The sequence below is a fragment of the Candidatus Babeliales bacterium genome (assembly GCA_019749895.1).
GTDB lineage: Bacteria > Babelota > Babeliae > Babelales > RVW-14 > AaIE-18.
Genome location: JAIEPG010000005.1, coordinates 57042 through 114712, shown reverse-complemented (window position 1 = coordinate 114712; position 57671 = coordinate 57042). Strand labels below are relative to the sequence as shown.

General features: G+C 42.4%; 48 protein-coding genes (2 of these 48 cut by a window edge). 33 read left to right on the top strand and 15 right to left on the bottom strand.

All coding sequences use genetic code 11. The annotated features are described in order from the left end of the window. Positions 1-301: the end of a WD40 repeat domain-containing protein gene (locus K2W90_04960; GenBank protein MBY0353686.1), read on the top strand. The gene continues 1790 nt to the left of window position 1, outside the view; only the last 301 of its 2091 coding nucleotides appear in the window; the start codon falls outside the window, past its left edge; the stop codon is at positions 299-301. Positions 302-353: 52 nt separating this feature from the next. Beyond that, positions 354-2390, top strand: a complete 2037-nt coding sequence (locus K2W90_04955) for a hypothetical protein (protein ID MBY0353685.1) — start codon at positions 354-356, stop codon at positions 2388-2390. A gap of 5 nt (positions 2391-2395) precedes the next feature. Here K2W90_04955 and K2W90_04950 read toward each other — a convergent pair whose 3' ends face one another. Together K2W90_04950 and K2W90_04945 are read right to left on the bottom strand one after the other, a co-directional pair. Beyond that, positions 2396-3790, bottom strand: a complete 1395-nt coding sequence (locus tag K2W90_04950) for a UDP-N-acetylmuramoyl-L-alanyl-D-glutamate--2,6-diaminopimelate ligase (GenBank protein MBY0353684.1) — start codon at positions 3788-3790, stop codon at positions 2396-2398. Then, entirely contained in the window at positions 3777-6560 is a 2784-nt protein-coding gene (locus tag K2W90_04945) for an insulinase family protein (protein MBY0353683.1), read from the bottom strand. Before K2W90_04945 ends, K2W90_04950 begins: the two co-directional genes overlap by 14 nt. Positions 6561-7272: 712 nt before the next feature. On the opposite strand from K2W90_04945, the gene K2W90_04940 reads away from it, so the two are divergent. Further along, positions 7273-7920, top strand: coding sequence for a hypothetical protein (locus K2W90_04940; GenBank protein ID MBY0353682.1), 648 nt, complete (start codon positions 7273-7275; stop codon positions 7918-7920). 6 nt (positions 7921-7926) lie between these two features. Here K2W90_04940 and hisS read toward each other — a convergent pair whose 3' ends face one another. Both hisS and K2W90_04930 read right to left on the bottom strand, forming a co-directional pair. Next, positions 7927-9168 carry a histidine--tRNA ligase gene (gene hisS / locus K2W90_04935; protein ID MBY0353681.1) on the bottom strand — a complete coding sequence of 414 codons (1242 nt, stop codon included), beginning with the start codon at positions 9166-9168 and terminating at the stop codon, positions 7927-7929. An 86-nt stretch (positions 9169-9254) separates the two neighbouring features. Beyond that, the gene (locus K2W90_04930) at positions 9255-9839 is read right to left on the bottom strand and encodes an ankyrin repeat domain-containing protein (GenBank protein ID MBY0353680.1); all 585 of its coding nucleotides are present in this window, start codon (positions 9837-9839) and stop codon (positions 9255-9257) included. Between the two features lie 199 nt (positions 9840-10038). Here K2W90_04930 and galE point away from each other — a divergent pair, with 199 nt between their 5' ends. From galE to K2W90_04915, 3 genes are read left to right on the top strand one after another with little or no spacing between them, the layout of a single operon-like run. Continuing rightward, on the top strand, positions 10039-11061 hold the full coding sequence (galE, locus tag K2W90_04925) for a UDP-glucose 4-epimerase GalE (GenBank protein ID MBY0353679.1): 1023 nt from the start codon (positions 10039-10041) through the stop codon (positions 11059-11061). 21 nt (positions 11062-11082) lie between these two features. After that, a complete protein-coding gene (locus tag K2W90_04920) occupies positions 11083-12669 on the top strand; it encodes a hypothetical protein (GenBank protein ID MBY0353678.1) in 1587 nt (528 codons plus the stop codon). After that, positions 12656-14113 (top strand): hypothetical protein, encoded by a 1458-nt coding sequence (locus tag K2W90_04915; protein MBY0353677.1) that lies wholly within the window; start codon positions 12656-12658, stop codon positions 14111-14113. The genes K2W90_04920 and K2W90_04915 overlap by 14 nt, the downstream gene beginning before the upstream one ends. On the opposite strand, the gene K2W90_04910 is transcribed toward K2W90_04915, so the two are convergent. Beyond that, positions 14045-15160: a hypothetical protein gene (locus K2W90_04910; protein MBY0353676.1), complete on the bottom strand. Its 1116-nt coding sequence runs from the start codon at positions 15158-15160 to the stop codon at positions 14045-14047. The two genes, K2W90_04915 and K2W90_04910, sit on opposite strands and share 69 nt — an antisense overlap. A gap of 97 nt (positions 15161-15257) precedes the next feature. On the opposite strand from K2W90_04910, the gene K2W90_04905 reads away from it, so the two are divergent. From K2W90_04905 to K2W90_04870, 8 genes are all read left to right on the top strand, one after another. Beyond that, positions 15258-16235, top strand: a complete 978-nt coding sequence (locus K2W90_04905) for a hypothetical protein (GenBank protein MBY0353675.1) — start codon at positions 15258-15260, stop codon at positions 16233-16235. A gap of 58 nt (positions 16236-16293) precedes the next feature. Further along, positions 16294-17736 (top strand): NAD(P)/FAD-dependent oxidoreductase, encoded by a 1443-nt coding sequence (locus tag K2W90_04900; GenBank protein MBY0353674.1) that lies wholly within the window; start codon positions 16294-16296, stop codon positions 17734-17736. Positions 17737-17754: 18 nt separating this feature from the next. Further along, positions 17755-19716 (top strand): asparagine synthase (glutamine-hydrolyzing), encoded by a 1962-nt coding sequence (gene asnB / locus K2W90_04895; GenBank protein ID MBY0353673.1) that lies wholly within the window; start codon positions 17755-17757, stop codon positions 19714-19716. Further along, positions 19713-21050, top strand: a complete 1338-nt coding sequence (locus K2W90_04890) for a glycosyltransferase family 39 protein (GenBank protein MBY0353672.1) — start codon at positions 19713-19715, stop codon at positions 21048-21050. Before asnB ends, K2W90_04890 begins: the two co-directional genes overlap by 4 nt. Then, a complete protein-coding gene (locus K2W90_04885; protein MBY0353671.1) occupies positions 21047-22066 on the top strand; it encodes an NTP transferase domain-containing protein in 1020 nt (339 codons plus the stop codon). Before K2W90_04890 ends, K2W90_04885 begins: the two co-directional genes overlap by 4 nt. Then, a complete protein-coding gene (locus tag K2W90_04880; protein MBY0353670.1) occupies positions 22063-23946 on the top strand; it encodes a hypothetical protein in 1884 nt (627 codons plus the stop codon). Before K2W90_04885 ends, K2W90_04880 begins: the two co-directional genes overlap by 4 nt. Positions 23947-24039: 93 nt before the next feature. After that, entirely contained in the window at positions 24040-24759 is a 720-nt protein-coding gene (locus tag K2W90_04875; GenBank protein MBY0353669.1) for a hypothetical protein, read from the top strand. Between the two features lie 95 nt (positions 24760-24854). Then, positions 24855-26087, top strand: coding sequence for an MFS transporter (locus tag K2W90_04870; GenBank protein MBY0353668.1), 1233 nt, complete (start codon positions 24855-24857; stop codon positions 26085-26087). Here the strand turns inward: K2W90_04870 and K2W90_04865 are convergent. After that, positions 26084-27133, bottom strand: a complete 1050-nt coding sequence (locus K2W90_04865; protein MBY0353667.1) for a hypothetical protein — start codon at positions 27131-27133, stop codon at positions 26084-26086. The genes K2W90_04870 and K2W90_04865 overlap by 4 nt on opposite strands. 246 nt (positions 27134-27379) lie before the next feature. Here K2W90_04865 and K2W90_04860 point away from each other — a divergent pair, with 246 nt between their 5' ends. Then, complete coding sequence (locus K2W90_04860) at positions 27380-28570, top strand: ATP-binding protein (protein ID MBY0353666.1); 1191 nt, start codon at positions 27380-27382, stop codon at positions 28568-28570. 12 nt (positions 28571-28582) lie between these two features. Here K2W90_04860 and K2W90_04855 read toward each other — a convergent pair whose 3' ends face one another. Then, positions 28583-30121 carry an ankyrin repeat domain-containing protein gene (locus K2W90_04855; protein ID MBY0353665.1) on the bottom strand — a complete coding sequence of 513 codons (1539 nt, stop codon included), beginning with the start codon at positions 30119-30121 and terminating at the stop codon, positions 28583-28585. Between the two features lie 235 nt (positions 30122-30356). On the opposite strand from K2W90_04855, the gene K2W90_04850 reads away from it, so the two are divergent. Beyond that, a complete protein-coding gene (locus K2W90_04850; GenBank protein ID MBY0353664.1) occupies positions 30357-31535 on the top strand; it encodes a hypothetical protein in 1179 nt (392 codons plus the stop codon). A gap of 116 nt (positions 31536-31651) precedes the next feature. On the opposite strand, the gene K2W90_04845 is transcribed toward K2W90_04850, so the two are convergent. The 7 genes from K2W90_04845 to atpD form a co-directional block, all read right to left on the bottom strand. Then, complete coding sequence (locus K2W90_04845; GenBank protein ID MBY0353663.1) at positions 31652-32578, bottom strand: ankyrin repeat domain-containing protein; 927 nt, start codon at positions 32576-32578, stop codon at positions 31652-31654. 345 nt (positions 32579-32923) lie between these two features. After that, complete coding sequence (locus tag K2W90_04840; GenBank protein MBY0353662.1) at positions 32924-35476, bottom strand: UvrD-helicase domain-containing protein; 2553 nt, start codon at positions 35474-35476, stop codon at positions 32924-32926. Between the two features lie 90 nt (positions 35477-35566). Next, on the bottom strand, positions 35567-36862 hold the full coding sequence (locus tag K2W90_04835; protein MBY0353661.1) for a hypothetical protein: 1296 nt from the start codon (positions 36860-36862) through the stop codon (positions 35567-35569). Between the two features lie 136 nt (positions 36863-36998). Continuing rightward, on the bottom strand, positions 36999-38297 hold the full coding sequence (locus tag K2W90_04830) for a hypothetical protein (GenBank protein MBY0353660.1): 1299 nt from the start codon (positions 38295-38297) through the stop codon (positions 36999-37001). Between the two features lie 175 nt (positions 38298-38472). After that, positions 38473-39807 carry a hypothetical protein gene (locus K2W90_04825; protein MBY0353659.1) on the bottom strand — a complete coding sequence of 445 codons (1335 nt, stop codon included), beginning with the start codon at positions 39805-39807 and terminating at the stop codon, positions 38473-38475. 242 nt (positions 39808-40049) lie between these two features. Further along, complete coding sequence (locus tag K2W90_04820) at positions 40050-40295, bottom strand: hypothetical protein (protein ID MBY0353658.1); 246 nt, start codon at positions 40293-40295, stop codon at positions 40050-40052. An 8-nt stretch (positions 40296-40303) separates the two neighbouring features. Next, positions 40304-41773 (bottom strand): F0F1 ATP synthase subunit beta, encoded by a 1470-nt coding sequence (atpD, locus tag K2W90_04815; GenBank protein ID MBY0353657.1) that lies wholly within the window; start codon positions 41771-41773, stop codon positions 40304-40306. A 195-nt stretch (positions 41774-41968) separates the two neighbouring features. Here atpD and K2W90_04810 point away from each other — a divergent pair, with 195 nt between their 5' ends. The 12 genes from K2W90_04810 to K2W90_04755 all read left to right on the top strand — a co-directional run bounded on the left by K2W90_04810 (position 41969) and on the right by K2W90_04755 (position 52795). Next, entirely contained in the window at positions 41969-42280 is a 312-nt protein-coding gene (locus tag K2W90_04810) for a hypothetical protein (GenBank protein ID MBY0353656.1), read from the top strand. A 76-nt stretch (positions 42281-42356) separates the two neighbouring features. After that, positions 42357-44894 carry a preprotein translocase subunit SecA gene (gene secA, locus K2W90_04805; GenBank protein ID MBY0353655.1) on the top strand — a complete coding sequence of 846 codons (2538 nt, stop codon included), beginning with the start codon at positions 42357-42359 and terminating at the stop codon, positions 44892-44894. Between the two features lie 31 nt (positions 44895-44925). Then, positions 44926-45351: a hypothetical protein gene (locus K2W90_04800; GenBank protein ID MBY0353654.1), complete on the top strand. Its 426-nt coding sequence runs from the start codon at positions 44926-44928 to the stop codon at positions 45349-45351. A gap of 34 nt (positions 45352-45385) precedes the next feature. Beyond that, the gene (locus K2W90_04795; GenBank protein MBY0353653.1) at positions 45386-46552 is read left to right on the top strand and encodes a DNA double-strand break repair nuclease NurA; all 1167 of its coding nucleotides are present in this window, start codon (positions 45386-45388) and stop codon (positions 46550-46552) included. A gap of 187 nt (positions 46553-46739) precedes the next feature. Next, a complete protein-coding gene (locus K2W90_04790) occupies positions 46740-48626 on the top strand; it encodes an ATP-binding cassette domain-containing protein (GenBank protein MBY0353652.1) in 1887 nt (628 codons plus the stop codon). Between the two features lie 18 nt (positions 48627-48644). Beyond that, on the top strand, positions 48645-49262 hold the full coding sequence (locus tag K2W90_04785) for a PQ-loop repeat-containing protein (GenBank protein ID MBY0353651.1): 618 nt from the start codon (positions 48645-48647) through the stop codon (positions 49260-49262). 49 nt (positions 49263-49311) lie between these two features. Further along, the gene (locus tag K2W90_04780; GenBank protein ID MBY0353650.1) at positions 49312-49719 is read left to right on the top strand and encodes a hypothetical protein; all 408 of its coding nucleotides are present in this window, start codon (positions 49312-49314) and stop codon (positions 49717-49719) included. Between the two features lie 148 nt (positions 49720-49867). Continuing rightward, positions 49868-50218 (top strand): hypothetical protein, encoded by a 351-nt coding sequence (locus tag K2W90_04775; protein MBY0353649.1) that lies wholly within the window; start codon positions 49868-49870, stop codon positions 50216-50218. Positions 50219-50262: 44 nt separating this feature from the next. Further along, positions 50263-50667 carry a hypothetical protein gene (locus K2W90_04770; GenBank protein ID MBY0353648.1) on the top strand — a complete coding sequence of 135 codons (405 nt, stop codon included), beginning with the start codon at positions 50263-50265 and terminating at the stop codon, positions 50665-50667. Positions 50668-50726: 59 nt separating this feature from the next. Further along, positions 50727-51092: a hypothetical protein gene (locus K2W90_04765; protein MBY0353647.1), complete on the top strand. Its 366-nt coding sequence runs from the start codon at positions 50727-50729 to the stop codon at positions 51090-51092. Continuing rightward, the gene (locus tag K2W90_04760) at positions 51092-51520 is read left to right on the top strand and encodes a hypothetical protein (protein MBY0353646.1); all 429 of its coding nucleotides are present in this window, start codon (positions 51092-51094) and stop codon (positions 51518-51520) included. Before K2W90_04765 ends, K2W90_04760 begins: the two co-directional genes overlap by 1 nt. 51 nt (positions 51521-51571) lie before the next feature. Continuing rightward, positions 51572-52795, top strand: coding sequence for an ankyrin repeat domain-containing protein (locus tag K2W90_04755; protein MBY0353645.1), 1224 nt, complete (start codon positions 51572-51574; stop codon positions 52793-52795). Positions 52796-52864: 69 nt separating this feature from the next. Here the strand turns inward: K2W90_04755 and ychF are convergent, their stop codons facing one another. Further along, the gene (gene ychF / locus K2W90_04750) at positions 52865-53989 is read right to left on the bottom strand and encodes a redox-regulated ATPase YchF (GenBank protein ID MBY0353644.1); all 1125 of its coding nucleotides are present in this window, start codon (positions 53987-53989) and stop codon (positions 52865-52867) included. Between the two features lie 186 nt (positions 53990-54175). On the opposite strand from ychF, the gene K2W90_04745 reads away from it, so the two are divergent. The 5 genes in view from K2W90_04745 to K2W90_04725 are tightly spaced (at most 35 nt apart) and all read left to right on the top strand, a layout consistent with a single transcriptional unit that may run on beyond the window. Further along, complete coding sequence (locus tag K2W90_04745) at positions 54176-54934, top strand: ankyrin repeat domain-containing protein (protein MBY0353643.1); 759 nt, start codon at positions 54176-54178, stop codon at positions 54932-54934. 31 nt (positions 54935-54965) lie between these two features. Continuing rightward, positions 54966-55820 carry an ankyrin repeat domain-containing protein gene (locus tag K2W90_04740; protein ID MBY0353642.1) on the top strand — a complete coding sequence of 285 codons (855 nt, stop codon included), beginning with the start codon at positions 54966-54968 and terminating at the stop codon, positions 55818-55820. Beyond that, entirely contained in the window at positions 55817-56293 is a 477-nt protein-coding gene (locus tag K2W90_04735) for an ankyrin repeat domain-containing protein (GenBank protein ID MBY0353641.1), read from the top strand. The genes K2W90_04740 and K2W90_04735 overlap by 4 nt, the downstream gene beginning before the upstream one ends. A gap of 20 nt (positions 56294-56313) precedes the next feature. Further along, positions 56314-56940 (top strand): ankyrin repeat domain-containing protein, encoded by a 627-nt coding sequence (locus K2W90_04730; GenBank protein ID MBY0353640.1) that lies wholly within the window; start codon positions 56314-56316, stop codon positions 56938-56940. Between the two features lie 35 nt (positions 56941-56975). Further along, a protein-coding gene (locus K2W90_04725) for an ankyrin repeat domain-containing protein (protein ID MBY0353639.1) crosses the window boundary here: on the top strand, positions 56976-57671 show its 5' portion. It continues 54 nt past the right edge of the window; only the first 696 of its 750 coding nucleotides appear in the window; the start codon lies at positions 56976-56978; its stop codon lies off the right edge, out of view.

The following is a 57671-nucleotide window of genomic DNA, read 5'->3' as shown; positions in this document are numbered from 1 at the left end:
TTCTTCTTTAACGCTGGTAACGAGTTCCAATTATGGTAGTAATTCCAATGGACATGCAGACACAAGTTGGTCAAAAGATGGCAAATATCTAGCGCTTTGTGGTCAAGGTCCTGCCGGTGGCCATGCACAAATTGAAGTTTATTCAGTGTCTTATCGCTTTGACACGACAACACAAGCTCTTACTAACGGGCTTACGTTGGGTAACTCAGCTTCCGGCTCTTCATTCGATTTGGATGCCTACGTTTTGAGCGGTGCCACCGTTAACTTGGCGGGCCAGTTGTTTTACGATTCAACAAGCTAGGAAATAAAAAAAATTTATAAAAAAGAGTGAGAAGTAAAAGAAGGGAGTAGTAATGAAGCAAGTTGTAAAATTATTAGTGTTACTTGCGTTGTGTCCAGAGCTCGCGCAAGCAACAAGTTTGAATGGTACTGCAAGCATTGTGTATCAAGACAAGCATTATGTATTTCGTAACTTTAACACGGCAAAAGGTTATGTGCGGTTAAATAACGGTTTTACTATTTTAGCCGGCCAGTCGGCAGCGCTAGACACGTTTTATACCGTTTCTGGTTCAATAGATTTGCGTACCACAGGCTCGTTAGATCTGCGTGGAGATTTGTATCTTGATTCAAAATTGACCTGGTCAAGCAGTGGTAAAATTTACGGGCGTGGCAACACAATACATCTTGGGGGTTCATTGAGTCTGCCAACTGATACGATTGTAGAATTTATTGACAACACAATTATTGATGGTCATGGCCATACGTTAACGCTGGGTGCGCACGCACAATTGTTGCTTGCTTCAGATGTTTCGTTGACGCTCAAAAATATGACTATTCAAACAACGCGCAACAGCTCCAATATTCCCATCATTCGTTGTTTTGACCAAAAGGGGCATGTGACACTTGATAATGTTGAGCTGGCGTTGGCAGATGATTTTGCTTTTAGAACGGGGCGCATGTTCTGTTTTAATGACGTGCGCTTTACCGGAACTTCACAATTTATTTATCAATCAGTTATGCAAAGTTATGTTGCGCCAAAATCACTGTTGACTTTCGACCCTGGCACTACGTTGTACTACTATCCAAGCACCACCGATAAAGATTTATTGCAACTGAACGACAAATCTTCGGGGATCTATCTCAAAGGTTCCGGAACCACATTGCAAACAACATTTACCGGCATGCGGTTGACCAAGGGTCGCTTGTGGTTAGACAATAAAATTGATATCGAGACAAAACCTACAACGAAATTTTTGAGTTTAACAGAGACAAGTTCTTTGCTTACGAGTGGATCAAGTTTTGCTGAATGTGTTTTTAGCCCAAATGCTCGTTATGTTGCAACTATTTCTTATCTTAATGCAAATTTTCGTGTTTTGAAAGTTACTGCTACTGGATTAGAATTAGTTGCTTCTTATGTTCTGGGTGGTACCGGTGTTTACTCAGTTGACTGGGATCCAACTGGTCGGTTTATTGCTGTTGGTGTTATTGGGGCCACGGGCATAACTGTTTTCAGGTTTGATGGTGCAAGCTTGACTCCAATTGCTTCGGTTGGTGGACAATTCATAGTAGCGTGGAGTCCTTGTGGTAACTATCTTGCTGGTATGAATACTGGTTCTTTGACGGTTTATTCGTTTAGTGGTTATAGTCTTACAGCAATTGCAACAGTGGCCCCAGGAGCAGGGAACTTTAGTGCAGGAAGAGCCCTTATGTGGAGTCCAAATGGTAGATATTTAGCTCTTTATTACGGTAGCTTTTCGCCAACAACAACAAGCAAGACTTACTTGTTTGATGGGACATCTCTTACGCAGCAAAGTAGTCATTCCGTAACTTTTTCTGCTGCATTTGCAATATCTAGTCAGGTTGCTTGGCGTTCTGATGGGTTATTTTTTGCTATAACAACCTATAATAGCTCGGCTGGTTCAGATCCTGCATTAATGGTGTATTCTTTTAACGGTTTTACACAAAATTTGATTGCTAGTGCATCTAATTCGTTTAATACCACCCTTTACTACGCGGTAGATTGGTCTCCAGATGGTCGTTATGTTGCTGTTGGAGGGGCTCAAGGTGGAGGTGTCAACAATATCAGAATTTTTGAATTTAATGGTACATCACTGACGTCGGTTTACACGTACAATGTTGGTCTTGTGAACGTAACAGATCTTCGTTTTTCTGCTGACGGTAAAAAACTTTTGGCAGGAGTAGCATCTTCACCAAATGAAATATTAGTTTTTGATGTTGCTTATACCACAGAATCAGCTAGTCAAGCACTGACCAATGGTCTTACGCTTGGTAATTCATCTCTTGGTTCAAGTTTCGATTTGGATGCCTACGTTTTGAGCGGTGCTACCGTTAACTTGGCTGGCCAGCTTTTTTACGATTCAACAAGTTAGCATTTTTAGAATTGCTGGATTTCTTTAAAATCGTTGAAGGAATAATTTGTTCCTTCAACGATATATGAAGTTTCATGCCCCTTGCCCAAAATAGCAATAATGCTTTCTGGTGTTGCTTGAGCGGCTGCACGGGCCAGTGCTAAGTGTCTGTTTGGCTCACACACAACGCGATCACGTTTTTCAACAGGAATTGCTTGTACAATATCGTTAATAATTGCTTCGCTTTTTTCAAAGCGAGGGTTATCGTCAGTCAAAATTATGCTGTCGGCATACTCAGCTGCGCGTTGGCCCAGCAGTGTGCGGCGCGTTTTGTCGCGGTTGCCGCCACAGCCAAACACCACAATCAAATGCTTGGTGAGTGGGCGTAGCGTGCTCAGCACTGCTTCAAATGACGAACCGTTATGTGCATAATCAACAAACGCGTAAGCGCCGTTGGCAAGTTTATGTCCTTGCAGTCTGCCTGGTACGCCAGGAAAGCTTGCTAGTGCTCGTTGCATGGTTTGCGTGTTGACGCCCAACTGTTTGCACAGCGTGTACGCTTGGCAAATATTTTGTGCGTTAAACGTGCCAAAAAGCATGGTTGTTGCCAGCGTGATTCCATCAAGCGTAACTGCAAGCCCATCAAGGTTGTTGTTCGCAATAGTGACGTTTTGTAGTGAGCTTGTAACAGGATTTTTACCAGCGAGTTGTTCAAGGGCTTTTATGCCCCACTCATTATCGGCGTTAATAACAATAGTGCCGTTTGGTTTTATCTGCTCAAAGAGCATCATTTTTGCTGCAAAATAATCTTCAAGCGTTTGGTGAAAATCCATGTGCTCAATTGCTAAGTTGGTAAATGCTGCTGCTTCAAACGTAATGCCGTGTGTGCGGAACAGGCTGAGCGCGTGAGAAGAAACTTCCATAACCACATAGTCAACACCTTGTTTTACGCATTCGGCAAAAAACATATGCAGGTAATCGCTTTCTGGTGTGGTCAGTGTGCTTGGCTCTTCGCGATCTAAAATTTTGTTAACAACGCCGGAAAGCATGGCGGTTTTGTAGCCGCTGGTGCGCAGCATGTGTTCAATCAGATACGTTGTTGTTGTTTTACCTTTGGTGCCAGTAACGCCAATAATTTTTAGCTGAGAAGCAGGGTTGCCAAGCGCATTACTGCTCATCGTTGCCAGCGCTTTGCGCGCGTTGGGAACCATAGAAATGGTAATAGTTGTATTGTGATGCTTAGTTAAAAATTCGCAGGCTTTAAATGGATGTTCAACCACTAGGGCGGTGGCACCTTGCTCAAGCGCTTGCTCAATAAAAGTATTACCGTTGGTAGTTTTGCCGTTAATGGCAACAAAGGTTGAGCCAGGGCCTACGTTGTTGGTGTGGCACGTTACGGGAAAGTTTTTAGGCACGAGCATTGTTGTAAATCCTTCCTACGGTAATAAAACTCCAAGTTGCCGGATCTAAGTATTCCTTTGCAACGCGATTAACGTCATCACATGAAAGACGGTGTACGCGTTCAATGCAATCGTCATAATGTGTCCACGGCATGTTTATTTGTATCAGCGACGCATAGCTTTCGGCTAACGAAACGTTAGTAGAGAAGCCTTTAGCTAGAGTAACTTGATAATTTTGTTTTGCAACTGCAAGATTTTTTTCGTCGATGCCGTTGGTAGAAATTGTTTGTAAAACATTTTTGATTGCTTCTTGTGCTAATTCAACATTATCGATTGAAACAAGGGTACCAATGCAGCTGTTACCTTTGGTTAGGTATGAAGTTGAACTTAACGATCCACTGCAAGAATAAAAAATCCCTGTTCTTTCGCGAATTTCATAAAGACATTTATTTAAATAAAGTTCGAGTAATTTTAGGCAAAAACGGTCGTCGGTATCAAATGTAGTGGTAATGCGTCCGGCAACCAGGGCAACTTGTTCTTTTGGTAAAAATTTATGAAGCGACGTTGCTGGTGGGTTGTTGATATCTGGCACGCTTGGGGTTTCTGCTGTTACATCAATCGTTTGAATTGGTTGCCAAGAACTAAAGGCTTGTTCCAGTTGTTCAATAATTGTTGCGTTGTCAAAATTACCAACAACGGTTAAAAACATAAGCGTTGGGTTTACAAAGCGTTTATGCAAAGCAAATAGATCATCACGCTGAATACCTGCCAGTTCTTGCATGGTTTGCTCATCAGTTTTTATCCATGGATACTCTTGGAACAAGTGCTGTTGCAAGGTGCTTTGTGCTAGATAAAAGCTGCTTTCTTGTGCTTGTTTAATCCGGTCAATGGCGCTTGCTTGCTCTTGAGTAAAGATATTTTCTGGATAGGTTGGCTGAGTTAAAATATGCACAAAACGGTTGGCTACCGCTATTAAATCTTCCGGTAGGCATGAAAAAGAACCGCGACCATAACTCATATTCCATGATGCTCCTAGCAAATCAAAGAACGCTTGGTGGTCTTGTTTTGAGTACCCTTGGCTTCCTTCACTGAGTAGATTTACTGCAAATTGCGCAGCGTTCATCTGATTGTTGTATTGCAGTGCAATTGCAAGCTCCTCACTATTTTTAAAACTTAGGCTTGCATAAACAAATGGGCTGGTATCGCGATATTTTATATAAACGTCCAGGCCGTTTGAAAGGGTAATTTTTTTGTCGGGATGTTCGTACGTTAACGTTAACAGTTTGGGTTCTGGCAATTGGTCTGAAAGGCGGGGTTGTTCAACTTCGCTGTCGCGTATTTTGTGCGCCAGTGAAGCTTGTTCATACGTATCCAAAGCAGTTTGCAAAGCTTGCCAGGTTTCTTTTTGTTCCTCAAGAAGTGGCATAACGCTAAAGGTATGCATACGATACGTTTGCAAATGGTTTGTACAAAACTCTTTGATGGCGTCTTGTGTCAAATTTTCGATAGCGGCAATGTCATTAAAAACTTCAAACTCATTACGGCACTTAAAAAAATTGTGTTCAAACAGGTTTGCTACACTTTGAGCACTATCAAAAGCTTTAAGTGCCGATGTTATCGAAATTTTTTTAAAGCACGCAAGTTCTTCTTGGGTAATCCCTTTGGTCATAATTTTGTGTAGCTCGTGTTCAATTGCCTCTTTGCAACGTTTAGTTTGCAGGCCATTGGCATTTTCTTTGGGCTCGAAGCTGATCATAAAATAGCCAACTTCATTAAATGTTATTGGGCTTGTGTCAATTGAATAAACAAGATCTTTTTGATCTTTTATTTTTTTTTCAAAACGCAGTGAAAGGGCGTAGCTGAGTGCATGAGCTGCTATTTCGTTTTTATATAAATCACCCGGGATAATCCAACAGTAGCGGACTAATGGGTTGGGAATTGGTTTATAGATAGTTGTGCTTTTTTGAACAAAGTCGGTTTGGACAGGGTTGATGGCAGGAGCCTCTTGTTTGAAATGTGGGTTTTCAATTGCACCAAAAGCGGCTTGAATGTGTGCAAAAGCTTCATCTGCCTTGCAATCGCCTACAATAGTAACCAGGGCATTGGCTGGCGCGTAGTGGCGTTGATAAAACTTTGTTAGGTCCTGTGCGTTTGCATTAAGTAATGTTTTTAAATCACCGCCAAGTGAGTGGTTGTACGGATGATTTGGCGGCAAAAGCTCTTGCCCCAAAATATCAAAAACATACGTAGAAGGGCGAGCATTACGCATTTTTATTTCTTGGGCAACAGCTTTTACTTCTGAAGCAAAATGGTGTTCTTTAAAACAAGCGTTTGCCATGCAATCAGCAAGCAAGTCAACAAAAACGGGCCAGTTGTTTTTGTCCGTCTTAAAGTAATAGTTAGTGATATCATAATAAGTTCCAGCGTTAAAGCCAGTCCCAACACCACCGATGCAAAATTTTTCGGCAATGGCATCTAAGTCTCGTTCAGACATTTTTTCAGTGCCTTTAAAAATCATATGCTCAACCATGTGTGCCAAGCCATGCTCGGTTGGTAACTCATTTTTTGCGCCGGCATTGTAGGTAACGCTGACATAAACCTTGTTGCTGTTGGGCAGTGGGTAGTGGATTGCCGTAAGGCCGTTGGGCAAAACTTGTTTAGAAATCTTTGCTTTTGCTTTTTCTAGCCACGCATCAACTGATTGTTGAGATTCAGATTCAGTAGTTAACGCCGCAAAAAGTGGTACTTGTGCTAATAAAACTAATGAAAATAGTAAAAAGCGTAGATTCATGGTTTTTATCCCTAACAAATTTTTATTGCTATGCAATGCAAGAAAATGCTGAACGACCCTAGTAAAAGTGTAGCAAGGTGCGGCTGTGCGTCAAGGTTGGCAAGAAGATAAATTCTTCTTGCCAAGAAAAACATTTTTTTCTTTTAGAAAGTTGCTTTTTTGACTCTTTTCGCACAATTAAAGATCGCAAAAATTTGCGTCGCAACTTTGTATATTATGTTAACTTGCGCTAAATGATCATTGAGACGCTCTTTTTGGCCTTGTCCTAAATTGGAACAATGTGTTCTTAATGGGTTCAGTACGAACATATGAGCATGCGTGGAGGGTACTTACTAACACCTTTGTGGGTAAGTGTTGCGTTATTGTCTAAAAAACCTTAGTTTAACAGGCTGTTTGGCTCTTTTGATGTAATTGTTTTTGTGACAGTTTGGAGTAAATCTTTTTTTTTAGTTAAACGTTTCAAGTAAAGGTTTTTTCTGAGTAATTTTGTTGATCTAGTCAAGTAAACTAACCATATTTGCTCCTGTTTTTTGAATTTACAGTTAGTATGACTGAAATCTTTTGATAAAATCAAGGAATCGATTTTTTGGCTAAAAATGCCTTAATTTAATGTGTTATGGCCTTTGCTATTTTTTGATTGAAAAGTTAGACTAGTTTGTGTTGCAAATTGGGAGATATTTTTTGTTAATTTTTTGGACAATTGGACGATATCATGATTGATACTGAAAAAAAGAATCTTGAGCAGGGTACTAATCTTCTGGACCAGAATGCTGACCATGATAAGAACCCCAAAACAGATGAAGAAAAAAAAGCAGAACGCGAAGCTTTTTTGGCTCGTTTAGAACAAGAAGGCAAGAAGCTTTTGACTATGGAAAGTGCTCTTGCAGAGCCACTTCGTGTAAAAATTATTGAAGCGCTTACGGCGCTGCATGGTTTGCATGAAGAAGTGATTGAAAAAAAGAATCTAGCTTTAGAAAAAAGTGAATTGATCAAAACTAAAGTTAACGAACTCATTAAAGCTGGCACGGTTAAAGTTGATCAAGAAGAGTATGAACGTTCTGAGCAAAGTATTGCGCAGTATACCGCAAGCCTTGATATGTTGATTCAAGAGATTGAGCACGAAGCTTCTCAACTTTTGTATTTCTTGTCTGATGATGCCAACTCAAAAGTCATCGTTGAAAAATCAGATTCAGATAACGTTTTAGAGCTGATTGAAAAAAAGATAAAATTTGTTAAAAAATACGTCAAAGACATTACGCGTGATCTTAATGTGAGTTTCTCGCGTTATTGCTTTGGTTTTGACAACCAGCTCAAAAAGATTCTTTACATTCAAAGTTATCTCAAACAAAGTAAGAAATAAATTTTTTTATTTTAAAAAATTGACAGCTTCGGCTTGTTTAACGGTTTCAGTTTGGCCTGTCATCATGTTTTTTATGGTGACAGTGCCATCTTGTTGTTCTTGTTCTCCCAATACCAATACATATTTAGCGCCCGTACGATTTGCTTTTTTGAGCATGTTGGTCATTGAGGCTTTTTCAAAAATAATGTCAGTAGCCAATTTATTTTGTTGGAGCGTATTTGCGAGCAACAGTGCGAGTGCATCTTGCTCATTTGCCAACGGCAAAATAACATGCAGAACCGGTGGTTGAGTAAGTGCGAGTTGGTGTTGTAATGGCTCAAGAAGCAAGAGCAGGCGCTCAATGCCCATTGCAGCGCCAATTGATTCATAATCTTCTTTTGCGCCAACTTCTCGGCCCAGGCTGTAGCGCCCCCCACCGCAAAAGGTATCTTGCGCGCCCAGGTCTTTAGAAAAGAATTCAAAGACGGTGCGGTTATAATAATCTAAACCGCGTACCAAATTGGTGTCGATAATATAATTAACGCTGGTAAATTGGAGCAATGTTTGTAGCGTTTGCCATTCTTGATCGCAGGTGCTGCATAAGCAATCGGTTAAGCGTGGCGCTTTTGTGTACAAGTTTTTGCATGTTTCGTTTTTGCAATCAAAAACTCTCAGCGTATTTTTATCTTTGCGCTCAATACAGGTTGGGCAAATCTGGTCGATCAGGCTGTTCAAAAAAACGATTAGTTTTTCTTTGTGCGTTGCACGGTCACTTGCGCAACCAAGAAAGTTAATCTTGAGCGCATAGTTTTCTAATTTGAAAACATTACTAAAGAGGGTATCGAGCATTTTTATAAACTGCGCATCTTGGCCAATTGCGCTGGTGCCAATAACTTCAATGCTAATTTGATGGAATTGACGCAGGCGACCTTTTTGTGGGCGCTCGCGTCGGAACATGGGCCCAATGTTAAACACTTTCCAGGGAAAGCGGTCAATGCGGTTTTCAAAACAGGCGCGAATAGTGGCTGCCGTTACCTCTGGTCGCAAGCAAATGCTGTTGTCTTGATCGCCGTCAATAATATACATTTCTTTTGAAACGACGTCGGTTCCTGTTCCCAACGAATGCACAAAGAGCTGCGTATTTTCAAGAATGGGCGTGCTAATTTGGTTAAAATTGTGACGACCAAAATGTTCCTGTGTTTTGCCGACAATAAAGTTGTACAGCGTTAGATCTAAAAGATCTTCGGTTCCACGGACACGAGCAATCATAGCATTCCTTGTTCAAGCGTATTAATGGGCCTACTTTGTATAAAAAGTACTACAAATCGTTAAAAAATTCAAAGAGGGAGTTTTAGCTATTTTGGTTCGACATCGATAAAAGCACCACTCTTAGAGCGTTTATGTCCACCAAATGGTGGCTTTGGTAGGAGGTTTTTGAGATTCTTAAAGCTGCTCGATTTGCGGGGCTTTTTGGGTATGAGGAGCGTAGGGTTGTTTATGAACTCTATTATTTCTTGAGGAACTCTATTTTTTTCTAAAAAGGGCAAGAGGGGTGTTGATTGCGAAATTTTTTCTAAAATTCCATATGATATCAATAAACCAATAGTTTCACATCGTTGATGAATCTTTATCAAGGACAAGGTATGTGCTGCATAATGTAAGGCACTAAGACCCATTTTATCAACTGCCGACATATCTGCTTGGTAATCTAAAATAAGAAGATTGATGATATGATGCTCAGCGTACATGGCGGCCCACATTAAAGGAGTTCGGCCGTAAGAATCAGGTAGGTTTGCATTGGCGCCTTGTTCAAGAAGTTGTATTACCAGATCTTGCTTGCCTTGAATAGTGGCATAATGCAACGGGGGAAGATAAAAAGTTTCTTCGTAGAGTTGGTTAAGTTTATCATGATTTTCAAGAAGCTTTTCAATAAACGTCATAGCTAGTTCATGGTTGTCAACGTGGCTAACCTTTGGTTCTGGATTTGCTGCAGGCAGTACGATCTCAGACATAAAAGTAAAAAAGAGGAGGAGGGAGAAGGTGAATATTTTTTTTTCGATGATGGGTCCTATGCCTTTATAAAAAAATCTAGTACGCTCTTTTTGTTGTTAATTCTGATAAGAGTTTAAGGAGTGCGTAATGAAAAAGTCAATTTTGTTGACTGGTGGGGCGGGATACATTGGTTCTCACACAGCGTATTTTTTGGCTCAACAGGGTTATCACGTTGTTATTGTAGATTCATATGTACAGCACCAAACCTTTGACCCTTCTTGGGCTACGGTGGTGAGGGCTGATTTTAGTGATCAAAAAACTCTTGTCAATATCTTTAAAACGTACGCAATTGAAGCGGTTATGCATTTTGCTGCGTTTATTGAAGTTGGTGAATCGGTCACTCGACCTGCCGATTTTTATGAAAATAATGTTGGCAATGTTTTCAAGCTGCTCAGGCTTATGCTCGAGCATGATATTAAAAAAATTGTTTTTTCTTCAAGTTGTGCTGTGTACGGCAACCCCGTGCGCATGCCCATGGACGAATTGCATCCAACCATGCCGGTAAGTCCTTATGGTCGTAACAAGCTCATGGTTGAGTGGGCGTTGCAAGATTATGCCGCCGCTTACGACTTACGCTACGTTTCATTACGCTACTTCAATGCTGCAGGGGCTTTGCCAGACGTGCATTTGGGTGAGCATCATCAACCAGAAACGCATTTGATTCCGCGTTTGTTGCAAGCAATTCAAAATAATGAACCAGTTACTGTTTTTGGTAACGATTACAACACACCAGACGGTACCTGCTTGCGTGACTACATTCACGTGGCAGACATTGCGCAAGCTCATGTGCTGGCCCTAAAATATTTAAGGAGCGGCGCCCAATCAGAAGTATTTAATCTGGGCACCGGGCTTGGCTACACGGTAAAGCAAGTTATCGATGCCGCTGAAGTTTTGTGTAATAAAAAAGCAAATATTCAGGTTTTGGATCGCCGCCCGGGAGATGCTGAAGTTTTACTTGCTGATCCAACAAAAATAAAAAATGTTTTGGGTTGGCAGCCGCACTATTCAGATTTATTAACTATTTTGTCATCGGCTCTCGCGTGGGAAACAATGCGCACATTGAGTGCGTCAACAACTCAGCAGGTTCATGAACAGTGCGGGGTAGTGTAATAACAAAACAACGGAGGACCAATGATAGGAATATTAAAAAAAGAAAAAAAATTTCTGACGATTCTTTTTTTGTTTTCGTTTATTGTACGAGCTCTTGTTTTTTGTTGTTATTTGAGCAAAGAGAATCGCTTTTGGCAAGCTGATTCTGCCACGTACCACCAGTTGGCAACCAGCATTGTAGCGGGCAAGGGTGTTGCAAATGCAGATGGCAGGCCAGCTTTTTATCGCGTTCCAGGTTACCCAGTTTTTTTGGCAGTGCACTATGCTCTTTTTGGACAAGAAAAAACCACGGCGCTTTGGTTTCAGGTTTTTATTGCGAGTCTTTTGCCCCTGCTTATTTTTTTACTCAGCCTTGCGCTTTTTCCCAAAATGTTATTGCTAGCGCGTGTGGCTTCGCTTTATAGCGCGGTGCATTTAGGCTTGGTTTTGTATGCCGGCTTTTTTATGACCGAAACATTATTTCTCTTTTTCTTTTTGCTTTTCGTATTATTTTTTTTGCCAGTCAATCACCTCTTTTTTTGCTCGAGCCCTGAAAATGGTTCGTTGCCACCTGAAAAAAATTGGATGAACAAGATTGCGAGCTCATTGTTTTTGCCGCGTCCAGCGTGTACCGGCGCCTCCTTTTTAGAGCTTTACGAAAAGATGTATGGCCAAGATGTTGAAAATATGTACACCATGACGCGTGCTGACAAAAAACTTTTTGAGTGCCGCCAGCACGTGTTTCAGCGCTTGGCATGGGCTGGTTTTTTTTTAGGTGTTGCTTCAATGGTGCGGCCGGTGGGGCATTATCTTTTGCCTCTTTCTATAATCATGATTTTTTTATCGCATGATTACTGGCGCGAAAAATGTGCGAAGAGTCTTTTGTTTGTGATTGCTTGGATTGTGCCTGTTTCATTTTGGCTGTTACGCAATTATATGTTGGTGGGCCATCTTTTTTTACACTCACTGCCCGGAGGCCATTTTTTATATTTTTCTGCGGCGCGTGTGGTTGCGCATGAGCAACATATTTCATATGAGCGTGCGCGCGAAGTGGTACATAAAAAAGTGCGCAAGAAAGAGCATGCTTTTAAAAAGGAATATCACCGAAAACCAAACGAATATGAGCATTGCCAAATGCAGGAAAAGTTAGCGATAAGCTACTTTAAGCAGTATCCGTTGACTTCGCTCAAGTTATGGCTTACTGATATGTTTCGCACTAAATTTTCATTATATTCAGCAGAGCTTTTGTATCTTGAGTCGGGCCGGCCAGAGTTTGATTACTTTGCGCCAGACCGTTCGTTGCTTTCTATGATCAAGCGCTATGTACTTCCAGCGACTGACAAATTATGGTTGCGCGTAGTAATTTTTACAGAAATTTTAACTATGTTGTTTATGCTACTGGGTTTTGTTTTGTTTGTGCTCACGGGAGTTTTTCGGCGCCGCGTTTCAATGGTGTGTGTCACTGGCAGGGTGCTGCCGTTCATGGCCTTTTTTATAGTAATTGCCTTGGCTGGGGGTTATGCGCGCATGCGCTTGCCTATTGAGCCATTTATCATACTTTTTGCGTGGCATTATTGGTTGTATTTTTTTGGTGTTATAACGTCGCACATTTCTCATGAACAGCATTAAACAACATAGTTTTTTTTTAACGATTATTTTTATTCTTTCTTTAGTTATTCGTCTTATTTTTTTTAATACATTTTTACAAGAGAACCCCTGTCAGCTTGCTTTTGATGCTGGGCATTATCATGAGTTAGCGCTTTCGTTGAGCAATGGGCAGGGTATTGTGCACGCTGATGGTGCGCCGCAATTTTATCGTTTGCCGGGGTATTCTTTGTTTTTAGCTTTATGTTATAAACTCTTTGGTCAAAGCTTGTACGCTGTTTTACGTGCGCAAATTGTTCTTGCAAGTTTGCTTCCCATTCTGTTCTTTTTTTTATCGCTCACACTGTTTCCTGGCAATATGTTAGTTGCGCGTGTGGTTGCGTTGGTTGGGGCGGTACACCCCGGCTACCTGATTTTTTCTGGCTTGGTTATGACTGAGACGTTATTTGCTATTTTCTTTACGCTTTTTTTATTGTTTTTTGTCCCTCGATACACCCATCTTCCGTCTACGCCCGCCCTTCGACAGGCTCAGGGAGAACGGGCTACGACCGACAAGACGCCAAAACCCGGTCATCCTGAGCTTGTCGAAGGACGCCGGGCACTCGGGATGAGTGCAGGCCTTGCTTTGGGCCTTGCCTCACTGATTAGACCTGTTGGTCATTTCACGTTATGTGCTTCGATTGTGTTATTTTTCTTTTTGTCACGTGCGCCGCTGGCACACAAAGTGCGAGATGCGTGTGTTTTATTTCTGAGCTGGTTTGCTGTTGTGTTGCCTTGGCTCTGGCGTAACTACGCACTTACCGGGTATCTTTTTTTTCACACGCTTTCGGGCGTTCATTTTTTAAATCATGTTGCCGCGCGCTTGTGCATGGAGCAGCACGATAGTTCTTATCAGCAAGCGCAAGAGATTATTCAAAGCGAGTATGCAGCCGCTTTGCAACTCAAGCGTGCTCAGGCCGGTCGGCCGTTGTTGGATGTTGAAGAATCTGTTGTGGCAGGACAAATTGCGAAAAATTATATGCTCAAAAATCCATGTCATAGCATTGTCCATGCTGTGCGCAATATGGTCAAAACAACTTTTGCGTTATATTCTTCAGAATTGCTGGTGATAGATTCTGGTGGCGTTTTGCCAGCTTATTCGCACAAGCGCAGCGTTTCAGACTTGCTTATGCGTTTTCTTAAGCCGCAGCTTAATAACAAAAAAATTTATGGTGTTATTTATAGCGAAATATTTTTGTTTGCGTTGATGCTGCTGGGTTTTGTTGGCTACGCTTTATTGTGCCTGCTTGGTCGTGTGCCACGCGAACCATTTTTTATAACTATCTGGTTTGGCGGTCTTTTTGTGGGGCTCTCGCTTGCCTGTGGTTATGCGCGCCTGCGCTTGCCGGCAGAACCGTTGTTAATTATTGTTGCCAGTTACTTCTGGTGCTGGTGTTGGTTCAAGATTAAGCATCGGCACTCTGGTTAAGCGCTTATAATCTTTAGGTAATTGTTCAAGTGGGTTGTTGTGTGCATCAAAAACCCGTAACTTTTGTGTCCAGCTGATATTGTCTGGTAAGCGACTAATCTTGTTGTCGCTTACACACAGCCGTTCAAGGTTGTCCAGCTTGTACAAATCATTTGGGAGTTGGGTGAGTTTGTTATTTCTAAATGAAAGCCAGTGTGCGTTTTCTAAGTCGCATATGCTGTCGGGTAGGCTAATGATTTCATTGTTGTCGGCATCAAGACGCCACAAGTTTGTTAAGTTACCAATATTTTTTGGTAGGTGAGTGATGTGATTGTTTCTGATATCAAGTTTTTCAAGTTTTTTTAATTGGCACAGACCTTCAGGCAGGCCGGTGAGTTGGTTATTAGACAAGTTGATGCTGGTTACTTGCTGTGCGCATGAAATACCTTCGGGTATTTTTTTTAAAAGGTTATCACTAAAATCAAAAACTAATGCGGCCGGATCGTCCAAACAAACTTCAATGCCGGAAATATCGTCCAAAAAAAAGCCATTAAGTTCTAGAATTGAATTGTTAATTTCAAGGCGGCGGCCATAAATGTATTCAAAAAGATTCATGCTGAGGGTGACGGGTTTTCCATTTTCGTCCGTATATTTCATGACTGAAGCATCTTTGGTCATTAAAAAATAATGCTTACGCAAAACATCTGATGGTAGGTTGAAGGGCGCTTGTAAGCGCTGTTCAAGTGGTAGGTGTTCCGTTTTATTCAAATGTTGTCGTGCGCAAATATGTGCGGTAACGCCATAGTCCAAATGATGTGCTAGTGCATAGAGCTGCCATAGCTCCAATTCGCTTTCTGCAATCTCTTCTTGTGCTAATTCTCTTACAATATCGTCCGGAAATTCCATAGCGCGTTCTCGTTCAAAATAGTGATTAGTGCACGAAATAAATTTTTGCAGAGTTTCTTGAGGTATTATGTCTAGGGAAAGGGTAACGTTGTCGGGTAGCGAAAGTGCGTGACATGAGCTATTCAGAATAACGGCAACAATAAGTGCTAGTAGTTTCTTCATAATTTTCTCTCCTTGATTTCTCTTTGTTTCTTGACAAGATAATGATAGTCACGTGTTATTAAAAAATCAAAAAAAATTAAAAAGAGAAGGGACGGCGATGGTAGTGCGACGTTTGAAGCTTTTTGTAATGTTTATCTTTGCTGGTATTTCTTTGTGTTCTGCAGAAAGTGCTCATCAGTTTGAAAAAATTCGCCAGCTCATGCGAGCAGCTTCTGTGCAAAAAAATAGTGATGTTGTTTTGATTGCTTTTTCTTACGATCGTCCATTACAATTGCGTGCTTTTTTAGAATCAATTGAAAAGCGTGTTAAAGGGCTTCATCAAACGCATGTTATTTATCGCACCAGTAGCCCTGCGTTTGCCAGTGCCTATCATGAGCTCGAGCAACTGTATCCAGCGATACAATTTATTGAGCAACGTGAGGCTGTGCCAAGTATTAAACCCCATTTACAAAAAATATTAGAAGAATCCCAAGATTCTTATCTCATGTTTGGCGTTGATGACATTGTGGTAACCGAAGAAGTTGATCTACAAGATTGTGTGCGTGCCATGGAAGAGCATGGTGCCTATAGCTTTTACTTGCGACTTGGTAAAAATATTACCCAGTGCTACACCCTGTCAATTCATACAGACTTTCCTAATCCGCCATTACAAGAAGTAGAAAAGGGGATTTTTTCATGGGCTTTTGGCCAAGGTGAGTACGATTGGAATTATCCTAATTCCATGGACATGACTATTTTTAGAAAGAGCGATGTAATTACTGAGCTTTTAACACTTGATTATCTAACACCAAACTATCTTGACGCTGCTTGGTCTCGTCATGTTAATCCTGCTTTTAAGGGGCTTTGTTATGAACATTCAAAAATGGTTAACATTCCTCTTAACTTAGTACAAGAAAATAAAGAGATGCGTAATATGCAATTTTTTTCAACAACTGAACTTTTAGAAGAATTCAACATTGGCTTTAAAATTGATATTGACGATCTGTATAAATTTGACAATAATTCGCCGCATATGCACTACATTCCAAAGTTTGTCTACGACGTTGAGCGGATGAAATTGCCCGTTGCAAAATAGAACTTTTTAAACTATCGTATCTTGAGAGTTTGCAATTATTTGCTAAACAAAAGGACGTATGGTGAGTAGTAAAAAAAATAAAGCACTGATCATTGGTGCTGGGCCGGCAGGCTTGACTGCCGGTATTGAACTTCTTAAAACCGGTAATTTTGAAGCAACCGTTTTAGAGCGCGACAATGTGATTGGTGGGCTTGCGCGTACCACCGAATATCGTGGCTGTCGCTATGACATTGGGCCTCATCATTTTATAACCAGCTCAGAAAAAATTGAAAAATGGTGGAAAGATTTAATGCAGGGTGACTTTCTTGAACACAAGCGCTTTACCCGCATTTATTACAACAATCATTTTTTTAACTACCCGCTTGAGCCGCTTAACGTTCTTGAGGGCTTAAGTTTGTGGGAATGTTTACGTTGCATGCTCAGTTACATTCGCTATCGTCTTTTTCCCATAAAAAAAGTTAGGTCATTTCAAGACTGGGTAACTAATAAATTTGGCTATCATCTTTTCAGTATTTTTTTTAAAACGTACACCGAAAAAGTATGGGGCATTGAATGTTCCGAAATTTCTTCAGACTGGGCAGCTCAACGAATTAGCGGTTTTTCACTTTCTAAAGCCATATTTTTTGCTTTCTTTGGTCGCTTTTACAAAAAAAATAAACCACGAACTATTCGCGATGATTTTTATTATCCATCCAAAGGTGCTGGCACGTTGTGGGAAAAAGCCGCAACGTGGTTACAAAGCTTTGATGGTGGTAGTGTGCATCTTAACCAAGATGTAGTTTCGCTTGAGCATGACGGCAAAAAAATTATTGCCGTACACGCGCAAGACAAGCGTTCAACTAGTGGTGTGCAAACATTAGTGCGTTACGATGCCGATTATTTTTTTTCAACTATGCCGCTCAGAACGCTTATAAAATCGCTCGATCCATTACCGCCAGAAATTATTATTAACGCAGCAAATTCGCTGCAATATCGTGGCTTGATTACCGTAAATTTGATTGTAAATAAAACAGCAATTTGTCCGGACCATTGGCTGTATGTTCATGAGAAAAAAGTAAAAATGGGTCGCATTGGTAATATGAACAATTTTTCTATGGCCATGGTAGACGATCCAAACCATACGGCCTTGAGCTTGGAATATTTTGCTTTTGTTGGAGAAGCATTTTGGTTAAAAACTGAGCAGGAGTTGGTTAACATTGCCAAACTTGAACTTGAAAAAATTGGCTTGCTAAAAGCAGATGAAGTGTTGGACGGAATGGTAATGAAGACGGCCGAGGCATATCCCCTGTACGATGAGCATTATAAAGAACATTTGTCCACTGTTCTTAATTATTTAGGAACTTTTTCTAATCTCGAGCTCATGGGGCGCAATGGTCTGCATCGTTATAACAATATGGACATTGCAATGCTCTCGGCCATTTCTGCTGTTGATAAAGTACTTGAAAAAGAAAAAACTGTTGTGCGGCCTGTTGATGCAACAATCAGATCAAGCGCGCTGTAAAAATGCTAAGAGGTGCGTATGTGCGGTATTGCCGGTTATGGAAAGCTTGGCGAACAAAGCCACACAATTGAGCCATCACTGCTTGTGCGCATGCATGAGGCAATTGCGCATCGCGGGCCCGATGGTGCTGGGGTTTGGATAGATCAGGACCGCGGTATGGGGCTTGCTCACCGTCGGCTTGCCATTGTTGATCTTTCAAGTGCCGGCAATCAGCCCATGCTTGACCCGCAAGAAACCGTGGTCATTACCTTTAACGGCGAAATTTATAATCATCAAGAGCTGCGCAAAGAACTTGAAGCGCTGGGCTACCGTTACCGCTCAAACTCAGATACTGAAACATTGCTCTACGCCTACCAAGCGTGGGGTATTAGTTTTTTGCAACGCATTGACGGTATGTTTGCGTTTGCTTTATTTGATCGCATAAAAAACGAGCTCTACCTCGTGCGCGATCGTATTGGTATAAAGCCGCTCTATTTTTCGTTGCAGGGCGGCATCATCAGTTTTGCATCAGAAATTAAAGCATTATGGCAGTTGCCCTGGAACAAAAAAGTTGTTTCCAATCAGGCGCTTTATCACGCATTAACGTTCATGGTTACACCAGCACCTTACACGTTTTATCAAGATATTTATAAGCTTCCAGCTGCTTATTATCTTAAAGTTGACGCACAACGTGCCGTAACGTTTCATGAGTGGTACTCGCCCATCACCAGTATAACCAAAGCAGAGCGCAAAGAGTTTAATAACGAACAATTTTGTTTAGAAACTATTAAAACATTATTAATTAATTCAACAAAAAAGCGCTTGATGTCCGACGCGCCGTTTGGTGCTTTTTTGTCGGGCGGGCTTGATTCAAGTTTGAACGTTGCGTTGATGTCGCAGTTTGTGCCCAATGTAAAAACCTTTACCGTTGCCTTTGCCGACGGCCCAGAGTCTAACGAACTTGCCTGGGCGCGCCAAGTGGCCAACCAATTTGGTACACAGCACCACGAAGTGGTAATCACGGAAAAAGAGGCGTTCGATTTTTACGAAAAAATGGTCTACCATCTCGACGAGCCGCTGGGTGATTGTGTGTGCATACCTTTTTATTATGTTGCCAAGTTGGCACACGATCATGGTGTTAAAGTGGTTCAGGTGGGCGAGGGGGCAGACGAGCTTTTTTTTGGCTATAGCACGTATGCGCAGTACAAAAAATTATACGACCGTTTGTGGCGGCCATCACAAAAAGTGCTGCCAGCATTTTTGAAAAGAAGTATAAAAACATTTTCTCATGCTGTTTTTGATAAAAATTCTCACTATGCCGAGCTGATGACCAACTGGGCTGGCAACCGCGATCTTTTTTGGGGTGGTGCGCTTGCATTTAATGAGCATCAAAAGCGTACCATGTTACAAAAAAACATGTTCAATGTACCTGCGTTACACCAAGATTGGGTAGTGCGCCAAATTTTAAAAGGTGCGCGCCAAGAGTTTGACAGTTACGCAATTGTTAACTTTCATGCCAACAAGATTAAAAACGTTCGTGGCGCCGACTTTGCCGCACAAATGCTGTATCTCGAGCTTAAGCAGCGCCTGCCTGAGCTGTTGCTCATGCGCGCCGACAAAATGGCCATGGCTACCAGCGTTGAAGCGCGCGAGCCGTACCTCGATTATAAGCTTGTTGAGTTTATGATGCATGTTCCGGCAGCGCTGAAATTTAAAGATGGTGTTACCAAATATCTGCTCAAAAAAATAGCTGAAGAGTATTTACCGCCATCAATTGTGTATCGTAAAAAAGTTGGCTTTGCTGCACCAACAGTGCGTTGGTTTGGTGCAGGGCAGTATTTTCCCAACTATTTTGCCAGCTTGAATGCGCAAACACGTCCATTTTTTTCAGACAGCGTAAAAAATATAAATTCATTATTTAATAACGCTTCTTCAGTGCGCGCCGTGCAGTTGTGGGTGGTGCAAAATGTGTTAGCGTTAACAAAAGGGGAGAGCCAATGAAAATGCGTTTACTGTTAGTTTTTTTTGCCAGTTTTTTTGTTGGTTGTTCCTACCTGCTGTATCAGTACGTGCCGGCTGGTCCGCAAGCCCATCAAGACATTGATTCCAAAGCATACGTGCACCATGCACAGCTTTTTGCACAAGAAAATATTTTAGTAAAAAATAACCATACGCCGTACTATACGCTAGGCTATCCGCTCATTATGGGTTTTATCTACAAGATTTTTGGGCAGTCAACCTTACCCCTGATTGCGTTACAAATTTTACTCTCATTACTTTCTGGCTTCTTACTTTTTGTTGTGGCAGGGCGATTTTTTAATCCAACTATTGCTTTAATTTCTGCCGCGCTTTTTGCGTGCAATATTGGCTATCTAACGTTTTCGCAATTCATTTTGACTGAAATTTGTTTATCTTTTTTCTTATTGCTCTTTTTTGAGCGGTTTACGCTTTTTTTACAAACTGCGCACCAGCGACCCCTGATTCATAGTGGTCTTGCGCTTGGGTTTTCAATGCTTATCAAGCCAGCAGCAGCGTTATATTTTGTAATACCGCTTTCGTTTATCGCTTTTGTTTTGTTTAAAAAACGTGCTAAAACACAAGTAACTATTCATTGTATGAGTCTCTTTATTGTGTGTTTTTGTGCGCCAATAATGTTGCATATGATTCACAACAAATATGCTTTTGGTAACTTTCGCTTGACTGAGCTGAACGAGATTAATCTTTATTTTTGGTTTTATCCCAACGTCCGCGCGCAGCAAAATGGTACCACCGCAGATTATGAACGTGTGATGTTGCAAAAACATGCGCAAAAAGATGGTGGCATGCAAGAAATTAAAAACCAATTCTTTGAAGACGCAAAAGACAATTTTAAACTTTTTGTGTATGTCTGGCTTGCCAACGTAGCCAAGACTTTTTGTGGGCTGTATACAACCAACTTAAAAGTGCTTCTTAACGAAAAAGTGCGTGGTGGCGACATTTCATTTTTCAAAATGAAGGGCTCGTGGTGGCACAAAATAAAAAGCTATATCGTTGCGGGTGCTAACAGCTGGTGGCTGCGTGCTATAGCCTGTTATGAAGCGCTTTGGCAACCCCTGCGTTATCTCTTGTGTCTTGTTGCGCTTATGTTTATTTTTGGTCAAAAACGCTATGTGCTTTTTTATTTTTTCAGTTCCTACCTCGCTTATTTTTCTCTGATTACCGGGCATGATGGCTGCGCGCGCTTTCGTATGATGTTTGAATTTCTCTTGATTATGCTTGCTGCGGCAGGGCTTATGATTGTGTGGATGTATGCAACGCGCAAGCCGGTGCAAAAATCGGCGCGGAGAAAAGTATGACAACGGTCTACGCCGGTATTATGGCAGGCGGTATTGGCACGCGCTTATGGCCGCTGAGCAATAAAAATAGGCCCAAGCAACTCATTCCCTTTTTGCATAATTCATCATTGCTTGATCAAGCAATTGAGCGTGTTATGCCTATTGCTACAACGCCAGAAACCATTTTTGTTGTTACCAGTTGCGAACAAGAACTATTGATTAACAATGCTGTGGGCAACAACATTGGCTTTATAGTGAGTGAACCTGAAGGGCGCAATACCGCACCAGCGCTGTTGCTGGGTTGCTATCGTGTGTTTCAAAAGGATCCAAATGCTGTGATTGTTTTTTTACCAGCAGATCATTTTATTCCGGATGTTCAATCTTTTAGCACAATCGTTAATCAAGCGGTTGCCTACGTTGCTGCGCACAACAAAATTGCCCTGTTTGGGCTTAAGCCGCGCAACGCTGCAACGGGCTACGGGTACATTCAAACAAACCCAAAACGTCACGATGACGTCTGTTTTCCGGTTGCTAAATTTCACGAAAAACCATCGCCTGATGTTGCTCAAGAATATGCGCACCGTGATGGTATGTTGTGGAACATGGGCATTTTTGTTGCCAAGGTATCCACTTTTTTACAAGAATTTACAACATGTGCGCCCTTGCTTGATTTGGCAATGCAAGCTTATTTGAGCGGTGCGTGCGCGTATGCCGATCTTGAAAATATTTCAGTTGATTATGCGGTTATGGAAAAAAGCCACAATACGGTTGTTTTTGCCGCCGATTTAGAATGGTACGACGTTGGCAATGTGTACACGTTTTTGCAGCTTAAAGAAACGTATGCGCATGACAATGTAGCGGTTATTAATGTTGATGCAACGGGCAATATGGCTTTTTCAAAAAAGAAATTTGTTGCCTGTATCGGCGTTGATGATTTATGCATTGTTGAAACCGACGATGCTCTGTTAATTGTTAAAAAAGATAAAGCAGAGTTGGTCAAGCAAGTTTCAGTAAAAATAAATGAGCTGACATTATGAATACAAAACATTGGTATGCGTTGGCAATTTTTATTATCGTTTTTTCTATTGGCGCTTTGCCGGTTGATAAAATTTGGTATCGCGAAGATGATTTGGGCCAAATTATTAATGGGCTCATATTTTCCAAAGAAGATGCGTTGCGCGTTATAAAAGCAGATGAGCGTGAGTTTATTGTGCCCATGAACTATCGTCGCTCTAAGCCAAACTTTATTTCAGGTTTTTTGCGTCCGTTAAAGCATTTTTTTTTTACCGTGGTCTATGCGCTCTGTGGGCTTGAAGCAAAAGCGTATTATCTTTTACATGTTATCTTTCATGCGCTGAATGCTGTCTTGTTATTTTATCTTTTTTCGCAATGGCTTTCGGTGTGGCTTTCGCTATTGGGCGGGCTTATGTTTGGGCTGTATCCCGACATTTCGTGGCTTGTTTGGCTTGCAACATTTCATAACTCGCTTGCAACCTTTTTTCTTTTGCTTTCAGGACTCTTATTTTGTTTTTTTTGGCAACGGCATGGCAGTTGGTGGTACTATTTTTTTTCAGGCTTTAGTTTTTTGCTTTCGCTACTGGCGCGCGAAAATGGGATCTTTTTTCCATTGTGGTTGTTTTTTGGCATGTTTTTGTATGCTCTTGAGCAGCGAACGTGCTGGCAGTCGGTCCTTTATGCAGTCCGTATGACCTGGATTTTTTTTGTTGTACACATGATTTACGTTGTCTGGCGGTTGTGGGCTTTTGGCATTACAACCCTTGAGCGAACGTTGAATAATTTTTTAATCAGGCTCCCTTTTCTGGCCGCGTTGGTGCAAAAAAAAATTGTTGCCGTAGCACCTATTTTGCCAAACTCAGCAGCAGCAACTGTTGGAGTAGTACCAACGCAGCCAGTTTTTTTAGCAGCGTCATGGTACGAACCATTTTTGGTAAAGCTTGATTATTTTTTTACCAAATTTTTCGCCTGGAGTAGCTGCATTTTTATGTTTGATTATACCAAGCACTTCTTGCTTATTTCGCTGTGGTTCTTGCTTATACTGTTTTGTTCGCTTGCTTATAAAAATCATAAAAAGCTCTTGTTATTTTTTATCGTTGGTTTTTGGTGTTTTGCCTGGCAGGGTGTTATGGCCTACCCCTGTGCCCGCTATTTAGAAACGGCCTACCCGTTAGTAGTAACATTGGTGGTGGTGGGAATTCCGCTGCTTAATGCTCGCAAGTTTATGTATGGGCAGTACGGCGTATTGTTGGTAAGTTTTTTTATCTTGGTTTCAATTGGTAGGGGTGCGTTATTAAATATGCACGATTTGCGCATTGCCGGGCAGCAGACCTATCAACTCAAAAAGCGCTACGAACCATTTTTTTTAAACAACAAGCTCGATCCCAAGGCTCAGTATATTTTTTTTAGTTCGCCGTTTGTCTCAGACATTCAAAGCATTGTACATTATTTTTTAAATGATCTGACTGTTAACGTTGCCTTTGAGCTTTTTTCTAGTTTGGCTGAAAAGGGTGTTTTTGGCTGCGATCGTGATTATAAGATTGTTGGTGTTTCATATCGCGTGTTGCCAATACCTGGTGGCTTTCGTTTAATTTCTGATGATCCGCAACATTGTGCCTGGTGGATGCAGTTTTCTAACCATCCGTTGCAGTGGAATGCGCGTGATTTTGGTTATGAGTGGCGGAGTGAGCCATATCTGGAGGGTGAGTGGTACCAATGTTCAATGGGCTCTTTTATGATTAATCAGCGCATTGACGGTCGTTTTATTACTGATATTTCCTTTGTCTTTGACAAAAAGTGGCTAACAAAAAATACAGTTTTTGTGGTGTGGGATACCCAAAAAGGAGGATATACAATTCTTAAGGCCGATCATCTGCAACCCGAAACAACACAGGTCATTTAAGCAATATATTTATTTTTGCCAGCATTTTTTTATACAATAAACCACTGGGGAAGGTTAAGGGAGTGCAAAAAAATGCTCAAAAAGGAGTGTGTTATGAAAAAGCTTGATGATTTTATGGATACAATCGATCGTCGAGTTGATCGAAAAATGGGACCATTTTTTAGATTCTTTAGGTCTTATTTCATTTATTTTAGTACGGCAATTTTGGCAATTTTGTTACTTACTTTTTTAGGCAAATTGTACTATAACCAGCCGTATTTCGTTTCTTCAGTGATTACCGGCAATCTTAAAAACATTGAATCGATATTGCACGATATCGACCAACGTTGCAATATTGTGAGTATTCACGGTGATCATGCGATTGTTGACTTTTTGACGACCAAAAGTTTTGAAGGTTCAATTATTGGTGGACTTAATCTGGCGTATCCAAAAAAATGGCGCGGGCCTTATGCAAGCCGCAATCCAAGTATTAGCGGTCGTTTCTTTGAGGTAATTAAAACCCAGGAAGGTTACTTTGTTGTTCCTGGTCATGGTGTTAAGTTGCCTAATGGCTTGGTGGTTGGTAAAGATTTTACTATTACGCCAAAAACATCAATGAAAAAAATGCTTGCGGTTAATGGTCATTTAAATTATCGAGGCATTAAGCTTGCTATCCCATTGACCTTTAAAGTTGGAGATTGGGATTCTCCGGTTAAAATTGATGAGCAAACGCTCAAGCGCACCAACAAATATCTTAAAGAATTTAACGATGCAATGCCGTTTGCCAAAAACGAAACAAAATATTTCACCAAAAATAATATTGAGCGCTTATAACAAACGCTTACAATTTGTTCGAACAGGCCCTTCCTTTTGTACCGTTCTGGCGTGAAAGGAAGGGAATATTTTTAGGGGTTTTCAAAGGGGATTTCATGAACCGTAAAATAATGCAGTATGCGCCATTTTTGTCCGCCGCGTTTCTCGACTATCTTAACATTGTGGTATCACTGGTGGTGTTTCCTGTTTTGTTAGCAGACTCTCACTATAAGCTTTTGTCAGAACAAACAACGCAGGCTTATGGTACGCTCTTTGTTGGTTTTGTACTGACAGCTTATTATGCCGGCCAATTTTTTATGTCACCGCTTTGGGGGCAAATTTCAGATTCGTACGGTCGGCGTTTTACGATGATAATAACGCTTACTGGTGCTACGGTAAGTTTGTTTCTAACCGCACTGGCAATACATTATGCTAGTGTTTGGTTGCTCTTTGCCAGCCGTTTTTGTGCCGGTCTTTTTGCTGCAAACGTTGCTATTGCGCAGTCGTTTATGGCTGATGTGAGTGATGATACTAATGCTGACAAAGTGAGCAACATGAGCATGGTGGAAATTGCCGTTGCCTGCGGTTTTATTGGTGGCGGCTTGTTAGGTGGTCAATATACCAATGCCTTGCTGGGTGTTGCTCATGATTTGGCAATACCATTCTTAATTTTGGGCGGCCTGACAGTACTTAACTTGCTTTTTGTTGCTTACCAGCTATTTCGTGATCGTTCAAAAAAAACGGTTAAAAGAAAGAAATTTTTTATAACGTTTGGCCATCTTGGCCAAATGTTTCATTATCCACAATTGCGCAGTATTTTTGCAGCAGCGAGCTTGTTTATTTTTGGTTGGACGTTTAGTACGCAATTTTTTTCAACCTATTTGCTCAAAGTTTTTAATTACGGCGCTTCACAAATTGGTACTATGTTTGTGTATGCTGGTGTGATGTATTTATTGCTTCAGCTCCTGCTGGTGCGTCCACTTTCGCGCATTGCAGCACCGCGCACTATTGTTCTGTCGGCATTGCCGCTGCTTGCTTTTTTAAGCTTGGCAGTTTTTATGCCGCCAACAACCATCGGGCTTTATATTTTTATTGTTTTGTACATTGGCTGTATCGCCTCAATTTTGCCCAACATGATGGCCATTATTTCCAACTCAGTTGATGATGACAAGCAAGGAAAAGGTATTGCTATGATCTGGGCAATGCAGGCGCTGGTTACTGTTTTGGGAACTTTTTTTGGTGGTTTTTTGGCAATGTTTAACCCCGCATTGCCGGTGGGCGTTGCTGGGTTTATGATCTTTTCCAGCTGGTTGCTGTATTTGAGTGCAGCTAAGAAAAAGCGTCGTTAAGCGTGAAAACGCAAATAACCGCGCAATAAATAGTTAATCAAACCAATCATAAGTTTATCGGGGAGTTTGGCTGATTCAGCTCGTGGGTCTTTGTAGGCAAGGTAGCACTCGCCAAGCATGTCTACGTATGGTGCTGCCGTGTAGCAAAATTCAAGCACGCCTTCGGGCACGCCTGCAATGTTGCGCCACAATTTGGCGCCATCGCTGTTTTTGCTGCATGGCAAGAAGGCACTCAACACTTGATTGAGTACTATTTTGTCGATAGAAAAAGCTGCGCCAAACGATGCCTTAAGAGCATCAAGAGCTTCAGCATTTTCCTGATAACTTTTTGCCATTGAGCGCATAAATTTAAAGAGTGTGTTGACTGAAAGGGCAGCAATGCCACCAGCTGCCAAAATAAGATTTTCTTTTGATTTGTTATTTTCAAGTTTTTGTAAGAGCTCTTGGTATGCTGGCGAGTTAACAAAAGCCTCTTTGAAGGTGCCAAATTTTTCAGCAGAAATAGTTTCAAGCGTCTCGTTGTTTTTTAAGCAATCTTGTAAATATTCAACAAACAAAAGTTTATCGGTCATTTGAGTTGAAAGGCGATAGATAGTGAGTCCTTCAAGCGGGCTTAAGCCATCGAGCGTGAAATGATCGGTTGCAAAAAGAGGATCGTCCAACTTGCTGTTATCATTACCGCCCATGTGAATATTGATTGGGTCGTTGTTGATATAGTTGGCAACGGCCGCGTGACCAAGCTCATGAATGAGCGTCATTAAGAAATACGAAGAATATTCTCCGGCAAAGTTGAATGCGAGGTTTTTTGGCGAGAACTGTTCTTTGAGCCGCTCTTGCGTGTGCTTTGGGGCGGTAAAATAGTACAGTTGCAAGAAGGCAAGGGCAACAAGGCCTTTGAGTACTGGTCCAACCGGGACCATTTTTTCGTCATCAGAAACCACTGGGGCCGAATCAGTTGCTGGAGTGGCAGCGTGTGCATAAAAAGAGGTGCTCAGTGCGCACACAAGTGTCAGAGAAAGAGAACGAAACGCGGTGTTAAATTTCATAGTGCCCACAACCCAGCGGTAAGAATTTTGCTTAATCTATCATGTTTTTCCGTGCAACCAGCATACCGAAGGGGCACTTTTTTGTCAAAAAGGGGCGTGGTTGAGGGCTCGAAAGGCCTGGTTTTAAAAACTTGTCCTGCTCGAAAATAACGATCTGTTTGATGTTTTTGGCAAATCGTGTAAAATATGCAATAGGATTGCAGATTGTACGAGTTTTGTAAAAAGTCTAAAAAAGGGGCAAAAAAGATGATTATTAAGCGTACTATTACCGCTCATTTGCAAGAATTAGCTACGCAGTTTCCCGTGGTGGCAGTTATGGGCCCTCGGCAGTCTGGCAAGACCACCTTGGTAAAAGAGACTTTTGCTGGCTATGCCTATGTTACGTTGGAAGACTTAGACAAGCGGAGTGCAGCACAGCAAGACCCGCGGGGCTTTTTTGCTACGTATGCTCAGCACATCGGTTTAATTATTGATGAAATTCAAGAAGTGCCAGAGTTGCTTTCGTACATGCAAGGGATTGTGGACCAAGCGTATCGGCCGGGTTATTTTATTATTACCGGCTCACAGCATTTTCTTATGTACGAAAAAATAACTCAAACGCTGGCAGGTCGGATAGCCCTGCTTACGCTGTTGCCATTGTCGGTCCAAGAATTGCATGATGCCAATATGCTGCCTGAAGATTTTGCTTCGTTGTTCATTAAAGGTTGTTATCCGCGGCTTTATTCTCAGCCAATTCCGGTGCAAACATGGTGCTCAAATTATATCAGTACGTACGTTGAAAAAGATGTGCGGCAAGTGCTGAATATCTCTGATGTTATTGCGTTTCAAGGCTTTTTAAAGTTGTGTGCTGCGCGTGTTGGCAACTTGCTTAACTATGCCGACATTGCACGCGATGCTGGCATCAGTTTGAATACTGCCAAGTCGTGGATTGCAATTTTAGAAGCAAGTTACATTATCAAGTTGCTTCCACCGTACTACAAAAATTTTAACAAGCGCGTAATTAAAAGCCCCAAAATCTACTTTAACGATACGTCATTGGTTTGTTCGTTGCTAGGGATCAGAACAGCAGAAGAGCTGCATACGCATCCGCTCAAGGGCGCGTTGTTTGAATCGTTTGTGATTAGTGAAATGTTTAAACACAATTACAATCACAACAAGACGCCGCAGATCTATTTCTGGCGCGATGTGCAGGGCCATGAAATTGATGTGGTTATTGAAAAATCGTACAACCACGTTGTGCCGGTTGAAATTAAAGCAGGTATGACTTTTTCAGATAACTTTTTTAAAGAGCTTTTTGCCTGGCGAGAGATTACCGAGCAAGAAACATTGCCGCTTTACGTTGTTTATGGCGGTAACGAAAACCTTCAACGCAAAGAAGGGCGCGGGTTCTGTTGGAACTCAGTCGAAGCTTTGTTGAACGAGATTTACGGCGAGTGAGCTTTGTGTTCCTTACTTTTTACCTACCGCTTCATTGGTTGGACTTGCCGCAACCATTAAAACTGCAATTGCTTGCGCTTGCGCCTGTGCAGCTGCTTGGCAGGTTGGGCATTGGTAGGCAAGTTGAGTAGGTTGGGCAATAAACGTTTGCAGGCAGTTTGGGTGCATCATGTGCCCGCACGGCAGTTGCATGCCAACTTCGGCAATGTTGAACTGTTGCGCACAGAGCGTGCACGCGCTTTCTGCAGCCGCAATGCTTGGCAGCTGGCCATTGGTTTGTGTGTACTGCAGGGCATTAGCCAGGGCATAGTGCCCGTTTTGCGCAGCCAGCGTTTGTGCTGTTTTGTTAGCATTTGCAGTAGCCGCATTGGTGGTTGGGGTTAATAAGTTTGCACCGCTCATGATCAACATAAAACAAACAGTCACGTGGCCGTTTTGGGCGGCGCGGTGCAGCGGTGTTGCGCCAGCAGCATCAACAGCGTCAATGCCAATAGCCTTGGTTCCTTTGCTGCTCAGCAGCAAGCGTACGCCCAGCTCGTGGCCGTTGGTGGCTGCCAAGTGCAGTGGTGTTGATTTGTTGGCGTCTGTCGCGTTAACGTCGGCGCCTTTTGCCAGCAAGAGCGGGATGCAGTCGAGTGCATTGTTAGTGGCAGCAATGTGCAGCGGCGTGCTTTTATTGTTGTTTGCCGTGTTAATGCTGGCCCCTTTTTCCAAAAGTTGTTTGGTGCCATCCAGATTATTGTTGCCGGCAGTGTAGTGCAGTGGGCTCATGCCGTTTTTGTCTTTAACGTTTACCGTTGCGCCTTTTTTTAAGAGCGCGGTGATTCCTTCGTTAAAGTTATTTAAAGCGGCATAATGCAGGGGCGTTGAGCCAAGTTTGTTTCTAATACTGACAGTAGCATTTTTGTTAAGCAAGAGCTGTGCGCTAGCTAGCTGATTATTTTTTATTGCTTGTAAAAGTGGTGTTTCGTCCAGCGTATTTCGTACGTCAACTTTGGCATTTTTTGCCAACAATGCTTCTACGCAGACGGTCTGTCCGCTTTGAGCCGCAAAATGGAGTGGGGTAGATTTGCCTTTGGTAACCGCTTCAATGTTACATTCTTTGTATTCAAGAAGCTGTTTTACTACATCAAGTTGGCCGTAAAAGGCGGCCAAATGCAGCGGTGTTATGCCCGTGGTACCAGCACTGTTGATAGCAGCCTTTTGGTTGAGCAGCGTTTGTACGCATGGCTTTTGGCCAAATTGAGCAGCCAGGTGCAAGGCGGTTAGACCTTGTTTGTCTGCTACGTTAACCGGTGCGCCTTGTTGCAGCAAAAACAAAATAGTATTTGGGTGCCCGTTCTGAGCTGCAATGTGCAGGGGTGTTTGGCCGTTTTCGTCCGGTTCTACCAATGCTGCTGGTGGCAGCTGAGCCAATGAGTTGGTTGAGCCCATGGCGGCGTACCACATGCTTGCAGGAACGGTCAGCGTTGGCTGGTCTGCTGGGGCGCCATGCAGGTTATGGGTTAGCAAAAAAGTGAATAAAATTGCAAAAAAAGCGCTTTTTTTCATTAAGAAACCTTTCGCGATTTAATAATTATCTTATCTTATTATGAGTATAGCCAGTGCCTGTTCAGCTTGTAAATAATTTAAAAAAGTAGCCAGGGAGGCTAAAAGCGTGGTTGCTTGTGCTGTAAAAACGCTTGGGAAACACTTCTTCTTCTTCTTCTTCTCTTTTTTATTTTCAGTTTGCTACTCTTGTTGGCAAAAGTAGCTTTGGTCAAAAAATAGAACGAGGGAGTGTGTTATGAAGATTGCAAAATTATGGTTGGTGGTGGGGCTGCTGGTGCTGGGCGCGCAGGGCATTGTTTTTGGTGCAGCGTCAAATCAAGATCAATTGGGGAGTGCGTTGTGTTCTGAGATCGATAGTGTTCTTTCTCCGGACATGGAGGTTGTTAAAACGCTTATTGAGCAAGTTGCCGATTTGAATAATGAATATTCATGGCACTCGTGGACCAAAGCTTTTTTTCTCAAAAAAGATACGCCTCTTGGTGTGGCAGTGAAGAAGAATAGACTTGATATTGTAAGGTTGTTGTTGGCCGCAGGGGCAGATCCTCGACTTGCCATTTCTGATGGAAGTGGAGATGTTTTGCATGCATTGCAAGATGCAAATAATGATGTCTGGTTAAAGGGTAGAGAATTGTGCGAAAAACTTGTTAAGCTCAGGGATGATCTAGATAGAAAAGTGGAGAGTGATTTGCAGGCGTTTCAAGATTTTCTTAAAACAGTACCAAAAGAAAGTTTGTTTAAAAAATATACGTTTTCCTATGCATTTACTACGTATAAAGACTGTACGCCGCTCGCCTTTGCCTTGGAATTAGCCTTGGAAGAAGATATAGCCAAGCAGTTAGTTGATGCTGGAGGAGGTGTGATTCCCGATCTTTTACACAAAGAATATAGTCCTGCAGTGAACGATGGGAAGTTGACGCTATCCAAGGCACCTATCAGATACACATTTATTAAGGAATTACTGGGCAAAGAGTTGCTGATTGCGCTGAAAGCCAAGGATCAAAATCGCGCAAAAGAGCTTATTCAGGCTGGTGCCAATGTGAATATTAAGAGTGAAGATGCTGGATCAACGCCATTGCATCTGTGGGCGACGCATTCAATGTTTCCAAGGAATCGAGCAGGACATAAGGAATGGCTGAATTCGCATCAAGAGATAGTTGAATTATTACTTGCGGCAGGGGCTGATCCTGGTGTGAAGGACAGTGCGGGCAATACGCCGTTAGAGAAGGCAGATGATAAAGATAAAGATATGCTTAAAAAAGCGCTTGAAAAAGTAAAAAAAAGAATACGACCAAGCGTTCAAACGGCACCAACTCTACCAGTATCTTCTGCTGCATCGTTAAATGATTTGTCTGCTGCGCTGCAAGTACTGAAAGCAAAGTTGGTAACGTTGGTCCAGCAGCTTGCAACGCTTTAGATCGTTATAAAAAAAGAGGGGCACCAGAAACGGTGCCCCTCAAACTTTTTGCAGCAAAATTATTTATGCAACCATTATTGGGCCGCAGGGACAATGAGGTAGCGTATCAGGACCAATTAAAATTCCGCGCCAATCGTAGTTGGGCTCATGCCGCCAGGGCCATCTAAAATTTGCCCATGATTTTCCAAGAGTAGCCAAATTTCGAAAGCTCGTTCAGCTTGTTCTTTTCTAGTATCAAGTTCTTGTTTGATCCAGTTGATAAGGTTTGGATCAATCGGTTTGATTTCTTTGTGCGCAAGCAAAAGCTTTATACAATCAGTTGTTTCATACCAAACAGCAGTGTGGAGCGGTGTCCATCCTTCGTTGTTTTTTGCGTTGACGTCAATGCCAGGGTGTGCAAGTAAAAGTTCTACTAAGTCGGCTTTATCAAGAGAAACAGCCAAATGAAGGGCGGTGTTGCCGTATTTTTCGGCCGCATTGAGGTTGATTGCTGCTTCTTTACGATCGAACGGTAGAAGTTTTTCATACCAAATCGTTCTTTTGTGTGCAAGTAAGAGCTTAAGGCATTCAGTTCTGCCAAGAGAGACCGCTGTGTGCAACGGCGTAAGGCCGCAAAGACCGGGAGCATTAATGTCGATATCTTTGATATCGAAATAGTGACCTGCCATAGAGCCATCAGTGTTTATTTTTGTTGTGCCTAAAGTAACGGTGTGGGCCAATAAAAGTTTAACTGCTTCAATATTGTTGCAAGAAATTGCTTCGTCGAGCGGATGCAATTGTGTTTTGAAACCTTCACTTCCCTTCATAACGATTGGATTTACGTTGATGGTTGGGTTTTTAAGAATCTCTGATAGTTTTTTATTATCATGTGCTCGTATTGCTTTTACGAGTTTCCAGGAAGGTGTATGTTTTTTGAGGGCTTCTTGGAATATAAGCTTCCAGCTTGCATCAAAGGAGCGGATGGTTTTTCTGCTCTCTTGTGCTGCGAGAGAAATACTAAACAATGTCATTATGGCAAGCGATAGAATAAGTTTGCGGTTCATGAAAATTCCCCCAAAATGGTTCCCAAAAAAGTTTTCCCAATTGTTCAATTGTAAGGCACTTTTGGCTGGTTTGCAAAGGCTTTAATTCGTTTCAAGTGGAAATTTAATGGCCTTCTGTTTTGGGGTTTTTACCATTAATTGCAAGCCCTTCTTTCTTAGTTTGCTATGTGCTAAAATTGGGGGTAGAAACAATTAAATTGAAAGAGAAAATGAAAAATCGAAACATGCCTAAAGTGAAGATGTCTATGAAAACAAAGAGCTTTCAAGAACACCTTGAAAAGAGGCTTACTAAAAAAGAGATTGCTGAGATTGAAGCGCAAGCGGACTTGGAATTTCGTGCTCTCCTCAACTCTTCTTCAAAAAACTCGAAAGAATCTTTTTAGGCCCAGATTGAAAGATGGCGGTAATGTGGTACGCATCGCCATCGGCCTTTTCAACGTGCGTTACAATCCCTTTGCCAAACTTGCTGTGCTCAACTAATTGGTTTTTGTACCATTCGCTCGTTGGGGCTGTTTTGTTTGTAGACCCTTCGAGACGCCTGTCTAAGCTCTTGCGAGCTACGCCATGCTCCTCAGGGCGAACGGAGGAAGAAACTTGTTTGTTCTTTAGCGAGCGATTTGGATCCTGTGATCTTGTGTACTTGTTATTATTTTGTGTCGATTGATGGATCAGGTATTCTGGTTTTTCGGAGAATATCCTTTTTCCCGTTCGCCCTGAGGAGCCTGACGTAGCTTTTAGCGAAGACAGGCGTCTCGAAGGGGGAGATGATTCAACCGTATTTTCTCCACTCAACCGGTCTGGTGGTATAAAGTTGGTAAACGTAAGAATGTTTTGGTCAAACTGAGTAGAAAGACCAAGCCAGCGTCTAAACTGTGTTTTAAGTTGTGTTGCGTGGGCATTGCTCGCATTAAACTCTTGAACCAGTGGCCGCTTAAGTTCAGACAAAAAGCGTGACGGAATTTGGTGCACTATCGTGCCAAAGCGGTTGCGGTAATCAGCGTGCGTAAGTACCAGGCGTTCTTCTGCCCGCGTAATGCCCACATAAAACAGGCGTCGCTCTTCTTCAAGTTCTTCGTTGGTGTTGAGCGCTTTGCCGCTTGGCAGCATTTCTTCTTCAAGGCCGGTAATAATAACCATATCAAACTCAAGGCCTTTAGATCCGTGCAGTGTCATTAAACAGACCTGGTCATCGCGGTTTTCGTTATCACTCTTTTCTTGCATCAACGTAACTTCGTACAAAAAGTTTTCAAGTGTTGGTGCGTTTGAGCTACTGGCAAAAGGGTCGTTAGGGTTAACCGACTCGCGCGATCCGTCAAAATTCTTTTCAAACGTGGCAATTGATTGTACCAACTCGCGTACGTTTTCAATTTTTGTGTCAGCTTCTTGTGCGTCCAGCGTGGTGCGCAAATAATTAAGGTAATCAATTTTTGTCAGCACATGGTCAACTAAGTCTGACGGAGAGCCGTTTTGTGGTGCTGTTGCATAGATTGCCAAAAATTGCTTGAGCGCCAGCTGCTTTGCCGAACTAACGCCTTCGCTTGAAATCAAATACGTAATTAGTTGCTTAAAGTCGAGCAGTGGGTTTTGTTGCCAGGCTTCCATCAGCTGTTCTTCAAACTTTTGCCCAAGGCCGCGCAGCGGATAGTTAACAATGCGCAGCAGGCTGATGCGGTCAAAGGGGTTTACCATCAAGCGTAGGTACGCCAAAACATCTTTAATTTCTTTGCGTTCATAAAAGCGGATACCGCCAATAATGCGGTAGGGGATTGCGTGATAAATGAGCGATTCTTCCAACGAGCGCGATTGATAGTGTGTGCGGTACAAAATGGCTACGTTGCTCAGCTTTTTATTTTCTGGCAAATTTTTTAACAAGATCGCTACGGCATCGGCTTCTTGCTCGCCCGAGCGGCAGGTCAGCAATAAAATTCTATTTTTGCCCTGCTTGTCCGACCACAACTTTTTAGGGTTTCGCTGTGTGTTATGCTGAATCACGTGGTTAGCAGTTTCTAAAATCGGGGTGACGGAGCGATAGTTTTGTTCAATTTTAACGGTGGTTACCGGCGCAAACTCCTGCTTAATTTTAAGCATGTTGGTAACGGTTGCCCCGCGCCATGAATAAATTGACTGGTCTTCATCGCCAACGGCACACAGTGAATCCAGAATAAATTTTTTATCCTCATCAAGGCCCATTTGTCGTAGCAGCTCGTGCTGCGTGTGGCTGGTATCTTGATATTCGTCAACGAGCACATGCTTAATTTTTGCTTGGAACTCGCGTTTGAACGTTTTATTCTTTCTAAATAGTTTTAAGACTTCCAGAATCAAGTCGTCAAAGTCAAAGCTGCGAGCGGCTGTTTTTTCTGCCTCATACGCATGATAAATTTCTTTTATGAGCGGGCTTACGGTGTTTTCAGCCTCTTGCGGATTCATGAAATACTTATTTTTGTACTGCGATAGCTGGTACATAATTTGCGAGGGCGTGATCTGCTTTTCAAGAGCACCTTTTTTTATAATTTGTTTCACGATGCTGAGTTGGTCGTCACCATCAAGAATTGAAAAGTAGGGCGCTGAAAGATAATGCAGGTTGGTTCTCAAAAGCAGAAGGCAGTATGAATGGAATGTGCCAACAAACGGTAGCTCGTGGTTGCCATCAAGAAACTTGTGCAAGCGCTCTTTCATTTCTTCGGCAGCTTTGTTGGTGAAGGTGAGCGCAGTAATGGCCTTTGGGCTTACGTTTTCGTTAATAATTAAATTGGCAATGCGTGCGGTAATTACGCGCGTTTTTCCTGAGCCTGCGCCAGCAATAACCAGCAGTGCGCCAGACTTTTGCGTTGCTGCCTCTTGCTGTGGTTTGTTGAGCTCTTTGTTTATGAAATGATTAAACTGTTTTTTGTAATCCATCGTGACCAACATTATCCTGAAAAAAAGGTGATTAATGTGCGAGAGGATAGCAAAAAAAATGGGTAATAAGAATGAAAAGTTTTATTCGATTTATTCAATCGTTCGATTACTCTTTTCAAGTGCACGGTGTGTTGTGCCCGTGTACAGCGCAATAATAATCCAAACGCCGACTACACCAAGCGAAAGCAGTGGGCCATAAAAAAGCAGCTCATGCATTTGTGTAAAAAAGGTGCTTAAAAAACCGCCACCAGCTTTGGCTGAGCGGCAACCAAACATATCAATCCAGCTCTTCGCTTTAAACTTAATATCGCGGCTGGTGGGAATGTAGAGCATTTCTTTGCATGGATTATTGAGTGCGTAATTCAAACTTTTTATTACCACGAGCGCGCCAACCACGACCCATAAAACAGGTATCCACAAAATGTGCAGCAGAGCAACCGCGGTAATAACCGGATAGACAACCAAACAAAAAGTCAGGCCAAAGCGGCGCACTAAAAAGCTGGTACCGATCAGTGAGATCAATAATGCTGAGCCGTTGGTCATTAAACCAAAGTAGCTGAGAAAACGTGCCAAGTGTTCGGTTGAATGAAACTGAGTGTTGGCAAGCGATACCATTTGAAATTCAAGAATGGTGGCAACAATGTCGTATAAAACCGAAACGCCCATCACGCCCAGCAGGTAGGGCCTGGTCAGCAGTAACTTAAGCCCTTCAATGGGCCCAGTTTTTTCTGACGGTGCGTGGTGCTCGGCAGCGCGGGGGTTGAAGTGTGTGAAAATTTTAATGAGAACAGGTATAAAAGTTACGCCAGCGCAAATGCAAAACATAAGGAGTGGGATACCTAAGGTTGGGGCACTCAAGGCAATGTAGGGCCCAGCAATGGTGCCAATTTGGGCGCCAGCAATAATTAATGCATAGCCACGCTTTGCCGCCTCGGTGTTGGTAGAACTTGCAACGAAAGCCCAAAAAAGAGCAACCATGAGCGAGCCAAAAGTTTCAATCGTTACATACAGCGCCCAGCCTAAAATGCGGTACTTGTTTGGCGTGGTGTTGGCCAGGCCAATGGTTGGGTGGGCAAGTAAGAGTGCGATAATGAAAAAGAGTGAGCCGTAAAAAGCTGAAAAAATATAAAACAAATTTTGCTTTTCAAATAGGTCTACCGCTTTGGAATAAAGCAAAATGAGTGGGATGGTAAACCAGAAGGAAAGAATTTTTACGTACGGATAAAAATCGGGGCCTACCATTTTGGCAAAGAGCGCGTCTTTAAGCGGTTTCATGAGCCAGTAGGTGCCCAAAATGAGCAAGAGCGTGAGCGATAAAATACTAAACCGTTTAAACTCTTCGCGTGTTAATTTGCCCCAGAGGGCTTGTTTTATAGAACTTAGCATTAAGTCTCCTTTTGTTTTAAATATCTTCACGTACTATTTTTACGATAGCTTATTACCCCCGCTTATTTAAAGATATCAAGAAAAAAGGCCAGAGCAAAAAGCTCCGGCCTTTTAGTAGTTTTTTAGAAAACAATCATTACTCAATGATTGTTTTGCTATCAACAAGTTTCTTGTTGGTTCTGCCAACGTACAAAGCAACCATGATCCAGATGCCTACAATACCCATACAAACGAGTGGTCCGTAGAGCGCAAGGCTGGTCATGCTTGAGAACATAGAACCAATACCGGCACCTGTGGCTTTGGAAGAACGGGAACCGAACATGTCGATCCAACCTTTAGCTTTAAACTTAACGTCTTTGCTGGTTGGGATGTACATAATTTCTTTGCAAGGGTTGTTCAATGCGTAGCTGAAGCCTTTAATAGCAACCATGCCCGCAAATACTACCCAAAGACCAGGCAATGCCCAGATGTTTACCAAAACAATGGCAACGCTCACTGGATACATAACCAAGCAGAAGGTAAGGCCGTAACGGTTGATGAAGAATGTTGTTCCAATCAACGAGAATACCAAAGCAAGTGCGTTGGTGGTCAAACCAAAGTAGCCCAAGAATTGAGTAACTTTTTCTGCGCTGCCATAGGTTTCTTTTGCCAAATATTTGAGTTGGTAGTCGATAACGGTACCAATTACTTCGTACAATGTTGCAACGCCAAGTATGCCAAGAAGGTATGGCTTGGTCAGCAAGAGTTTAAAACCTTCAAACGCGCCGGTTTTTGGCTTGGTTGAAACACTCTTTTCAGCTGAGCTTGGGTATATGGTGATGAACATTTTGATCAACAAAGGTACCAGCAAAATGCCGCCAGCAACAATGCCGGTCAACAATGAAAGACCAAGGTGTTCTGCGTTTGTTGCCAAATAAGGTCCGGTGATGGAACCAATTTGCGCGCCTGAAATAATGAGCGCGTAGCCTCTTTTTGCTGAAGTCGTGTCGGTTGAGCTTGCAACGAACGACCAGAAAAGGGTAACCAACAATGAACCAAAGCTTTCAATAGCCAAATATACGCACCAGCCAAGCATACGCTTTGCAGGGGTGCTTGGGCCGTTAAGTGCAAAGGCTGGTTGTGCAAGTAAAAATGCAACGCCGGCAAATAAAATGCCATAAATAGTACACAAAACATAGAACAGCTTTTGTTTTTCTACCAAGTCAACAAGCTTGGAATAGAAAAGAATTAAAGGAACAATGAACGCGAATGAAAGCATTTTGGCGTAAGGCAATGATGCAGGTCCAACCAAGTCCATGAAAAGACCGTCTTTGAGTGGACGCATGAGCCAGTAGGTACCAATAATGAACAAGAACGTGAATGAGAGCATACCAAATTTTTTAACTTCGTCTTTGGTCAAATCTCCCCAGAGGGCGTGTTTAATTCTACTCAGCATAAAAAAAGCTCCTAAAAAAGGTTACTAAAATGTTGTTCTCTCAGTATTTTGTTGCGAATAAGTACCTACCCACTTTTGTTCATAGACACTATATCCTTTCGTTTTTCACAAGCAATCAGTATATTTCATATCGACTATTCTTGCAAATAGTTGATTCAGCTACCATTTATTGGTATTAATCGATGATCTTTTTTTCTGAAATAGCAGTATTAAACGTTTTGCCAATCATGCTTGCCAGTATGGCCCAGATAGCAATAAGCGACAAAACAATAGGGCCGGTTAGGTACGACATGGTAACAATAATGGTGTTAGCGGTAGAGCCGGCAGCCTTTGAAAAGCGCATGCCAAACATGTCGATCCAGGCCTTAGACTTGTATTTTATATTCTTGGTGGTTGGGATGTACAGAACCTCTTTTGCCGGCTGGTTGAAGGCGTAATTGATTGCTTTTGCAATAATCATCACATAAAAAATGCTTTGCAATGTTGGGTTGGCAAGGTAGTAAATAATTGAGATTCCCAACAGCAGCGGGTAAGCAATTAAACAAAAGCGTATGCCAAAGCGGCGTTGAAAAAATGATGTACCCAGCAAGCCAAACAAGCACGCAGTGCCTTGTACAGCCAGTGCGTAGTCGAAGAGGAATTTGTTAACTAAGCCAGCAGAAACGTAGGTTGTTTTTGCTTGCATAATCATTTGAAAGTTCATGACCGTTGAAACAAACTCGTGGAAGAAAATAAGAAAGAAGATGCCGGCAACGTACGGATGCGTGAGCAAGAGTTTTAAACCATCCAGAAAACCGACCGATGTTGGTTCTTCTAGGGTTGCAGGTGCAACTTTATCTTCGTATCCTTCCAAGATTTCTTTGGCAACAATTTTATGCAAAATAAACGTTACCAGAGCGATAAAGAAAAATAAACAGATTGAGATTAAGGCAATTAGTGGTGCGCGAGAGGCGTAAAGCTCTGGGTCTGCCGACAATCGGTTGCCTAAAAGTGTGAGCAAAAAGCCGCCAAGTTGAGTGCCAAAAATAATGAGGCCATAACCTTTTTTTGCCGACTCTGGTGTGGTAATGTCGTGCGTAAATGACCAGAAGAGTGAAATCATTAATGAAACATAACTTTCAACGTACAAAAAGAAGAGCCAACCAAGTAAGCGTGAAGCGCTTGGAACGGCGTTTTGTAAGCCGATTGTTGGATGGAAAAAGAAGTAAACGAAAATAAGGCCAATAAAGCCGTAAACGCCCACGAGTAAGTACACCATCTTTTCTTTAACAAAAACGTCCACCAGCTTTGAATAAATCATAACGAGCGGAAAGAAGATGGTGAGTGACAAAATTTTTGCCATGGGAATGTACTCAGGACCAACAATGTTAACAAAAATGCTGTCCTTAAGTGTTTTTAGTGGCCAATATGAGCCTATTAAAAAGAAAAAGCCCAGTGCGAGAAGGAGGAACTTGGTTAGTTCTTGCCCCTTGAGGTCTCCCCAGAATGTCCTAATTAACTTGTGAAACATGGCTTTATTACGTCCTCTCTAGCGGTTAATTCGTTTAAAGCATTAGTTGTACTTGTTTTTCATTAAAAAGTAAATTAAAACGTACAGTAATGTGTTGTATTAAATAACGAACGAACCTGTTTTTTTTTAAGTCGGTTATATTTTAGAAAAATGACTTTATGAGCCAAAGAATCATCTTAGCAGATTGAAATTTATAGTCAAGTACGGTCTTTTTTTAAATTCAATAAGAAAGTTTTAAGTAATTAGTCAAGAATAGCAATTGCCTTGTTGTCAGCAACGCTAAAAATACCCCCATCAACTTCGAGCGTTGTAGCCTCAGCATCGTGCGGCTGGTAGAGCAAAATGCTCTTTTTTTTGATGATGGAAACGAGCGGAATATGGCCGGGGCCAACCAAAAAGCTACCGGTGGGGCTTTCGATCTCTACCCATTTGATGGTGAGCTTTTTTGCCGACGTGGGGCCAATGATTTCTAATTCAAGAACTGCCATAATGATTCCTACAAATGAAGCTTGGCTTTTTCATGTGCTTCTGCCAGTGTGCCAATCATATAAAATGCTTGTTCTGGTAGGTTGTCGCACTCACCAGCAATAATGTGCCCAAAATCTTCAACTGTTTGTTCAACTTTTACAAAGCGCCCTGCAAGGCCGGTAAATTGTTCGGCAACAAAAAGTGGTTGTGTTAAAAACTTTTGGATTTTTTTAGCACGGTATACAATTGTTTTGTCATCTTCAGAAAGCTCGTCCATGCCCAAAATAGCAATAATATCTTGCAGTTCTTTGTACTTTTGCAAAATTTGTTGAACGCTGCGTGCCACGTTGTAGTGCTCTTTGCCTACCACATTTGCTTTCATGCCGCTTGAGTTAGACTCAAGAGGGTCGATTGCAGGAAAAAGGCCCGCTTGTGCAATTTTGCGTGAGAGTACGGTGCTGGCATCCAGATGCTGAAAGGTTGTTGCCGGTGCTGGGTCGGTGTAGTCGTCTGCCGGAACGTACACTGCTTGAATTGACGTGATAGACCCATTTTGCGTGCTCGTAATGCGCTCCTGCAACATTCCCATTTCTGAGGCAAGGGTTGGTTGGTAACCAACCGCCGAAGGCATGCGGCCCAGCAGCGCAGAAACTTCAGAGCCTGCTTGCACGTAGCGAAAAATATTGTCGATAAATAACAAGGTATCTTTGTTTTCTTCATCGCGGAAATATTCGGCCATGGTTAAGCCGGTCAGGCCAACGCGCAAGCGCGCGCCCGGCATCTCTCCCATTTGTCCAAAGACCAGGGCTGTTTTATTAATAACGCCAGAAGATTTCATTTCGAGCCAGAGTTCGTTACCTTCGCGTGTTCGTTCGCCAATGCCTACAAATACTGAATACCCGCCATGTTCAATGGCAACGTTTCTAATCAGTTCTTGCACGATAATGGTTTTACCCACGCCTGCGCCGCCAAAGAGGCCAATTTTTGAGCCTTTGACGTATGGACATAAAAGATCAATTGCTTTGATGCCGGTTTCAAGAATGTCGACCGACGTTTTTTGTTCAATCAAGCTTGGTGCGCTGCGGTAGATTGGCCATTTTTCGGCAGTGATGGGGTCGGTGATGCCGTCAATTGGGCGGCCCATAACGTCAAAAATGCGTCCCAATACTCCTTTGCCAACTGGCACCATAATTGGTCCGCCTGTGTTGAGTACAGGTAAGCCTCGCGTGATCCCCTCGATTGGTTCTAGTGCTATGCAGCGGACAATACCATCGCCCAAATGTTGTGCAACCTCAAGATTAATCATATTGTCAGACATATTGCTATCTTCGTCCAACATGATGGTAAGGTTGTTAAGAATATCGGGAACGTGCTTTTGGTTAAACTGAACGTCAACAATAGTGCCGCGAATTCTAAGAACGCGCCCAACTTTGAGGCTGTTGTCGGCGTCTGTTGGAATGTTTTTGTTTTTTTTATTTTCTACGTGATTGGTTTCCATGTGATCCCAACGTAAACGAGGCCCTTTTTCATAATTTTATTTTAAGCTATTGCAATATGTTGCGTTTGTAAAGATATTGATACAATAAGTTACTAGAAAACTGCAAGCCCTCTAAGCTTTTGTCTCGCGGACAGTTATTTGCTATACTGGCCTGGCGAATTGATAAAAACGCTTATAAAAGTTTGGCATAGTGTGATGATAAAAAGACAAAATTTCATTCTCTTTAACGTAACCTGCATCATGTTATTGATTGCGGGAGCTCTGCCTGTGGCTGTTTGCATGAGCAAGCAGGTTCGGGGCGTTGCGCGTGTTCATGTTGATGGCAAAACATCATTGCTTACCTTTGTTAAGCGATTACAAGATGTTGCACGCTATCAAGTGTCGCAGTTTTTTTCTCGCTATGTGTGTTCATGTGTTGTTGTGGTGCTCTGGTTTTTGCAAAGCTATCAGCGCGCTATAAACTTTGCCGCAGTTCGTGCTCAGCATGGGGCTGTCTTGAGAGAATGAGCTTGTTTGTAGTAGTACTTTTGAGTTACATAGTTCAAGCAAACAGGTGAATTTTAAATCTAGGAATAGTCTTATGATTGCACATATACTTGCAAAAATTTTTGGAACAAAAAACGATCGCGAACTTAAGCGCATTGCGCCAATAGTCAGCCATATTAACCAACTAGAAGCATCAATAGCGCCATTAACTGACGAACAGCTCACGGCAAAAACAAATGAATTTAGAGAACGCATTGCTCAAGGAGCAAGTCTGGACTCAATTTTACCTGAAGCTTTTGCCGTGGTGCGTGAAGTTGGTAAGCGTACGCTGAACATGCGTCACTTTGACGTACAAATGGTTGGTGGTATTGTGTTGCACGAAGGTAAGATTGCTGAAATGAAAACCGGTGAAGGTAAAACCTTGGTTTCCACCTTGCCGCTGTATTTGAACGGTCTTTCGGGCAAGGGTGCCCACTTGGTAACGGTAAACGATTACTTGGTGCGACGCGATGCTACGTGGATGATGCCGTTGTACAACAAGCTTGGTTTTGAGGTTGGTATTATTCAAAATGACCTGAACGATGCAGCGCGTAAAAAAGCTTACGGTGCCGACATTACCTACGGAACTAACAACGAATACGGTTTCGATTATTTGCGCGATAACATGAAATTTGATCTGGAAGATTATGTTCAGCGCGATCTTAACTTTGCCATTGTGGACGAAGTTGACTCTATTTTGATCGACGAGGCGCGTACGCCGCTGATTATTTCTGGCGCTGGCGAAAAGGGTGCAAACTTGTACGAAGTTGCCAACCGTGCCGTTTTGCAGCTTAAAAAAGATCAGTACGAAGTTGACGAAAAAGATCGTACGGTACATTTGACTGAGTCAGGGACCGACGATATTGAGCGTTATTTGACCGTGAATAACTTGTATGCGCCTGAAAACATTTTAATTTTGCATCATGTGATTCAAGCGCTGCGTGCGCATGCATTGTTCAAAAAAGACGTTGATTACGTTGAGCGTGAAGGCGAAGTGCTTATTGTAGACGAATTTACCGGCCGTATTTTGCCGGGTCGTCGTTATAGCGATGGTTTGCACCAAGCTTTGGAAGCAAAAGAGGGTGTGCGCATTGAGCGTGAAAACCAAACGTTGGCTTCTATCACGCTGCAAAACTATTTTAGAATGTATAAAAAGCTTGCCGGTATGACTGGTACGGCGGTAACTGAAGCAGCAGAGTTTCATAAGATTTATAAACTGGCAGTTGTTGCTATTCCAACCAACAAGCCAATGGTTCGTAATGACCAAATGGACGTCGTCTTTTTGAATGCCAAAGACAAGTTTGATGCGGTAATTAAAGATATTGAAGAATGTAATAAAAAAGGGCAGCCTGCGTTGGTGGGTACCATTTCTATTGAAACATCGGAATATTTAAGTGCTTTGCTTAACAGAGCTGGCATTAAGCACAATGTTTTGAACGCAAAGCAGCACGAGCGCGAAGCCGAAATTGTTGCTGAAGCTGGTGAAAAAGGTCGCGTAACTATTGCAACCAACATGGCCGGTCGCGGTACCGACATTAAGCTTGGTGAAGGGGTGCGCGAAGTTGGCGGACTACGCATTATTGGTACTGAGCGTCATGAAAGCAGACGTATCGACAATCAGTTGCGAGGTCGAGCAGGGCGTCAAGGTGACCCAGGTTCTTCTAAATTTTACCTGTCGTTGGACGATGATTTGATGAGAATTTTTGCGGGCGACAAGCTGAAGCGCAACATGGAGCGCATTGGTATGAAGGCTGGCGAAAGCATTGAGCATCGCATGGTGACCCGCAGCATTGAAAAGGCGCAAGAAAAAGTTGAGAAGCATAACTTTGATATTCGTAAGCATTTGCTTGAATACGATGACGTGCTTAACAATCAACGTTCAGTAATTTACCAGTACCGTCGCGAAATTCTTGAAGGTGCCGACCAAATCAAGAGCTTGGTGCGTGATATGATTGCCGACGTGGTGCATCATTTGTTTGCTATTCACTGCCCACAAGGTGTGTGTGACGAGCAAGGTTTGCAAGAAATTTTGCATTCTCTTGAGCGTTTGACCGGCATTGAAGGGCGCCACTTTACGCAAGCGTATTCTGCAAAAGCTGGTGAGGCTTCAATGCAGCACAGCATTACTGAATTTTTATGCTACCAGTATGAACAATATCGCAGCTCAATTTCTCAAGATATTATTGATGAAGCTGAAAAATGGGTATTGCTTGAAACGGTTGATCAAGCCTGGAAGATTCATTTACAAAACATTGATCACTTGAAGGAAGGTATTGGTTTGCGCGGTTACGGGCAAAAGAACCCGCTTACTGAGTACAAAAAAGAAGCGTTTACTGAATTTGAAAAGATGATGGGCCAGATTACCTGGGACATTGTGTATCGCATTTTCAAAATGAAGCCAGACGAGTTTAGCGTTGCGCAAATTCATGAAATTGAGCGCAAGAAAGAAAAAGAACTTTCTGAGTTGCAAATGACTGGTGACGAAACGGGCAAGGCGGATGCCGCAACCGTGCGTCGTGAAAGTCCAAAAGTAGGCAGAAACGATGCGTGTTCTTGTGGGTCAGGCAAAAAATATAAGGCTTGTTGTGGTCGTTAAGCTTTTAATTTAGTTTTTGCGAGGAGGCAGTATGGTATTTCTACGCGTAATGGTAACGTTATTGTTGTTGAGTTATTCATCTGCCGCCTCTCCTTCTGGTGCGGCTCCTGTTGCGTTGAAGATAGATCCTGCAGATTATATTTGTGCGCTTTGGCCTTATCCACGCGCGCTTCCTGTTTTGCTTGCTAATTTGCAGGCTTTTCAAAAGATGTGTGATGTTCAAACGCTCGTGCACGGCCCATATCTTGCCGCGTCTATGGCGTTAGCTGCTTATCAGCAGATGTGGTTGGGGCTTGTTGCGCGTATTGCTGACCAAGAGCGTTTGATGTTCGCGTGGCAAGAGATGGTGTGTAATGGTGGATGGTCTGATGACGCTGAGGAATTTGAGCCCGAATCTTCTGAAGAAGATGGCGAGTTGTCTGACCAAAGTTACACAGGATTGTCTGACGACGAGTAAAAATTTTTTAACAATTTTGCGATAGTAAACAGCCATGCTTAAGCACGAAAAATTAGCTCAAGAAGTTTCAGGGTTGGCAGACAAACTCTTTTTACTCAACACGCCGCAAAGTGCTTTGGGCCAGCAGGCGTGGAAAAATTTGTTAAAAGATGAAGCGTTTGTTGAACGTTTGGTTCAAGCTCGTGGAGCTGGCGGCCTGCCTGTTTGGATGAACGAGCTGAGCGAGCGCGTTGCTGTAGTTAACGATCTTAAGCGCTACGATGTTTTGGCTGTTGATGGTTCCCAAATTTATCCAGACCGGCACATTGCCGGGGTTAATTGTTTTCTGATCAACTGCGGGGGCATCTTGCTTTCGTATGCCGATTCTAGTAGTGCAAATTTCTTTTCTGAGCCACGATTGTTTCTTCCGGAGCACATTGTGCCAACTACCAGTGAACTTTCATTCTCGGTTGACTTGGTTGACTTAAAGCGTGAAGAGTTAGAGTTTGAGATTGCCTATCAGCGATCCTTCGACAGGCTCAGGATGGGCGGGGTTAAAGGGCAGTTGCTTACGCTCTTCGATGGGAGTCTCATTTTTTGGCATTTAGAAAGTAAGCCTGAAGAGATTCGGGATATGTTTTTGCAAAAATATCTTATGTACCTGGACCGTTTTTATCAACAGCAGTTGCCAATTGCCGGTTACATTAGCATGCCCAAAAGCAAAGAGTTGGTAAACATGATTCGTTTGCGGGCGTGCGAGCACAAAAAAGAGACCTTTGTTTTTTGTCAGGGCAAGGTTGCCAAGTGTCCGTGCAAACAGTTTGAGTTGTTGGTAGACACGCAGTTGTTGCAAAACTTCTTACCGCCTTTTCATCGCACTACCATCTTTTGTAGTCGCTCGAGCATTACCGAGCACTACCCCCGCTTTTTAAAACCCTGCTTTTTTTACTTAAATGTTGAAAAGGAAATAGTGCGTGTTGAGCTTCCCGGCTGGATGGTTAAAGACCCCAAGATGATTGATTTTGTTTGTAAAGTGTTGATCGATCAAGCAACCAAAGGGCAGGGGTACCCCGTTGCCTTGGCCGAGGCTCATGAGCAGGCGGTGGTAAAAGGGGCCGACCGCGAGTTCTTTTTTAGCCTCATCCGCAAGGTGGGCATAGAGCGTAATAAGCAGGTTTTTGCCTCTCAAAAGAGTATAAAAAAGCGTGGAATTGGGATATAACGTGTCTTTCTTGTGAAAAAGGCGTTTTTTTGTTATTCTTTGGGTAGGCCGTGAAATTCGATAGAATGTCGTAATTGTGAGGTTTGTATCTACAATTTTTCTTGAGAGCCATTCGGTTTTTTCTCCTAAACAAGGTTATTCCCGTAAGGGTTTTTATTTTTGATTAAAGCAGTTGAGGCGCTAAAGCATGTTTATAGCAGATGATATTTTCTTAGAATTGGGTCCTAAGCTTATTTTTGATGACATCTCTTTTTGTTTTCAAGATGACCAAAAGATTGGCGTTGTTGGTTCAAACGGTGCCGGTAAATCTACGTTACTTAAAGTTTTGTCTGGCCACATTGGCTTAGATCGTGGAACCATTTCGTACGAAAAGAAAAAGAAAGTTGGCTACCTGCCTCAAGAAGTTGTTTTGTCTTCCAACTTGCCGGTTCTTGAAGAAGCGTTAACGGTTTTTGCCGATCTGACGTCGTTGAAAAAAGAACTTGAAGAGTTGGATGCTTACTTTCATTCCGGAATTACTGACTTTGCTGAAGATAAAATTGAGCGCTATGCCCACGTACAAGCTGCCTTTGCTGAAGTAAATTTTGATCAACAAGTGATGAAAGCGCGTAATGTTTTAGAAGGCCTTGGTTTTAGTGAAGAGCATATGAACAAAACCGTTGATCAGTTGAGTGTTGGCTGGCGTATGCGCTTGGTTTTGGCCAAGCTTTTGTTGCAAGAGCCAGACTTCTTCTTGTTCGACGAACCTACTAACCATTTGGACGTTGTTGCAAAAGATTGGTTCTTGGGCTTTTTAAAAAATTGTTCGGCTGGCTTTTTGCTGGTGTCTCACGATCGTTACTTTCTTGACCATGCCGTAGATCATATTTTTGAACTTGATCGTGGTAAGGGACGCCTATTTTATGGTAACTATTCTCATTATCTCAGACAAAAAGAAGATGAAGAAGCGGCTCATGAAGCGGCTTATGTTCGCCAGCAAAAAGAAATAAAAGAAAAGAAAGAGACCATTGAACGCTTCCGTGCCAAAGTTTCTAAAGCAAAAATGGCACAAAGTATGATGAAGTCGCTTGAAAAAATGGAAGTACTTGAGCCAACAAGAAAGAGCAGGACGGTACGGTTTAACTTTCCTGATGTAGTGCGTGCTGGTAACGTGGTGCTCAAGGTTGAAAATTTGTCCAAGAGTTATGACGGACGCCCAATTTTTAATAACGTTTCGTTCGAGCTTAATCGCGGTGACAAAGCGGCTATTGTAGCGGCAAACGGGAAAGGTAAAACAACCTTGCTTAGCGCGATTTCTGGGCTTTGTAAGCCAGATGGTGGTACGGTTGAATTTGGGTATAACGTTTTGTGGTCTATGTTTGAGCAAGATCAAGACAAGCTACTCAACAAAAACAAAGAAATTTTGCAGGACGTTGAAGATGCTTGCAAAACAAGTGAGCAACGCGCGCGCATGCGTGCTCTGTTGGGCGCCTTCTTGTTCCCTGGCAATGATGTGTACAAAAAAATTGGTGTGTTAAGCGGTGGTGAAAAGAACCGGGTGGCAATGGTAAAAGTTCTTTTGCAATCATCCAACTTTTTAATCTTGGACGAACCGACTAACCATTTGGACATTGAATCTAAAGAAATCTTGCTCAAAGCGCTGCAAGAGTATCCCGGTACTATCTTGTTTGTATCGCATGATAGAACCTTTTTGGACGCACTGCCAAACCGTATTTTTGAACTGACCTCAACCGGTATTATTAGCTACAGTGGTGATTATAGCTCGTACTTGTACCAAAAAGAAGCGCGTGAAGCGCTTGTTGCTCAAAACAGCCCAATTGCTGACGAGCCTGAAGACGATGTGGCTCGCGCTGAGCAAAAAGATAAGCAGCAGTATGATGCGGCTAAAAAGCTAGCTAAGCTTGAGCGTCATATTGAAAAGCTTGAAAAACAACTCACAGAATGTGGTGAAAAGTTTGCCATTCTTGAGTATGGCACCAAGGAGTTTGACAAAAACGCTGACTTGGTTGACCAAATTAAGAAAGATTTAAAGATTGCTTATGCCGAGTGGGAGCAAATCCAACCAGCTAAGTAATCATGAAAAGAATTTATTATGGATCCGTTTATTATCAGTATTTTAGCATGGATATCGCTCTTGTCTTTTGCCGTAAGTTTTTTGCCGCAAATTGTAAAAAATTATCGCCTTAAAACTACCATAGGGCTGAGCAATGTCTATTTGCTTTCGTATCTTACCGCCTACATTACCTGTATTTATTATGTATTTCATTGCGATTTGTTGGCTGCCTATAAAGTTTTTGTGCCGCTCGAATTGTTAGGCCTTTTTATTATTATTGGGCAACGCTTTGCTTATGAGGGGTTTGCTCAGCACAAAAGATTTTTTGCTATTGTTGGTGCGCTTTCGTTTGTTGGCCTTGCCAGCTTTCCTCTTGGTATGTGGTGGCCACTTGAATTTGGTATGACGTGTGGATGGATTTCATCAATCTTTTTCTTAACGTATCAAATTCCACAAGTGCTCAAAATATTTCGGCAAAAAAGTGTGCATGGCTTTAGCTTTCTTTTTGTCTCCATTATTGGCTTGGGAACCATTCTTGAGCTGGTCGTTTCATTTGCCAAGCCGTTACCAGTTCCAACGCAATTTATGGCAATTCGTGGCCTTGCGTTTTATATCATATTCTGTCTACAATTCTATTTGTATCGTACGCGCGTTTAAGTTATAATCTGACCCCAGAAATGTCTGTTTTGTTTTTGAAGGGGTAGTTATGAAGCGAGTTATTTTTTTTACGTGTGTACTGGTATTGAGTTTTGGTTCCTTGTCTGCTGCAGCTGGTGGGCGTCGTCCTTTGAAGAGGCTTCATCCTCTCATGGGGTATCCTCCTGCATGCGCGCCCAAATCAGGCCCGATTATGCGTGGAAGTTATGATGAAAAAAAGCAGCTCATGGAGATGACGTGTGCCGAGGCTATAATCTTTGCTGTACAGAGAAACTGGGGCAGGCTTCACAGTCTTCTTATCGTATTGGACATCTATTTTAGCGGCGTGAAGCTTAGCAAAATTGCTTCAGTGTGTGGCAGTGATCAAGGCCTTGATATTCTTGGGCAAGTGGTAGATGAAATTGAAAGAGTTTACCCAAGTTCAGAAGCAGCGAGAATGCGTAGAAAATCGATCTAGTTTTCCTGTCTCTTTCATAAAATTCTTGGTGCTGGTAATGGGCCAATGCTGTTTATACCGTATTCTGCTGACAATTCTATTTGTATAGCATGCGCAGTTAGGCTATAATCTACTCCCCGATAGTTATTCATTTTTTTTAGGAGTAATCATGAAACGTAATTTTTTTGTTTTTTGTGCATTTTTGTTGAGTGTTGGCTCTGCTTTTGCCGCCGCTGCTCAGCCTAACAATTTGTCTCAGACTCCTGACCTGTCTACGTTATTTGCTCGAGTAGTTGACCTGATCAAAGATGAAAGTAACGAAGCCACTGATGAAGCAAATAAAATTTTGTGTGTTCATCGCGAATTAGTAACAATGGGGGACGATAACGGCTGGCTGCTTTTTGACTATGCAAATGAGGCAGGTAACTGGCGAGTTGCGGAGTGTCTTATGAATTTTGAAGATGTTGGTAAGTCACATGAGCAAGATGCTCGAGAAAAAGATAACATCCTTGAGGTATAAGTTTACGTCATAATTTTATAAGAAATCGTAATTTAGGAGTAATTATGAAACGTATGTTTGTTTTTGTGTGTGCATTATTGTTGAGTGTTGGTTCTGTTTCTGCTGCGGCTGGGTATGAGAAGGGGAGCAAGAGGGGACGACGTTCCAAGTCGATGCCTCCAAGGTTGCAACATTCCCGTCACACGCTTTCAGATCCTACGCGAGTTATGGTTGCTTTTGCTTGTGCAACCACTTTTTTAGCTCTAAAGAATTATGTAAAGTTTGAGGAGATTCTTTTGCAGTATCCTCAACTTGTTAACGAACAAGCTTTGGCAGATGGAAAAACGTTAGAGGAGCTTGCTGAAGAAAGTAATGATGGGACTGCTATTACTCTTATCCGTGAGGTGCGTGGCAGGTATTCTTTGGAGGGCGATTTGGGATGTCAAAGTTTTTCGCAATGTGGGAATTAAGTTCTCTGGTTTGTTCTAATCTGAAAAATTCGCTTTTATTTTTTTACCATGAGGTTTTTGTGAAAAGAATTATTTTTGCACTTGTGTGTGTATTGGTAGTATGTGTTGGCTCTGCCTTTCCAGCTGCTGGTAGTTGTAAGCTCCGTCAATTAAAAAAAAGCTGTTCTATTAGGCCGAGAGCTACTCAGCTGAATAGTTCTTTTGCCTGCGCAATAAACGATTTGGCAATGGGTAATTACGATAGTTTTGAAGGTGCTTTGTGGCAGTTTCCAGGGCTTTTAAATATGAAGAGTTTTGATGATAAAACATTGCAGCAACTTGCTCAAGGTGTCAACGATCAAGAAGCGTTAAGCATTATAGCCTCTGTTCAAGCAGAAGTAGAAAAGGGTGTTTTTGCAGAGTGCGGTCGCAGGGGGTCATTTTAATGAAACGTCTAGCTATAGTTACTTTATTTTTGCTGTGTTCTGGTAACGTTTTTGCTGCTGGTTTTGCTTTGGGTTTAGATCCTGAATATGAAAATTCAGCGTTTAAAGGCATATGCCCAAGCCCCGCAGTTGCTAATGTAGCAGATCGAAGCAAGGCAGCTGCGGATAACTATAGCATGCTGTTGGCTTTTAAGTTTATTTATAATGGTTTTAACAATGAGTTGGACAGTATCTTACGTGAGAACTTCCATCTCGTTCGCATGTCTATCAGTTATGGATATGCTTCATGTTGGTATACGTTGTATCAATATGCTTTTGAGTGCAATAACCGTGAAGCAATGCAGATAGTTCGTTTTTACGAAGATCTTCTTGATGCTTTTGATCGTGACGAAGTACCGTTCGAGCGTCCTCGATCTCAGTCTTGCTAAAAAACTTACTGATAACTTATTTTGTGACAAGATTTATACCTGAGAAATTTTATGAAACGAACTATTTTTGCATTTATATGTGCTGTAAGTTTAACGTCATCTATTTTTGGTGCATCATGTTCTTATTCTTCAGATGGTACTAGAGATGGTTCTTCTTCTTCAAGTTCTAGTTCTTCATCATCAAGAGATGCTTCATATTTTGGAACTCCTTTGCATTATGCCATTTTACAGGGTAACCATGAGCGTGCGTGGCAGTTAATTGAATTTGGCCATGGCTTGTCTGAGCCTGACAGTCGTGGACAAACGGCTCTTGATCTTGCGTTGGAATGTGATAATGAAATGGTTCGCCAAGTTCTTGTTCCCGTTCTTTTGGAGGCAATGCAAAGTGAGCCTGAAGGGTCCGCTACATCGGATCCGTTTTTAGCCTATTTTGACGATAGTTCTGGTTATAAGTTGGGGATACAAAGATCACCAATCAGGTCATCATCTCCAGGAGTGCCAAGTCCTGTTTTTGAACAAGCTTGTATTTGTATTGCGAATGATAAGCTAGCTGATTTGCAAACGTTGTTGCAGAAAAACCCTGGTCTTGTAAACGTGTTTGACGAAGAAGGTTTTACGCTGTTGCATCATGCGGTTGATGTCTACAATCCCGACATGATTAGAGCATTGCGTCGCTGTGGTGCAGATCCGCATGAAAAAGTTATTGGTCACAAAAGTGCTTTTGAGTTGGCGTACTCCAAGGGCAATCAAGATGTCCTTGATGCGCTTACGCGGCAGCCAGCTGGACGTAGTCAAGCGCTTTATGATGTTGGAGCTATTAAAAGAGTTGAAAGATGCGACGATATTGCTTCTCTTGCTACCAGTCTTGCAGATCTTTCAATTGCGCCGCAAGTAACCGGCTTTGGTGCATTTAAAGCAGCATTGGTGCGTGGCAACCGAGAAGCTTTGTGGCGGATGCTTGCAAATGGTTTTAATGTTAATGTGTGCGATGCCGAAGGACAAACGCCACTTCATTTGGCAGCTTCGCGTGGGGACAAAGCTCTTGTTCAGTTACTTCTTGAGTATAATGCACCTTGCAATGTTGTAAATAAAGAAGGACAAACGCCGTTGCACGTGGCAGCAAAAAACAATTTTATTGAAGTTCTTGGGCTCATTTTGGAGCAAGGCAATTGGACTGATATTAATGTGCGCGATAAAAATGAAAAAACAGCCTACGGGCTTGCGTCGTCTCCAGAGTTAAAATCTCTACTTGAAGCACTTGGCGGTACTGAGTAGCCAATTTAAAATTAAAAAAGAGGCCACAGTAAATAACTTACTGTGGCCTCTTTTTTAATTTATATAATTCTAAACGTTAAAGCGAATATTCAAGAGGTCGCCATCTTGCACAATATACTCTTTGCCTTCAGTGCGCATCTTGCCTGTTTCTTTAAGCTTTTGCTCACTACCAGCTTGCATAAGATCGCGGTGGTTATACACTTCAGCACAAATAAAACCACGTTCAAGGTCTGAGTGAATTTCACCAGCTGCTTGCGGCACTTTAGTGTCTTTACGCAAACTCCACGCATGAGCTTCTTTGGGTCCGCAGGTAAAGAAAGTAATTAAGCCAAGTTCTTTGTACGCGCGTGCAATAATGTCATCAAGACCTTTGTGCGTAATGCCAAGATCTTGCATCATTTCTTTGGCGTCAGCATCGTCCATTTGAGCCAATTCAGATTCAATTTTTGCTGAAACGGGAATAACGTTGTCTTTGCCAAACTTTGCAACAAGTGCTTGATAATGGCGGTTGTTTTCGTAATTGGTGCCAGCATAATCATCTTCAGAAACGTTAGCAATAAGCAAATAATTTTTGCCAGAAAGTAGTGGTTGCAAGGGCAACTTTTCTGCCTTAGCTTTGCGAAATAGTGCTTGCACTTGTGCCAAGTCAAATTTGTTCAAAGCATCTCGGAGCAATGGGATATATTCTTTTTCAGCTTCCCACTCTTTTGCTTGTTGAGGGTTAGCGGCTTGTTTCTTTTTGATCATTGAGTTTAAACGCTCTTCGCGTTTGTTTAACGAATCAAGATCTTTGAGCATGAGTTCAGCGCAAATGATTTCAAAGTCGTTAACGGGATCAACGGTGCCTTGAACGTGCGTAATTTCGCCGTCTTCAAAGCAGCGGAGCACGTGTAGTACCAAGTCAACTTCCATGATGGTGCCTAAAAACTGGTTACCCAGGCCTTCGCCTTCAGCTGCACCTTTTACCAGGCCGGCAATGTCTACAAACTTGACCATGGTCGGAATTTTTTTTTCAGACTTAAATACCTTTGCCAGATCGTCCAAACGTGGGTCTGGGACGTACGTTATAGCAACGTGCGGATCAACGGTGCAAAACGGGTAATTTGCCGCCGGAATGCTTGATTTGGTCAGAGCGTTAAAGAGTGTGGATTTGCCAACATTGGGTAGCCCAACAAGGCCAGCTTGAATTCCCATTGAAACCTTTCGTTTGGTGAAAAAATACCGTGATCTATTCTATATTCTATAGGTTTTTTGCTTTGCTGCCAAGGGAGTGATGAAGCGATTTGGCCGGAGTGGGTTAAATTTTGCTGTTTGCTAAAGACAAAGGGCTTTAAATGGGGTACATTACGCACCAATCTCTTGCAAAATAAGGACCAAAATATGCTCAAAAAAATAATGATTTTGCTATTCGTTTTGTTTGTCTGTGCTGATTTAAGTGGAGCTGCCAAACGATTAATGCCTGAAGTATCAGTTGAAACGGTGCGTACGCCCAAGCGGCAACGAAGTCTTCAAGGTTCCGATCAGCCCATTATGGCGCAGGGTGATCTAACGCAGGCCCAAAAGCGTGCTTTGGTAAGCCATTGTCTGCGATGTGCGGTTATGCGCAAGAAGCAGGGCAATGGGGTTTTTTTGGCCGTTAGAAAAGCACTGGAAGATGGCGCTGATCCAAATGTTGTGTGTTTTGTGGAGCTCGGTTGTAAGAGCTATCCTTTGCACCTGGTTGTGCGTAGTCGTTTTTATGCTGTTGCGATGGCGCAGTTATTGCTCGAGCATGGTGCGATACTTGAAGCAGAGGACAAAGATGGGTTGACGCCACTTTTTTTTGCGGTAGAGCATGGCAATGTTAAGTTGGTGGAGTTTTTTTTAGAACGAGGAGCTTGCGTTAATGTGCTTAGTGCTTGCGGACAAACACCGTTAATGCGTGCGGTATTTTATGGAGACGTATATTTAGTGCGATTATTGCTCGAACATGGTGCTTCGGTAAACATTGTATCAAAAGCAGGGTTTACTGTTTTTGATTATCGAGCATCTCTTGCAATTCAAGAGATGCTTCAAGAGGCCAGGGTAGTTGAGGAAAAAAAAGATCAAGAGATTGAAGTGTTTAGAAAAAATCTTATGCAAGCGGTATTTGGCGATTAGGCATGGTTTTTAAGCGTGAAGGGAAGTAATAATGTTTGGAACAATAATCTTATTAATTGCGACATTATTGGTGAGCGATCTTTTTGCAGCTGGACGCCAGCGACGAGTGCCCGAGGGCGATGGTTGGGTTAGGATTGAAAACAAGTGGTGCAAAAAAAAGAAGCTGCCTTCTGGGTCGCAAGAAGTTTTGCTACCTCAAGTGCATGAAACGCCGCTTTTGGCGGCACAAGGAGCTTTTGTAGTTACAGAAGAATTTGTACTTAAGGATGCTGAGCCAGTGCGCATGCATACCATGATGCATCCTGACCAACGGCTACTTGATGCTTTATCCTTAACCATCCCGCGTGATTCTTTTCGTATTGCAGCGGTACAAGCTGCTCTTGAAGATGGTGCTGATCCAAACATTGTGTGTAATGGTGGCACTGCGCGTCCTTTGCACATGCTTGCCTTGGACTTTGACCAAGGGGTTGTTCTTGCCGAGCTATTGTGCAAGCATGGCGCTGCTTTAGAGGCAAAAAATAGGGCAGGCCACGAGCCTCTTCATAGAGCAGTAGAGTCCAATAATTATCCTTATGCTGAATTTTTATTAAAACAAGGGGCCAATGTTAACGCGTTGAGCCGCAGTTTTCATACGCCGCTATTTTTTGCGGTAAGTATGAATAATTTAAAAATGGTTGAACTACTCCTTGCGTATGGCGCTTCAGTCATGGTGCAGGCGGCTGACGGGCGGACTGTTTTTAGTTTTGGCAGAATTGATGATGACATTAGAAAGTTGCTTGCTGAGCATTATGAAAAAGAGAAAAACAAAGAACAAGAAATTGAAGCATTTAGAGAAAAATTGCTGAGTAAAGTATTTGGTAACGATTCTGAAGGGGATATGTTGTGAGTTTATCAGCAGTTTTAATGACGTTGGCATTGTTTTCTGGTAGTGCATATCTTTCTGGGGCTGCTAGTAAGGTAGACGGTGAGAAGTTACTCTCTGCTGCTGTCAGGGCTGGAAACGTTGAGAGAGCAGAAATTTTCTTGCAGCAGGGGGCTGACGTTAATACCTTGTTTTATGTTGAGCATTGTTGCTACACACCTCTTGTGTACTCAGTGTTACGTAAAAATAAAGATATGATTGCTCTGTTGTTGAAGTACGGTGCGATCATACCCGAGGGGCTGCTTTCTTCCGTTGAGATTACAGAGGAAATAAAAACATTGCTTATGGCCGTGGTGACGGCAGAAAAAATAGAAGAGCAACGAGAGCTGCAGATTCAAAAGTTGCGAAGGGACTTGTTGAGAATATTTGGTTTGCGGTTACTCACGAAAAAGAGACCAATTTCAAGGGGAAATTTGTTCCAAGAAGACGAGTATTAACAATAAAAAAAGGACCTTGCATGATTAAAAAAACATTTTTTTGCTTCACGGTGTTACTTGCTTTCAGTGTTTCCCTTAACGCTGGTTCGCTTCCAAAAAAGCTTGAGTTATCAAAAAAATCTGAGGTTAAAGAAAAAACGCCTGATCAAGCGTTGTATGATGCGCTTTATAAGACCAATATTTTTAAAAGCTGTTCTGCTCAGGTTGAGCAAGCCTTGAAAGATGGAGCAGATGCCAATAAACAATATTTTCATGGATCTTTTGGCGCTTTTGATTACCCCTTGCATCTGGCTGCACATTTTTACAACGATGGCGTTATGTTAACCAAGCTTTTACTGGAGCATGGCGCTGAGCTAGAAAAGTTCTGCAATGCTAGCCAAACGCCACTTTTTTGTGCTGTTAAATATCGCAATCTGGCAGTAGCACAGTTTTTGTTAGAAAAAGGAGCGAATGTTAACACTCGGTCAAAATGGCTGTCACCGCTTTTGGTTGCCGTTAAAAATGATGATGCAGCGATGGTGAAACTTTTGCTTGAGTGGGGTGCAAGCTGGAAAGTGTGGGATGAAGCAGGAAGAACGGTATTTAATGTGTGTCAGAGTTTAGAGGTTTTTTCTTTGTTACATGCTGCTCGTGCACAAAACCCGTAGTTGATAATAACGAAAAATTTGAGATTGTAATTGCCATGCCAAAAAAAATTATAGTACTGATTTTTGTTGCAGTTTTTTGCCCAGGTTTTTTTAGTTCGCTTTCTTGGCTGGTCCAAGCAACTGGTGAAAATGCTTCAGGGCACACTATTTTAGTATTGCAAAGGGCTTGTGTCGGTGCAGATATTTTTGTTGATGTAGAGGGGCTGGGGGGGCAAGATGATGTCGTTGATGCACATAGTGACATCAATGCCCTGGACAATGCTGGATTTACCAAGTTACACCGTGCAGTACGGGGTAACAATTTGTTTTTGGTTAAATTACTCATGCAAAGTGGTGCTCGCGTTGATGTAGCTCAAGATCTTGAGCGGCAAACGCCGTTGCACCTAGCTATTTTATTGGACGTGCCAGAGCTTGATCGCGTTGACTTTTTGGCTTTGCTTTTGATGGGCAATGGTGCCAACATCGATCAGCAAGATGTGTATGGTAACACGATTTTGCATTACGCAGCGTGGTACCATGCCTACGAATTGTGTAAGTGGCTTTTGGAGCATGGTGCCGATGGCCAGATTTGTGATGCCTTTGGCAATACGCCTTTTGCCCTGTACGTACAGACGAATCGCTTCTCTTTGAGAATACGAAGCCTTCGTTTTTTGACCAGCGAAGTGGCAAAGATGGTGAGATTGTTTCTTGGCCCAGAGGTGAGCGATCCCATGTATCGGGCAAAAATCAGG

Coding starts and splice junctions, on each gene's coding strand:
- K2W90_04955 (MBY0353685.1), top strand. CDS start 354: ATGAAGCAAGTTGTAAAATTATTAGTGTTACTTGCGTTGTGTCCAGAG.
- K2W90_04950 (MBY0353684.1), bottom strand. CDS start 3,790: ATGCTCGTGCCTAAAAACTTTCCCGTAACGTGCCACACCAACAACGTA.
- K2W90_04945 (MBY0353683.1), bottom strand. CDS start 6,560: ATGAATCTACGCTTTTTACTATTTTCATTAGTTTTATTAGCACAAGTA.
- K2W90_04940 (MBY0353682.1), top strand. CDS start 7,273: ATGATTGATACTGAAAAAAAGAATCTTGAGCAGGGTACTAATCTTCTG.
- hisS (MBY0353681.1), bottom strand. CDS start 9,168: ATGATTGCTCGTGTCCGTGGAACCGAAGATCTTTTAGATCTAACGCTG.
- K2W90_04930 (MBY0353680.1), bottom strand. CDS start 9,839: ATGACGTTTATTGAAAAGCTTCTTGAAAATCATGATAAACTTAACCAA.
- galE (MBY0353679.1), top strand. CDS start 10,039: ATGAAAAAGTCAATTTTGTTGACTGGTGGGGCGGGATACATTGGTTCT.
- K2W90_04920 (MBY0353678.1), top strand. CDS start 11,083: ATGATAGGAATATTAAAAAAAGAAAAAAAATTTCTGACGATTCTTTTT.
- K2W90_04915 (MBY0353677.1), top strand. CDS start 12,656: ATGAACAGCATTAAACAACATAGTTTTTTTTTAACGATTATTTTTATT.
- K2W90_04910 (MBY0353676.1), bottom strand. CDS start 15,160: ATGAAGAAACTACTAGCACTTATTGTTGCCGTTATTCTGAATAGCTCA.
- K2W90_04905 (MBY0353675.1), top strand. CDS start 15,258: ATGGTAGTGCGACGTTTGAAGCTTTTTGTAATGTTTATCTTTGCTGGT.
- K2W90_04900 (MBY0353674.1), top strand. CDS start 16,294: ATGGTGAGTAGTAAAAAAAATAAAGCACTGATCATTGGTGCTGGGCCG.
- asnB (MBY0353673.1), top strand. CDS start 17,755: ATGTGCGGTATTGCCGGTTATGGAAAGCTTGGCGAACAAAGCCACACA.
- K2W90_04890 (MBY0353672.1), top strand. CDS start 19,713: ATGAAAATGCGTTTACTGTTAGTTTTTTTTGCCAGTTTTTTTGTTGGT.
- K2W90_04885 (MBY0353671.1), top strand. CDS start 21,047: ATGACAACGGTCTACGCCGGTATTATGGCAGGCGGTATTGGCACGCGC.
- K2W90_04880 (MBY0353670.1), top strand. CDS start 22,063: ATGAATACAAAACATTGGTATGCGTTGGCAATTTTTATTATCGTTTTT.
- K2W90_04875 (MBY0353669.1), top strand. CDS start 24,040: ATGAAAAAGCTTGATGATTTTATGGATACAATCGATCGTCGAGTTGAT.
- K2W90_04870 (MBY0353668.1), top strand. CDS start 24,855: ATGAACCGTAAAATAATGCAGTATGCGCCATTTTTGTCCGCCGCGTTT.
- K2W90_04865 (MBY0353667.1), bottom strand. CDS start 27,133: ATGAAATTTAACACCGCGTTTCGTTCTCTTTCTCTGACACTTGTGTGC.
- K2W90_04860 (MBY0353666.1), top strand. CDS start 27,380: ATGATTATTAAGCGTACTATTACCGCTCATTTGCAAGAATTAGCTACG.
- K2W90_04855 (MBY0353665.1), bottom strand. CDS start 30,121: ATGAAAAAAAGCGCTTTTTTTGCAATTTTATTCACTTTTTTGCTAACC.
- K2W90_04850 (MBY0353664.1), top strand. CDS start 30,357: ATGAAGATTGCAAAATTATGGTTGGTGGTGGGGCTGCTGGTGCTGGGC.
- K2W90_04845 (MBY0353663.1), bottom strand. CDS start 32,578: ATGAACCGCAAACTTATTCTATCGCTTGCCATAATGACATTGTTTAGT.
- K2W90_04840 (MBY0353662.1), bottom strand. CDS start 35,476: ATGGATTACAAAAAACAGTTTAATCATTTCATAAACAAAGAGCTCAAC.
- K2W90_04835 (MBY0353661.1), bottom strand. CDS start 36,862: ATGCTAAGTTCTATAAAACAAGCCCTCTGGGGCAAATTAACACGCGAA.
- K2W90_04830 (MBY0353660.1), bottom strand. CDS start 38,297: ATGCTGAGTAGAATTAAACACGCCCTCTGGGGAGATTTGACCAAAGAC.
- K2W90_04825 (MBY0353659.1), bottom strand. CDS start 39,807: ATGTTTCACAAGTTAATTAGGACATTCTGGGGAGACCTCAAGGGGCAA.
- K2W90_04820 (MBY0353658.1), bottom strand. CDS start 40,295: ATGGCAGTTCTTGAATTAGAAATCATTGGCCCCACGTCGGCAAAAAAG.
- atpD (MBY0353657.1), bottom strand. CDS start 41,773: ATGGAAACCAATCACGTAGAAAATAAAAAAAACAAAAACATTCCAACA.
- K2W90_04810 (MBY0353656.1), top strand. CDS start 41,969: ATGATAAAAAGACAAAATTTCATTCTCTTTAACGTAACCTGCATCATG.
- K2W90_04800 (MBY0353654.1), top strand. CDS start 44,926: ATGGTATTTCTACGCGTAATGGTAACGTTATTGTTGTTGAGTTATTCA.
- K2W90_04795 (MBY0353653.1), top strand. CDS start 45,386: ATGCTTAAGCACGAAAAATTAGCTCAAGAAGTTTCAGGGTTGGCAGAC.
- K2W90_04790 (MBY0353652.1), top strand. CDS start 46,740: ATGTTTATAGCAGATGATATTTTCTTAGAATTGGGTCCTAAGCTTATT.
- K2W90_04785 (MBY0353651.1), top strand. CDS start 48,645: ATGGATCCGTTTATTATCAGTATTTTAGCATGGATATCGCTCTTGTCT.
- K2W90_04780 (MBY0353650.1), top strand. CDS start 49,312: ATGAAGCGAGTTATTTTTTTTACGTGTGTACTGGTATTGAGTTTTGGT.
- K2W90_04775 (MBY0353649.1), top strand. CDS start 49,868: ATGAAACGTAATTTTTTTGTTTTTTGTGCATTTTTGTTGAGTGTTGGC.
- K2W90_04770 (MBY0353648.1), top strand. CDS start 50,263: ATGAAACGTATGTTTGTTTTTGTGTGTGCATTATTGTTGAGTGTTGGT.
- K2W90_04760 (MBY0353646.1), top strand. CDS start 51,092: ATGAAACGTCTAGCTATAGTTACTTTATTTTTGCTGTGTTCTGGTAAC.
- K2W90_04755 (MBY0353645.1), top strand. CDS start 51,572: ATGAAACGAACTATTTTTGCATTTATATGTGCTGTAAGTTTAACGTCA.
- ychF (MBY0353644.1), bottom strand. CDS start 53,989: ATGGGAATTCAAGCTGGCCTTGTTGGGCTACCCAATGTTGGCAAATCC.
- K2W90_04745 (MBY0353643.1), top strand. CDS start 54,176: ATGCTCAAAAAAATAATGATTTTGCTATTCGTTTTGTTTGTCTGTGCT.
- K2W90_04740 (MBY0353642.1), top strand. CDS start 54,966: ATGTTTGGAACAATAATCTTATTAATTGCGACATTATTGGTGAGCGAT.
- K2W90_04730 (MBY0353640.1), top strand. CDS start 56,314: ATGATTAAAAAAACATTTTTTTGCTTCACGGTGTTACTTGCTTTCAGT.